50 protein-coding genes, 1 tRNA gene, 1 other RNA gene and 2 pseudogenes are annotated in these 57,671 nt (G+C 70.2%); 26 read left to right on the top strand and 28 right to left on the bottom strand.

From position 1 onward, the window contains the following. Window positions 1–353 precede the first annotated feature (353 nt). The 4 genes from ABT336_RS09035 to ABT336_RS09020 all read right to left on the bottom strand — a co-directional run bounded on the left by ABT336_RS09035 (window position 354) and on the right by ABT336_RS09020 (window position 3,330). Window positions 354–758 carry a hypothetical protein gene (locus ABT336_RS09035; protein WP_350895974.1) on the bottom strand — a complete coding sequence of 135 codons (405 nt, stop codon included), beginning with the start codon at window positions 756–758 and terminating at the stop codon, window positions 354–356. Beyond that, complete coding sequence (locus tag ABT336_RS09030; protein WP_350895973.1) at window positions 755–1,015, bottom strand: hypothetical protein; 261 nt, start codon at window positions 1,013–1,015, stop codon at window positions 755–757. The genes ABT336_RS09035 and ABT336_RS09030 overlap by 4 nt, the downstream gene beginning before the upstream one ends. Window positions 1,016–1,026: 11 nt before the next feature. Further along, on the bottom strand, window positions 1,027–1,758 hold the full coding sequence (locus tag ABT336_RS09025; protein WP_350895972.1) for a hypothetical protein: 732 nt from the start codon (window positions 1,756–1,758) through the stop codon (window positions 1,027–1,029). Between the two features lie 255 nt (window positions 1,759–2,013). Beyond that, the gene (locus ABT336_RS09020; RefSeq protein ID WP_350895971.1) at window positions 2,014–3,330 is read right to left on the bottom strand and encodes an AAA family ATPase; all 1,317 of its coding nucleotides are present in this window, start codon (window positions 3,328–3,330) and stop codon (window positions 2,014–2,016) included. A gap of 118 nt (window positions 3,331–3,448) precedes the next feature. On the opposite strand from ABT336_RS09020, the gene ABT336_RS09015 reads away from it, so the two are divergent. Next, window positions 3,449–4,144, top strand: a complete 696-nt coding sequence (locus ABT336_RS09015) for a hypothetical protein (RefSeq protein ID WP_350895970.1) — start codon at window positions 3,449–3,451, stop codon at window positions 4,142–4,144. A gap of 99 nt (window positions 4,145–4,243) precedes the next feature. On the opposite strand, the gene ABT336_RS09010 is transcribed toward ABT336_RS09015, so the two are convergent. Next, entirely contained in the window at window positions 4,244–4,672 is a 429-nt protein-coding gene (locus ABT336_RS09010; protein WP_350895978.1) for a hypothetical protein, read from the bottom strand. A 217-nt stretch (window positions 4,673–4,889) separates the two neighbouring features. Next, a pseudogene (locus ABT336_RS09005) lies at window positions 4,890–4,946 on the bottom strand (hypothetical protein); the annotation flags it as partial. A 420-nt stretch (window positions 4,947–5,366) separates the two neighbouring features. Between ABT336_RS09005 and ABT336_RS09000 the strand changes: the two are divergent. The 8 genes from ABT336_RS09000 (at window position 5,367) to ABT336_RS08965 (ending at window position 14,131) form a co-directional block, all read left to right on the top strand. Then, window positions 5,367–6,116, top strand: a complete 750-nt coding sequence (locus ABT336_RS09000) for a Crp/Fnr family transcriptional regulator (protein WP_350895969.1) — start codon at window positions 5,367–5,369, stop codon at window positions 6,114–6,116. A 99-nt stretch (window positions 6,117–6,215) separates the two neighbouring features. After that, window positions 6,216–6,827 (top strand): Pycsar system effector family protein, encoded by a 612-nt coding sequence (locus ABT336_RS08995; protein ID WP_350895968.1) that lies wholly within the window; start codon window positions 6,216–6,218, stop codon window positions 6,825–6,827. A 76-nt stretch (window positions 6,828–6,903) separates the two neighbouring features. Then, the gene (locus ABT336_RS08990; RefSeq protein ID WP_350895967.1) at window positions 6,904–7,545 is read left to right on the top strand and encodes a Crp/Fnr family transcriptional regulator; all 642 of its coding nucleotides are present in this window, start codon (window positions 6,904–6,906) and stop codon (window positions 7,543–7,545) included. 83 nt (window positions 7,546–7,628) lie between these two features. Next, on the top strand, window positions 7,629–8,426 hold the full coding sequence (locus ABT336_RS08985; protein ID WP_350895966.1) for a hypothetical protein: 798 nt from the start codon (window positions 7,629–7,631) through the stop codon (window positions 8,424–8,426). Between the two features lie 319 nt (window positions 8,427–8,745). Beyond that, window positions 8,746–10,686: an nSTAND3 domain-containing NTPase gene (locus tag ABT336_RS08980; protein ID WP_350895965.1), complete on the top strand. Its 1,941-nt coding sequence runs from the start codon at window positions 8,746–8,748 to the stop codon at window positions 10,684–10,686. After that, window positions 10,683–11,513 (top strand): hypothetical protein, encoded by an 831-nt coding sequence (locus ABT336_RS08975; RefSeq protein WP_350895964.1) that lies wholly within the window; start codon window positions 10,683–10,685, stop codon window positions 11,511–11,513. Before ABT336_RS08980 ends, ABT336_RS08975 begins: the two co-directional genes overlap by 4 nt. An 11-nt stretch (window positions 11,514–11,524) precedes the next feature. Then, complete coding sequence (locus tag ABT336_RS08970; RefSeq protein ID WP_350895963.1) at window positions 11,525–12,760, top strand: OmpA family protein; 1,236 nt, start codon at window positions 11,525–11,527, stop codon at window positions 12,758–12,760. Between the two features lie 3 nt (window positions 12,761–12,763). Next, window positions 12,764–14,131, top strand: a complete 1,368-nt coding sequence (locus ABT336_RS08965) for a hypothetical protein (RefSeq protein WP_350895962.1) — start codon at window positions 12,764–12,766, stop codon at window positions 14,129–14,131. Window positions 14,132–14,206: 75 nt separating this feature from the next. Here the strand turns inward: ABT336_RS08965 and ABT336_RS08960 are convergent, their stop codons facing one another. Beyond that, complete coding sequence (locus ABT336_RS08960; RefSeq protein ID WP_350895961.1) at window positions 14,207–15,430, bottom strand: beta-1,3-glucanase family protein; 1,224 nt, start codon at window positions 15,428–15,430, stop codon at window positions 14,207–14,209. A 982-nt stretch (window positions 15,431–16,412) separates the two neighbouring features. Here ABT336_RS08960 and ABT336_RS08955 point away from each other — a divergent pair. The 9 genes from ABT336_RS08955 (at window position 16,413) to ABT336_RS08915 (ending at window position 29,601) form a co-directional block, all read left to right on the top strand. Further along, on the top strand, window positions 16,413–16,823 hold the full coding sequence (locus ABT336_RS08955; protein WP_350895960.1) for a GNAT family N-acetyltransferase: 411 nt from the start codon (window positions 16,413–16,415) through the stop codon (window positions 16,821–16,823). A 145-nt stretch (window positions 16,824–16,968) separates the two neighbouring features. Next, on the top strand, window positions 16,969–18,567 hold the full coding sequence (locus tag ABT336_RS08950) for a restriction endonuclease (RefSeq protein WP_350895958.1): 1,599 nt from the start codon (window positions 16,969–16,971) through the stop codon (window positions 18,565–18,567). A gap of 2 nt (window positions 18,568–18,569) precedes the next feature. After that, a complete protein-coding gene (gene darT, locus ABT336_RS08945) occupies window positions 18,570–19,250 on the top strand; it encodes a type II toxin-antitoxin system toxin DNA ADP-ribosyl transferase DarT (RefSeq protein WP_350895957.1) in 681 nt (226 codons plus the stop codon). Beyond that, window positions 19,250–20,326: a type II toxin-antitoxin system antitoxin DNA ADP-ribosyl glycohydrolase DarG gene (darG, locus tag ABT336_RS08940; protein ID WP_350895956.1), complete on the top strand. Its 1,077-nt coding sequence runs from the start codon at window positions 19,250–19,252 to the stop codon at window positions 20,324–20,326. Before darT ends, darG begins: the two co-directional genes overlap by 1 nt. Window positions 20,327–20,566: 240 nt before the next feature. Continuing rightward, a complete protein-coding gene (locus ABT336_RS08935; RefSeq protein ID WP_350895955.1) occupies window positions 20,567–23,656 on the top strand; it encodes a DUF3427 domain-containing protein in 3,090 nt (1,029 codons plus the stop codon). Window positions 23,657–23,798: 142 nt separating this feature from the next. Further along, on the top strand, window positions 23,799–25,808 hold the full coding sequence (locus ABT336_RS08930; RefSeq protein ID WP_350895954.1) for a hypothetical protein: 2,010 nt from the start codon (window positions 23,799–23,801) through the stop codon (window positions 25,806–25,808). A gap of 598 nt (window positions 25,809–26,406) precedes the next feature. After that, window positions 26,407–27,741 carry a quaternary amine ABC transporter ATP-binding protein gene (locus ABT336_RS08925; RefSeq protein ID WP_350895953.1) on the top strand — a complete coding sequence of 445 codons (1,335 nt, stop codon included), beginning with the start codon at window positions 26,407–26,409 and terminating at the stop codon, window positions 27,739–27,741. Further along, window positions 27,738–28,631 (top strand): ABC transporter permease, encoded by an 894-nt coding sequence (locus tag ABT336_RS08920; RefSeq protein WP_350895952.1) that lies wholly within the window; start codon window positions 27,738–27,740, stop codon window positions 28,629–28,631. Before ABT336_RS08925 ends, ABT336_RS08920 begins: the two co-directional genes overlap by 4 nt. Window positions 28,632–28,719: 88 nt before the next feature. Next, the gene (locus ABT336_RS08915; RefSeq protein WP_350895977.1) at window positions 28,720–29,601 is read left to right on the top strand and encodes a glycine betaine ABC transporter substrate-binding protein; all 882 of its coding nucleotides are present in this window, start codon (window positions 28,720–28,722) and stop codon (window positions 29,599–29,601) included. 85 nt (window positions 29,602–29,686) lie between these two features. Here the strand turns inward: ABT336_RS08915 and yidD are convergent, their stop codons facing one another. Continuing rightward, the gene (gene yidD / locus ABT336_RS08910) at window positions 29,687–30,040 is read right to left on the bottom strand and encodes a membrane protein insertion efficiency factor YidD (protein ID WP_350895951.1); all 354 of its coding nucleotides are present in this window, start codon (window positions 30,038–30,040) and stop codon (window positions 29,687–29,689) included. A 113-nt stretch (window positions 30,041–30,153) separates the two neighbouring features. Next, window positions 30,154–31,383 (bottom strand): multidrug effflux MFS transporter, encoded by a 1,230-nt coding sequence (locus tag ABT336_RS08905; protein WP_350895950.1) that lies wholly within the window; start codon window positions 31,381–31,383, stop codon window positions 30,154–30,156. Window positions 31,384–31,462: 79 nt separating this feature from the next. Between ABT336_RS08905 and ABT336_RS08900 the strand changes: the two genes are divergently transcribed. Further along, window positions 31,463–31,927 carry a MarR family winged helix-turn-helix transcriptional regulator gene (locus ABT336_RS08900; RefSeq protein WP_502891141.1) on the top strand — a complete coding sequence of 155 codons (465 nt, stop codon included), beginning with the start codon at window positions 31,463–31,465 and terminating at the stop codon, window positions 31,925–31,927. Window positions 31,928–31,937: 10 nt separating this feature from the next. Here the strand turns inward: ABT336_RS08900 and ABT336_RS08895 are convergent, their stop codons facing one another. Then, complete coding sequence (locus ABT336_RS08895; protein WP_350895948.1) at window positions 31,938–33,074, bottom strand: hypothetical protein; 1,137 nt, start codon at window positions 33,072–33,074, stop codon at window positions 31,938–31,940. Between the two features lie 279 nt (window positions 33,075–33,353). Between ABT336_RS08895 and ABT336_RS08890 the strand changes: the two genes are divergently transcribed. Then, window positions 33,354–34,973, top strand: a complete 1,620-nt coding sequence (locus ABT336_RS08890; protein WP_350895947.1) for a gluconokinase — start codon at window positions 33,354–33,356, stop codon at window positions 34,971–34,973. Here the strand turns inward: ABT336_RS08890 and ABT336_RS08885 are convergent. The 6 genes and pseudogenes from ABT336_RS08885 to ABT336_RS08860 all read right to left on the bottom strand — a co-directional run bounded on the left by ABT336_RS08885 (window position 34,906) and on the right by ABT336_RS08860 (window position 41,512). Then, the gene (locus tag ABT336_RS08885; protein WP_350895946.1) at window positions 34,906–36,426 is read right to left on the bottom strand and encodes a hypothetical protein; all 1,521 of its coding nucleotides are present in this window, start codon (window positions 36,424–36,426) and stop codon (window positions 34,906–34,908) included. The two genes, ABT336_RS08890 and ABT336_RS08885, sit on opposite strands and share 68 nt — an antisense overlap. Continuing rightward, window positions 36,423–37,526, bottom strand: coding sequence for a hypothetical protein (locus ABT336_RS08880; protein WP_350895945.1), 1,104 nt, complete (start codon window positions 37,524–37,526; stop codon window positions 36,423–36,425). The genes ABT336_RS08885 and ABT336_RS08880 overlap by 4 nt, the downstream gene beginning before the upstream one ends. A gap of 58 nt (window positions 37,527–37,584) precedes the next feature. Next, window positions 37,585–38,235, bottom strand: a pseudogene (locus ABT336_RS08875) (MFS transporter); the annotation flags it as partial. Further along, the gene (locus tag ABT336_RS08870; RefSeq protein ID WP_350895944.1) at window positions 38,232–38,384 is read right to left on the bottom strand and encodes a hypothetical protein; all 153 of its coding nucleotides are present in this window, start codon (window positions 38,382–38,384) and stop codon (window positions 38,232–38,234) included. The pseudogene ABT336_RS08875 and the gene ABT336_RS08870, both read right to left, overlap by 4 nt. A gap of 390 nt (window positions 38,385–38,774) precedes the next feature. Continuing rightward, complete coding sequence (locus ABT336_RS08865) at window positions 38,775–40,118, bottom strand: class I SAM-dependent methyltransferase (RefSeq protein ID WP_350895943.1); 1,344 nt, start codon at window positions 40,116–40,118, stop codon at window positions 38,775–38,777. Further along, complete coding sequence (locus tag ABT336_RS08860; RefSeq protein ID WP_350895942.1) at window positions 40,115–41,512, bottom strand: FAD-binding oxidoreductase; 1,398 nt, start codon at window positions 41,510–41,512, stop codon at window positions 40,115–40,117. The genes ABT336_RS08865 and ABT336_RS08860 overlap by 4 nt, the downstream gene beginning before the upstream one ends. 93 nt (window positions 41,513–41,605) lie before the next feature. Between ABT336_RS08860 and ABT336_RS08855 the strand changes: the two genes are divergently transcribed. The 3 genes from ABT336_RS08855 to ABT336_RS08845 all read left to right on the top strand — a co-directional run bounded on the left by ABT336_RS08855 (window position 41,606) and on the right by ABT336_RS08845 (window position 42,958). Beyond that, complete coding sequence (locus ABT336_RS08855) at window positions 41,606–41,881, top strand: hypothetical protein (RefSeq protein ID WP_350895941.1); 276 nt, start codon at window positions 41,606–41,608, stop codon at window positions 41,879–41,881. Between the two features lie 4 nt (window positions 41,882–41,885). Beyond that, the gene (locus tag ABT336_RS08850; RefSeq protein ID WP_350895940.1) at window positions 41,886–42,170 is read left to right on the top strand and encodes a DUF427 domain-containing protein; all 285 of its coding nucleotides are present in this window, start codon (window positions 41,886–41,888) and stop codon (window positions 42,168–42,170) included. A gap of 65 nt (window positions 42,171–42,235) precedes the next feature. Then, a complete protein-coding gene (locus ABT336_RS08845; RefSeq protein ID WP_350895939.1) occupies window positions 42,236–42,958 on the top strand; it encodes an RICIN domain-containing protein in 723 nt (240 codons plus the stop codon). 56 nt (window positions 42,959–43,014) lie between these two features. Here ABT336_RS08845 and ABT336_RS08840 read toward each other — a convergent pair whose 3' ends face one another. The 3 genes from ABT336_RS08840 to ABT336_RS08830 all read right to left on the bottom strand — a co-directional run bounded on the left by ABT336_RS08840 (window position 43,015) and on the right by ABT336_RS08830 (window position 45,594). Further along, window positions 43,015–43,536: a hypothetical protein gene (locus ABT336_RS08840; protein ID WP_350895938.1), complete on the bottom strand. Its 522-nt coding sequence runs from the start codon at window positions 43,534–43,536 to the stop codon at window positions 43,015–43,017. Window positions 43,537–43,702: 166 nt separating this feature from the next. After that, window positions 43,703–44,671 (bottom strand): aldo/keto reductase, encoded by a 969-nt coding sequence (locus ABT336_RS08835; protein WP_350895937.1) that lies wholly within the window; start codon window positions 44,669–44,671, stop codon window positions 43,703–43,705. Window positions 44,672–44,772: 101 nt separating this feature from the next. Continuing rightward, the gene (locus ABT336_RS08830) at window positions 44,773–45,594 is read right to left on the bottom strand and encodes a TrmH family RNA methyltransferase (RefSeq protein WP_350895936.1); all 822 of its coding nucleotides are present in this window, start codon (window positions 45,592–45,594) and stop codon (window positions 44,773–44,775) included. Window positions 45,595–45,800: 206 nt separating this feature from the next. Here ABT336_RS08830 and ABT336_RS08825 point away from each other — a divergent pair, with 206 nt between their 5' ends. Together ABT336_RS08825 and ABT336_RS08820 are read left to right on the top strand one after the other, a co-directional pair. Beyond that, window positions 45,801–47,015, top strand: coding sequence for a hypothetical protein (locus tag ABT336_RS08825; RefSeq protein WP_350895935.1), 1,215 nt, complete (start codon window positions 45,801–45,803; stop codon window positions 47,013–47,015). Beyond that, complete coding sequence (locus ABT336_RS08820; protein ID WP_350895934.1) at window positions 47,012–47,587, top strand: hemerythrin domain-containing protein; 576 nt, start codon at window positions 47,012–47,014, stop codon at window positions 47,585–47,587. The genes ABT336_RS08825 and ABT336_RS08820 overlap by 4 nt, the downstream gene beginning before the upstream one ends. Window positions 47,588–47,751: 164 nt before the next feature. On the opposite strand, the gene ABT336_RS08815 is transcribed toward ABT336_RS08820, so the two are convergent. Next, a tRNA-Ala gene (locus ABT336_RS08815) sits at window positions 47,752–47,824 on the bottom strand. Between the two features lie 92 nt (window positions 47,825–47,916). Continuing rightward, window positions 47,917–48,507 (bottom strand): YqgE/AlgH family protein, encoded by a 591-nt coding sequence (locus tag ABT336_RS08810; protein ID WP_434742996.1) that lies wholly within the window; start codon window positions 48,505–48,507, stop codon window positions 47,917–47,919. A 354-nt stretch (window positions 48,508–48,861) separates the two neighbouring features. On the opposite strand from ABT336_RS08810, the gene mdlC reads away from it, so the two are divergent. Further along, complete coding sequence (mdlC, locus tag ABT336_RS08805; RefSeq protein WP_350895976.1) at window positions 48,862–50,457, top strand: benzoylformate decarboxylase; 1,596 nt, start codon at window positions 48,862–48,864, stop codon at window positions 50,455–50,457. 241 nt (window positions 50,458–50,698) lie between these two features. Here mdlC and ssrA read toward each other — a convergent pair. The 7 genes from ssrA to pruA all read right to left on the bottom strand — a co-directional run bounded on the left by ssrA (window position 50,699) and on the right by pruA (window position 57,236). After that, window positions 50,699–51,073, bottom strand: a transfer-messenger RNA (tmRNA) gene (gene ssrA / locus ABT336_RS08800). A 124-nt stretch (window positions 51,074–51,197) separates the two neighbouring features. Beyond that, window positions 51,198–51,677, bottom strand: a complete 480-nt coding sequence (smpB, locus tag ABT336_RS08795) for an SsrA-binding protein SmpB (RefSeq protein ID WP_350895932.1) — start codon at window positions 51,675–51,677, stop codon at window positions 51,198–51,200. Window positions 51,678–51,825: 148 nt separating this feature from the next. Then, on the bottom strand, window positions 51,826–52,701 hold the full coding sequence (ftsX, locus tag ABT336_RS08790) for a permease-like cell division protein FtsX (RefSeq protein ID WP_350895931.1): 876 nt from the start codon (window positions 52,699–52,701) through the stop codon (window positions 51,826–51,828). Window positions 52,702–52,771: 70 nt separating this feature from the next. Beyond that, on the bottom strand, window positions 52,772–53,452 hold the full coding sequence (gene ftsE, locus ABT336_RS08785) for a cell division ATP-binding protein FtsE (RefSeq protein ID WP_350895930.1): 681 nt from the start codon (window positions 53,450–53,452) through the stop codon (window positions 52,772–52,774). A 118-nt stretch (window positions 53,453–53,570) separates the two neighbouring features. After that, window positions 53,571–54,692, bottom strand: coding sequence for a peptide chain release factor 2 (gene prfB / locus ABT336_RS08780; RefSeq protein WP_350895929.1), 1,122 nt, complete (start codon window positions 54,690–54,692; stop codon window positions 53,571–53,573). A 159-nt stretch (window positions 54,693–54,851) separates the two neighbouring features. Next, on the bottom strand, window positions 54,852–55,370 hold the full coding sequence (locus ABT336_RS08775) for a PadR family transcriptional regulator (RefSeq protein WP_350895928.1): 519 nt from the start codon (window positions 55,368–55,370) through the stop codon (window positions 54,852–54,854). A 237-nt stretch (window positions 55,371–55,607) separates the two neighbouring features. Then, entirely contained in the window at window positions 55,608–57,236 is a 1,629-nt protein-coding gene (gene pruA / locus ABT336_RS08770) for an L-glutamate gamma-semialdehyde dehydrogenase (protein ID WP_350895927.1), read from the bottom strand. Window positions 57,237–57,671 lie beyond the last annotated feature (435 nt).

Raw genomic sequence — 57,671 nt, 5'->3', positions numbered from 1 at the left:
CCCGCAGGCGGCCTCGGTTCAAGACAATTTTCAACTCTGCGTGACATTCCGCAGGGTTGGACCGGCGGACACCGCCAGCGACGACCCGCTCCGGCTGACCGCCGAGGGGCCGAGCCCGGCAGTGGAGCTGATCCCGCATCACCTGCACCACCGGGCCCGGCCGACCGACCGCGAGGTTGCCGCCCCGACGGCCGGGAGCGCGCCCCACAGTGACGACGGGTCTGCCGGTGCCGGACCAGCCGTACGGGTGAGGCACACCCACCCTACGAGACAACGGCGGCTCGCGTTGTCCCGTTCGGGGAGGTCAGGGCGCTCGGAGCACAGGCCGGGGACTACTCGTGGCGGTACTCGGGTCAGCGGGCGTCGGTGACCACGTGCGCGCAGGCGGCGCAGGCCGGGGCCCCCTGCTCGGCGTACCACCGGCAGGACCGGCGGATCGCGCACCTGGGCAGGTCCACGTCGGCCGGTCCGCCCGTCTCCCGGTAGGAGTCGGCAAGGCGTTCACCGAGCCCGCAGTTGGTGCCGGTCCAGAACCCGCAGGACGAGGTGACGCAGGGGCCGGCGAGCCGGAAGCGGGACTCCACCGGCCCCGGTTCGCGTGTCTGCGTACCGAGGGCGACCTCCGCCGGCACCTGCGGGGTGACGTAGGCGACCCGCCCCGCCGGAGTGATCATGCCGAGGAAGACGGTGGCGTTCGCCGCCGGCGTACTCGGGCACATCCGCTCCGGCGGGGCCGGCCGGTGGACGGGTCCGGTCACCGTTGGATCCAGAACCCGATGTCGTTGATCTTCTGACCCAGCTCCGCTCCGAGCGGCCCGTCGATCACCCAGAGTCCGTACCACTCCGGGCGGAGCTTGGGGTTGGTGTGCCCGACGGTGAGCGGGGCGCTCAACTTGGCACCGGCCACGGTGAGCGCGTTGAGGCCGGCCTTCTGGATCTCGTTGGAGATGTGGGTCTGCTGCTCGGGGGTGAGGTCGACCCCGTCGACCACGAACCGGAACTCGCTGCGGGCCATCTGGCTCTCCTCTACTGGTAGGACTCGGCACCCAGGCCGATCCGGAGGGTCGACCGGGTGAAGGCCGCCCACCCGGACCGGGCGGTGACGTCGGCGGGACCACCGGTGCGGGTGAGGACACGGCCGGCCTCGCCTCGCCAGTCGGCCGACCGTCCGGCAGTGCCCCACAGGTCACGGCAGACCTCGGCGACGAAGGCGGTCTGCTCGGTCGCCCCGGTGAACCCGGGGGACCCGTCGACGACCCGCAGGCCGCCCCCGACGGACCGGCGGACCGTCGGGAAGTGGTGGTGGAGGCTCGCTTCGGTGGCCCGGTGGACGGCGTCGGAGCGGGCCGCCGTGAAGACCTCGACGGGCGTCTCGCCCCGTCGGACCTCGACGGCGAGGAGGGTGAACGCGTCTCCGCCGAGGGTCGCCGTGCCCCGGACGGCGACCGGGGCACTCCACGACGGCGGCGAGTTCGCCGACCAGAAGGCCAACCAGGCGGTGAGCCTCTCGTGCAGGTCGGTGCGGAGACGGAGCCCGGCCGGGTCGCCGTCGGCGGCGATCAGACGGGCGGTGGCGATCCGGTCCCGGACCGCCGGGGCGGGACCGGATCGGATCGTTTCGGTTCCGGTCGGGACGGTGGCGGGGGCGGCGTGCCCCGCCGGTGCGAGGACTGTCGTGCCGACGGCGGCGAGCGCCGAGGTGGCCGCCGCACCGGCGAGGAGTCTGCGGCGGGGGAAGGGTGGGGACTGGTCGGTCATGGTCCGCCTTTCGGTGACGGCCTTTGCGGCGGACTCTATCGACCGATATAGATCATCAGGGTGTTCGCACTATCGGGACCGCGACAGCAATGTCGGGAATTGGTGGCGGCGCAATCGGCGTCGACGTGCATTGCCGCCGCCGCACAGATCAGTCACACGGGACGAAGTGAGTCAGATGCGCGGACCGCAGGCGCGGGACGGTCAGGCGCGGGAGGAGCGAGATCGTCAGGCCCGGGACGGTCAGGCGCGGAACCGTCAGGCGCGGGGGCGGTGCAACAGGTGCAGGAGCTGCTGGTGGGCCTCCCAGCCGTCCGGGAACCGTACCGGCACGTCGAGGTGGACCGGCTCGGTCGACGGGTGGGCGTCGAGCAGTTCCCCGATCCCGGCCCGCGCGACCACCACGCAGGCGTGCCGATGCCGGGAGGTCAGCACGCAGAGCCGCCCCGACTCCAGGTGGAAGGCGGTAGCGTCCCGCCGACCCGACAGGGGGTGCAGGACGATGGTCACGTCGTACTCCCGGCCCTGGAGCCGGTTCGCGGTGTCCACGGTGATACCCGCTCCGGCGATGCCGAGATGGGCGCGGATCGCCGCGACCTGGTCCCGGTGTGCCGCCCCGACGGCGATCCGGTCAGCGGAGACCGGAGCACCCTGCGGTGCGTGCTCGCTGATCGCCACCGCGCCCCGACGCAGCACCCGCAGCGCCAGCTCCGCGCAGGCCGAGGCCGCCTCCGCATCGGTACGCAGGGTGTGCCGGGCCGGCAGCTCGTAGAGCGCCCAGCCCGAGGCAGCGGCCACCTCCACCGCCGCGTCGACGGGGTCTCCCACCCCGGGCTCGGTGAGCGTCAGCACCCGGTCGGCCGGGCCGGTGCCGGCACGGAACCCGGTGAACGGGTAGAACGCCGCCGCGACCACGGGTGCCGCCGAGGCGGGAAGCCGCCACGACACCGGCAGCCGGTGCACCGGCAGGTCCGGGTTGTGCCGCAGCAGCACCGCCACCGCCGACTGCATCGGATCCCAGGTCAACCCGGTCCACCGGCTCGTCTCCACAGTCGAGAAGGGATCGAGCTGGCCGGGGTCCCCGACGAACAACGCCCGCTCGAAGCGCCGGGCCACCCGCAGGAGTGCGTCGGAGCGCATCTGGTACGCCTCGTCGACGATCGCCCACTGCCAGGAGCCCTCGGTGACCAGTGCCCACTTGGCGGCCGTACCGATGATGACGGCCGGGTTGTCGAGGTCGGTCACCTTCGAGGCGATCCGGACGTGGTCGTGGGCGGTGACCCGCTCCGGTGGCCGGTAGTCGTTCGCCGAGAGCCGCCCGACGGGCAGCTCCGGTGCCTTGCCGGCGAGCCTGTCGATGAGGTCGTCGACCTGCTCGTTGGTCTGGGCGATGACGATGAGGGGCTCACCTGCGGCGGCCAGTTCGACGGCGGCCCGGACCACCAGCGTCGACTTCCCGGCTCCGGGCGGCGAGTCGACCACGACGCCCCGGTGGCGGCCGGAGCGGAGGTCGGCCAGGACCGCCCCCACGACCTGCTCCGCCTCGACAGCGGGCGGCACCCGAATTTTCCGCATCGCCCCACCTCCCCACCGGCAGGTCGCACCTTACCGTTTCGTGGTGGGTGGACTCGGTTAGCATTGCCGGGTTCTCGGGTGGCTGCGGAGACGAGGCGACATGGGGTGGCTCCAGCGAGTGCTGGGTAGGGACCAGGTCCAGCACGATCCGGGCCGTCAGGAGGCCCTCCTGACCGAGGTGCGCCAGCGGTTCGGCTTTCACGTCCAGGCTCCGGTCGCCGACCAGGCCGACGCGATCAGGCGTCTCCTCGACGGCGACGACGGCCTCGTCGTGGCCGCCCGGATCGTCCACGAGTCCGCCGACCAGGCCCACGAACTCGTCCTCGGCCAAGCCGCCGACCTGCACCGGCGGACCGGGTACCGGCTCCTGGTCGACAGGCGCAACTACCGTCCGCTGTGGCGGGAGGCGGCGGCCGAGCTGCGGTGGCCGTTGTTCGCCCTGCCGGGCGGCCTGCACCCGTACCTCCAGGTGGCGGCGGCGACCACGGCCCTCGGTGAGCACGCGTCCCGGCTCGACCGGGTGATCGACCCGCTGCCCCTGCTGGCCCGCCTGTTCGAGCTGTTCGACCTCACCACGACCGGCTGGGAGTACGCCCGGGTCCGGGTCGACCCGGACGGGGCGACCCTGGCCGTGCGGCTGGTCACGACCGCCCGGAAGGTCATCGACACGATCGACGACCCGCCGCCGCTGCCCCCGTCGGTCCGGGAGCTGATGCGCCGCAACCACACCGTCCACGTCCACGATCCGGCGAACGGTCGGGTGGTCGGCGGCCTCAACCCGGGTGCGGAACTGCGGACGATCCTGCTCACCTGAACCTGCCGGCCTCCGGCGGTCCGGACCGGCCCGGCACGCGTCCGCAGTGACGGAGGCCGCCGGGCCGCAGCCCGGCGGCCTCCGTCACCGTTCATTCCGTCAGCGTCCCGGCGAACTCGACTGCCACTGCATCGGCCCGGTGGCGTGGGCGGGCCTCGCGCTGGAGCCGACCGGCCCGGGTCCGCCCTGCGCCGACGACATTCCCGCGTACTGCGACACGTCACCGGTCGCGGCGGCTGCCGCGGCATCCTGATCCGCCCGCTTCGCGCAGTACTGCGTGACGTACTGGTTGAGTTGGCCGTACCGCTCGTCGTACTGCGCCTGGGCCTCCGGGCGGCTGTGGACGATGGCCCGATGCAGGGAACCGGCCTTCTTCTTGGGTGGATTGAGGCTGGCCTGGTGACTCCTCATTCCCTGGACGACCTGGACCGTCATCTCCTTCTCGGCTACCCGCTTCTGGACGCGTTTCGGCATCTCCTCGAACGCGGCCAGATTCTCGGGAGTCAGGAACCTCTTGAGGTCCGTCACCGATTTCGGTTCTGGTGACTTCGGCTTTCCGCCCACCGGGTGCTCCTCGTCTCGACGACTGTTCGTCGCAACTACGGCACCGCCCGCCCCCGGTTCGACCACCGAGCCTCCGTCCCGGATTCTGGACGGGCACGACGCGCACCAGCGCCGTACACAGGGGGTCGGCCTCCGCCCACGGGGCGAGCTGGACCAGGCCGTCCGGGGTGAGCCGGAAGTCGAGCTTGCGGCCGAAGGAGAAGTACATCCGCCCGGAGATGAACCGGGGGACCCGCACGGTGACGCTCCCACCCCGGGGCGGGCCGGGGATCTTCACGTCGGGGGCAGGCTCCCGGCTGGCCAGCGGGTGAACGTCCCGGCGGCGTTGACGTAGCCGAGGCCCCCGCCGGGGCGGATGTCGGTGCCCAGGATGTACAGATGGACCAGGCCGACCCCACCGAAAGCTCGATCAACTCCAATCCCCGGCGCACCCTGATGCCTACCGGCGGTTGATACCCCGCAATCGGTCATTGACGCGGACCGGTCGAAGAGCCTTCAGACAGCCGTTCGGTGGATCTCCTCCGCGGAGCGGAAAGGATAGAAAAGAACCTTCACAAGGGATGAAGTGGCCACGGCATGGCGTACCCAGTCCTACTCACGGGACTGCTGACCACGAATGCGTGCCGACTACTCGTGCAGCCCCCAGGAGGTACGCTTCATGACGCTTCACCATGACGGTGACCGATCAACCAGCGCTGCCGTCACCATGCAAGACACTCCGACGAACAGCACATTCGCGGCAAGTCTCAGCCCCTCCGCGCTCGACGCACTCCGGCGGGCGGGTAACAAGCGGATCTATCAGGCCACCACGACCCTCTTTCATCAGGGCGACCCCTCCCGACACGCGGTGCTGATCGAGAAGGGATGGGTAAAGGTCGAGTCAACGTCCCGCCGGGGCTGGCTCGCACTCCTGGCCATCCGAGGACCCGGCGACATCCTCGGCGAGCTGTCGGCAGTGGATGGTCACCCCCGGATGGCGACGGTGACCGGGCTGACCCTGGTCGAGGCGGTTGTCCTCAGCACCGAACGTCTACACGAGTGCCTGGCCGACCGACCAGAGATCGCCCTGGCTCTGGTCAGACACGTGGCAGCAGCACTCCGGGAGGCCGACGGCCGACGGGTCGAGTACGGCGCCAGCAACGGCGACCAACGGCTCGCCGCACTGCTGGTGGAATTGATGGAGAAGAACGGCAGTCCTGTCGGGGAGGGCGTCGTCATCGACCTACCCCTCACCCAACACGACCTGGCCGCTGCAGTCGGCGTCTCACGTGAGGTGGTCGCCCGGACACTGCGGATCCTGCGGCAGCGCCGGATCGTGCTGACCGGGCGGCGCCGCATCACCGTGGTCCGTGCAGACCTGCTGCGCTCACTCGCCGGCTCTGTGTCGATGTCTACAGAGCAAGGGTGACGCGCGACATCGTCACCGACCACGACCTCCGCGACTCTCGATGGCACGGGCACCACCGGCGGCTGCCCAGCAACGCCCACCTCCCTATCGAGGAGCGCCATGCACGAGTCACCCCCACCTCAGCTCGCCACTCGCCGCCGGGTCGATACCGCCCGACGACACCCAGCGGCCGACGCCAGCAGGAGCAGGCAGCACCTGCATCTGCGTCGCGACCCGAGCGTCAGCGCCGACCCGGCGGCGATCCGCCTGGCCGAGCGACTGCTCTCCGAAGTACGCGACGAACTACGCCGCGCCGACGCCCGGGCAACGCAGTGGCTGACCATGTTCGGCGGTGGGCTGCTCGCCCTGCTGACCCTCCTGACCGGGACGGACTGGTCCCTAGAGCAGCTCGCGCTCGGCCGGCTCTGGCTCTGGTGGTCGGGGTGCGCGGCGGCCACCTTAGCGCTGACCGCCCTGGTCATGGTGCTGGTCCCGCGGACGGGGGGGCCACCTGACGCCCGGCAGGTCGCCTATTTCGGACACGTCGCTCGCCTCCGCGACCCCGACATCGTCGGTCGCCACGTGGCATCTGCCGCTCGGAACAGCCTGCCAGGCCTGATCGCCGAACTCTGCTGGCTCAGCCAGCTGGCTATGACGAAGTACCGCTGGATCCGGATCGGGACCGTGCTGACCGCGTTCTCCGTCGCATCCATCGCCGCAAGCCTGCTCTGACGCGAAAGGAGAACCCACCATGCCTGAAAATCCTCACCCCCGTCTCGCCAGGGGTCGATGGTCTCGTAGCAGCTTCGTGGCACGACTGGCGCCACCCGACCGCGATGCCCTGCTCCTGCTCGGCAGCCGCGAGGAGCACCCGGACAGCCGTTGCCTCCTCAAGCAGGGCGAGCACAGTCGGCACATTCTGCTTCTGACCAGCGGTCGGGTTCGGATCATGCTGCACGGACACCGCCGAGGGCCTTACCGGATCGCCCTACGTGCGCCGGGAGACCTGGTGGGGGAACTGGCCTTCCTCGACGACCGGCCACGGTCTGCCTCCGTGATCACGAACGGCCCCGTCGTGGTCCGGCGAATCCCCGACAGAGCCTTCGACTCCTATCTACGTCGGCATCCGGCCGCGCACCGGCTTCTCGCCCAGGTGCTCGCCGACCGGCTGCGCATCGCCGACCAACGCAGCGTGCAGGCGTCGTACGACGTCACCACTCGGGTGGCCGTCGTCCTCGGGGATCTCGCCGTCGAGGAGGGCGACGAACTGGTGGTGCATCTGACCCAACGAGAGCTGGCCCAACTCGTCGGTGCCGCGCAGGTCTCGGCCCACCGGGCGGTACGCGCCCTGGTCCGGCGGGGCCTGCTCCGCACCCGACACGGATCGATCGTCATCCGCGACGAAAGCGGCCTCGGTCGGGTCGCCGAACCGGATTCATGCATCACCTGATTTAGATCAACTAGCTCTCGTCGAAAATCCCGTCGCACAGTGAGATCCACACCCTCTCTTCGCAAAGCAGGTGACGAGACCCCATGGAACACCCACACCTCTGGACGGCCATCTCCTCCGACATCGTCGAGTCCAGCGCCGGCGGATACCCGCGCCACTCGGAGCTGCGAAACGCCGCCGAGAATGCAATCACCGAGTCCCAACAGACCTGCCCGGTGCCGAACCCCTGGATCAGAGAGAGCCGCGGTGACGGCGAGGTCATTCTCGCCCCCGCCGACGTGCCGGCAGCCTGGCTGCTCGACGATTTCCTACACCGACTTCGAATCGCGATCCTGCGCTACAACCGCAACAAGCACGAGGACCACACCCTGAGGCTGCGTGTCGGAATCGACTTCGGCGACGTCGTCACCGAGCCGGGACATGTCGTGCAGGGCGGTGATCCGATCGTCGCCGCCACCCGGCTGCAGGAGAGCGGGGCCGCCCGGGAAGCCACGGTGGCGCTCCCGGACGCCCCGATCGTCACCATGATCTCTGACGGGATGTACCAACGGGTCGTACCGCACGCGGCTGCCGGTCTGGAACCTCGGATGTTTCGAAGGGTCCGCGCCGTCGTGCCGGGCAAGGCGTACGACCGGTTCGCCTGGCTGCACGTGCCCGGCCACCAGCCCCCTCACGTCACCGGCACGGAGCCGGACCCCGACGACGGCGATCCGTCGGACACCCAGCGGCCCGCGCCGGGAAACCAGGGCGGTGGCACTCCCTCGGCGCGGGGCGCAGCGTCTCGGGGCATCACGGCCAGGGACATCGGCCTTCTCTCCGTCGGTGACCGGAACAAGTTCCAGTTCGGCAACACCACCTTCAACCGAGTCCGCGATGAGTGACGAGAGTCGGCCCGACGAGCAGGTCCCCCAGTCACCGATCGAACCCGCCGCGCCGGCAACGGCACCGGCCGATTCACATCCAGCCGATCCCGTCGGTGACCTCCAATCCGACTTGGAACGACACCGCCCTGAACACGAGGAGACCGCCGAGGGCACCGATCGGGCGGACCAGAGTTGGCATCAGGAGCAGACCACCGAGTCCCACCGCGGCACAGTCGCCTCTCTGCCTGGCATCGAACTCTCCGACGTAGGCGTGGCGGTCGTCGGTGACCGATCTCAGATCAACTTCCTGCAGCGGCCGGACGGTCGGCAGATAACCGTGTTGCGATCCCAGAGCACCCGGCTGCAACTGGAGGAGGTGGCCAGCACCCAGGTGGAGATGACGGGATTCGACCAGGCCGCCGAGCAGCTTCGCGACCAGCGGGTGATCCTGTTACAGGGAATACCCGGCACTGGCCGACGCACCACGGCCGAGATGCTGCTGCGCAGCGTAGCCGACCCCGAGAACGGGGTCGCCGGCATCGAGGTCAGCCAGTCCGAAGTGAGCCTGGCGGACCTCGCGGGCGAGAAGAATCTGCTCGCCGGTGAGCGCGCCACCATCCTGGAGCTGGCCGGTCCGACGGTTGTCAGCCCCGGCACCCTGCGCACCTTCGAGAAGCAGGCCCGAGACGCCGAGGGATTCCTGGTGATCCTGGACGAGCGCACCGTCACCCCCGAACCGGCGCTGCTGCCGTACACCGTCAGGCACCTGGCCCCACGGGCGGAGAACGTGCTGCGCCGTCACCTCCTGCGCATCCTGATCCGTCGACGCCTGTGTGTCGGCGCCTGCCCGACCTGCTCCGGCACGTGCCGCTCGGGGTTCGTCGAGCGGTGTCTCGCACAGGAGGCGGTATCCGACGAACTGGCCCGGCATCCGCGCCCTGCCGAGGTCGTCGAACTGGCCGGTGCCCTGGCCGCGTGGACCGGCGGTGAGGACGACCTGCACACTGCCCTCGTCGGGCTGCGGAGAGACGCTCGGCGACGGGAACTCGCCGGCCGGCTGCTCAGACAGGACACCGTCGACCTGTCCACCGAGGATCCACAGACCACACCCCGCCGTCAGGCTCTCCAGATCGCGTACGCCGCCTTCCACGGCTATCCGCTGGCGGACGTCTTCGCCGCGGCACACGACCTGCACACCGTGATGCACAGGGTGCAGGGTCGCACCGATCAGCTCAGCCGGGTGATCTTCGACGGTGGCGTTGACCAGATGCTACGGCTGTCTGCCGACGAGGCACCGCTGGCGGCCCCCGAGGTCGACGAGATACCTCGCCGTGCCCGCTTGGCCGACCCTCAGCTCTGGAAGGCGCTGCTCGATGCGGCCTGGCACGACTTCGACGCCACCCGGGTTCCGCTGCTGCTCTGGCTGGAGAATCTCGTCCTGCACGGCCGGGAGGGCGTACGTCAACGGGCCGCCTACCTGATGGGCTGGCTGGCGACATACGACTTCGACGTCGTCTGCAACACGATGGTGAGTCGGTGGGCGGCCTCCCAGCAAGGATCCATTCGTCAGGCCGCCGTCTGGGCGCTGAACATCGCAGCCCTCGACCCTCGCCTGCTCGGCCGCGTCCGGGGCCGGACACGGGACTGGGCTGCCAGCCGCAGCCCGCACCTGCACGACGCGGCGGCCCGCGCCTACGGCACCAGCCTCGGCGCGCTCGCACCCGAGGAAGCCCTGGGCCAACTGCGGAAGCTGGCCAGTCGGGACGACCTGAACGGCAGCGCCTCCGTGGCCCGCTCCCTGGTCGTCCTCTACGACGCCGCACCGGAGGCCACCTGGCGGACGTTGGTCGAGTGGCAACACGACGACCTGCGCCGGCTGCGGGTGCACGGGGCTAGGGGACTGACCCTGCTCGCGCGCCGGGCCGCACCGGAGCCCGACCAGGTTTGGCCGCTGCTGCTGCACGCGGGCGGCGACTTCCAGCCGAAGTTCGACGACTTGGTCGAGGTCTGGCGAACCGCGCTCACCGAACCGACCACCGCCTTCCGTGCCTGGCAGACCTTGTCGGTCTGGACCCGTCTCGGTGACGAGCACGACGAAATCGCCGAGCAGATGGTCGCCCTGCTGTCCCGCCTGTCGACCGGCTCGGTGGCCAGCCGAGGGACTTTCTACCTCAACACGTGGCGGCGGCAGTCGGCCACCGCCCGCCGCGTCCTCGAAGCCCGTTCGGGATCGTCCACGTTCGGCGACGATCCGACCCCTCCTGGAGGTAATCGGTGAGTACTTCGCCTGTCCACCCGGCACCGCGCCGCAGCCTGTGGCACCGGATCGTCGACTGGTTCCGGGGAGCACCGACGACGGCACCACCACCTCCACCGCCCCCACCGGTCCCGCTGGTGGAGGTCGTCTACCAGCCCGCTGGGGACGGCACGGTGAGCACCGCCCTGTGCAAGGGCGACGTCTTCGAATTCCAGGTTCACACCCACCTGGTCTGGTCGACTCGGGAGATGACGTACGACGACCTGACCACTCAGGCGGCGGAGTACAGCAGTAGCGCGCAGGACACCGTCCGGGAGCGAATCTGGAAGGTGGCTCGGGGCTTCTCCCCGTACCACGCCGCGCAGGCCGAGGAGGAGATGCAGAAGGCGCTGGAGAGCGACTGGTGCTACTCGGGCGTGCGGGGCAAGGTCCGCTGTGCGGCCCGGGTAAGGGTGCTGCCCGACCCACGGGTCCGGGAACACCTGCTCCCGTACGCCCGTCAGGAGTTGGACGTGGAGGCCAACGCCACCCTCGGTGGGCTGCGGGCCGCCCGGTTCGAGGCAATGATCCTGCGGTGGCGGAAGCTGATCGAGACACTCGGCCACGAGGCCGTCGTCCGGTACGCGGCCCAACTCACCGACCGCCCGTTCGCGGACGTCGTCACCCGGTACGGCGAGGACCGGCGGGCAGCCGTCCAGGAGTTGGTCGACGTCCTGGGTCAGGCGAGCCGGGACCACGAGCATGTCGGCCTGTACGAGTTCGCCGACGCGTACGACCAAGCCGTACAAGCGTTCCGCAAGCAGATGGGCCTCGACGAGGGCAGCCACCTTCCGAAGGTCGACTCATGAGGACCCGGCCGGTGGCCGTGACGGCCGTGGTCGTGACGGCGGTCGCCGGACTCGTCGGCGGGTGCGGCGAACGGAAGCTCGACTGCTCCCCGCCGGAGGCGGGGCACGACCAGAGCGTCGGCAGGACCGTCGTCCTGGTCGACGTCACCGCGTCGATCCGGTCGGCCGGAGCCGCACCCGACTACCCGACCGCACTCATCGCCCAGATCAACGGGGCCGTAACGCGCGGCGACGTGGTCACCGTGGGCAGCTTCGACGGCTCGGCCGCCACTGTGCGTTGGACCGTGACGGACTATCCGACCGCCTCCACCCGCAATCGGGACAAACGTCGGAAGGCCGATGAAGACCGGGCACGCGCCTGTCTGGGGCAGGCCACCCGTCAGGCCGCCATGGCCCGCGCCGGGGTCGCCGGCACCGATCTACTCGGTGCCCTCGCCGTCGCGGGCCGACACACCAACGCCACCGTCGGCCGCCGGACGGTGGTGATCGCCACTGACGGGTTGAGCACCGTGGGCTGCGCCGACTTCGGGGTTCGCCCGGTGGGTAGCGACAAGATGATCGAGGCGGCAGTCGCCGAGTGCCCCGACCGCCCGGACTGGCCGGTCGACCTCGCCGGTACGCACCTGATGCTGCTCGGTCTGGGACACCCCGCCGAGGGGCAGCCCGTTCCCGAGACCGGCCACCTGGCCTGGCTTCGCCAGTACTGGGAGAAGGTGTGCCTCACCGCGCAGGCTGCTGCCTGCGACATCTCCACCTCGCCTGTCCCGGTCATCTCGGACGGCGCGAAGGACGGTGGCAGCGGCGCAGCCGCGCCACACCCGGATCCGCAGGTCACCTTCGTGCCAGGGGCCGGGCCTCCCGTTCACCGGCCCGACTTCGTCACGTACCCCGTGCCGTCGGCTGCTCTCTTCGCCACCGGATCGCACGCGATCACCCCGAGGGGACGGGAACGACTGCGACAGGTCGCCGAAGATGTCACCAGCCGATACGGGATCGCCGCCGTCCAGGTGGTGGGCCACACCGACTCACGCAACAGTCCTGCCCACAACCAACGGCTCTCCGAACGACGGGCCGAGTCGGCCGCCCGGCTCCTGGGCGATCTGGGGCTGCCGGTGACGGAGATCCGGGGTGCCGGCGAGAAGGAGCTGCTGTGCCCCCGTGAGCAACGGGCCGACGGCACCTGGGACCAGGACTGCCTTCAACTGAATCGTCGCGTCGAGATCATCGTCACCAGAGAGAGTGGATGAGTCATGGACAACGGCGTGCTCGACACGGCGGGCACCGACGGCCGCCGCTACTTGCCCACCCCCTGCCCCCGGGAGCATTCACTCACCGTGGCTCGTCCGGCCTCGGACGAGTTGGCCACCGGCTCGCAGCCGTACCCCGTCGACCGTCTCTCTCACACCGAGTCCGCCCAGCTGATCCGGGCGCGCGAGGCCGCTGAGTCGGCACTCACCGCCACGCACACCCAGATCGACAGAGCCGTCGAGAGGGTCGTCCACGCCTGGCACCGAGCCAAAGTGTCGCTGCACCGGTTGGAGATGCTGGCCGCCGATCGGCGGCTTCACGACGCGGTCCAGGACGATCGCCGCAACGCCCGTGAGCACTCGGGGTCCGGGCCGGAGGACCCCCGCAACCGTCCCGTGTGGCAGCATCCCACCGTGGTCTGGTCGGCCATCCTGGTCAGCGCGGTCTACGACACGGCGTTCTTCGCGGAGTCCTTCCGCGACGTCCTCGACGTCGCGGACTCCAGCTCCTTCGAGTACTGGGCCGCTCTGCTTCCCGGCGTGGGCATCGTGATGGCGTTGGTCCTGGCCGGCAGCCTGCTCGGCACCCCGCTGCACCGGCACCGGCACCGGGCCGAGCGACGCCCGGTGCGGCGACGCCTCACCTGGGCCGTCCTGTTGCGCCGTGTCCTGTTCGACTGGCGGCCACAGGACGAGGAGCGTCACCCCGACGACCCGTACTGGCCGAGCTGGGTACTACCTGTCACCTTCACCACCGTGGTGGTCGGGGTTCTCGGGGTCTGGGCGTACCTGAGGGGTGATAGCGACGACGCCGAACAGCGACTCCTCCAGTTGCCGATGGTGGCCCTACTGGTTCTCCTGACCCTCGCCGCCATCGGGTTCAAGGCCAACGCCCACAACCCGTACGCCGACCAGTCCGCCCGGCTGCGCCGCCGCCGCCGCCGCTTGGAGCGACGGTACGGACGACTGGTCTCTGCCGCGCGGAGACGGACTGCCCGTCATGGAACGGCCTGGCAGAAGCTGCACAGCGTCACGGAGCTGGCAGCGACGCTGGTCCGGCGGCCAGTGGCACAGGCGTGGACCGAGATCGCCGAGGAGCGTGGCCGCCACGGTCTGTTCGGGACTCTCTCCCCGCCCTTTCACCTCGCCGGTGACGCGTCTCCGGTCGACGGCGCGGTCTTCGCCGGACTGACCGGACCTGAGCTACGACTGACGGCGCTCCGGATGGCCGTCGAGGATCTGAATCGCTACCGGCCCGAACTGCTGAGGCAGGAACTCGACGCGATCCTGCCCGAGCTCAACAGCCAGTTGAGTGCCGACGGGGTGCAGCCCACGACCTCCACCTCACCTGGTGGTTCTTCCGCTGCCTGACATCCGGGTCACGACGACGACCGGCTCCGACGGGGACAGACCTGTCGGAGCCGGTCACGACCGGACGTTTCGCGGTCAGCTCTGGAACGGGGTCAGGATGACGGCGGCGGAGCGGGGATCGCCGCTGTGCACGAGGGACTCGAATCCGCCCACGTCGTCGTAGGGGAACCCGTACGCCCGGCCGTCGACCATGTTGGCGTGGATGAGACGGGAGTAGTGGTTCGGGGCGCTGTTGCGGTAGAAGTTGGCGGCGGTCAGGTTCGGCTCGACGTCGTACCGGCCGAGGGTTCCGCGCACCAGCGCCGTACACAGGGTGCGTTTGATCTCGGGTTCGATGAAGGGCGCGACGTTCGGGGCGTTGAAGACCCCGTCACACCCCCAGACGTTGCTGGTGGTGGGCTTGGCGACGGTGGCGACCCGGGCACCGGTCGAGTCGGTGAAGACCATGTTCGTGCCCACCGTCCGACCGAAGAACCGACGGTTCGGCTCGGCGCTGCGCGGAACGACGGTGAGGGTACGACCGGTGTACGCCTGCCACGCCGAGGTGATGTACGCGTCGAGGTACCGGGGGTCCATCAGCCCCGCCTCGGCGGCCTTGCCGGGGGCGAGGACCCGCAGCACCGTACCGTCGGAGCGGGTGACCACCGACCGGGCGAACGCCGGCTGTGCCCGGAGACCGTTGATCACGTTGGCCCGGCCGTTGGCGACCAGCTCACCGGTCTTCCTGGTGCCCTGGGCGTCGGTGACCGCTACCGCGTGCGGGACGGCGAAGTGGTCGACCTGGGTGCTGTTCAGCCAGATCCCGGCGTCGTTGTAGGTGAACTCCGACCAGTCGAAGAGGATGTCCCGGTTCGGGTCGGCCCCCGCCCACGGGGCGGGCTGGACCAGGCCGTCCGGGGTGAGCCGGAAGTCGAGCTTGCGGCCGAACGAGAAGTACATCCGCCCGGAGATGAACCGGGGGACCCGTACGGTGACGCTTCCGCCCCGGGACGGGCCGGGAATCGCCACGTCGGGGGCGGGTGTCGGGGGCAGGCCCCCGGCTGGCCAGCGGGTGAACGTCCCGGCGGCGTTGACGTAGCCGAGCCCCCCGCCGGGGCGGATGTCGGTGCCCAGGATGTACAGGTGGACGGCCTCGCTGCGACCCGAGTTGTTGGTGACGGTGACGGGTAGCAGGGCGGGACCGACGGCTGCGGCCGGGCTCGGGGGCACGGCGAGCGTGACGGGGAGAGCCAGCACCAGCGTCGCCAGTCCACGCAGGACGCCACCGAACCTCCCGCCGAACAACTGCTTGTTACGCATGGTGACTCCTTCGGTTGGGGACCATGCTCCACGCGACCTCGCCTCGACCCCCGAAAAGGCCAGCACGGCAGGACGGACACCGAGCCGTATCGGCTGGTGGCAACCCCGTCGATGACGAGAGAGCGCTCTCACAGCTTCACGTTCATCGATGCAACCTGTCAACAGTTGGACACAATCAACAGTTAATAATCTTTCCTGTCTACCGACCCCATCACGATGGGTGACTAGAGCCGGGCGACCACCTGCCCACCACCAACCGCAGCCACCGCCGCGCCACCTCCTCCACCGCCATACCCACCCTCCGGATGAAAGGAGGGGCCCCTTCCTATCGCTTCCGGTAGAGGAAGGGGCCCCTGCAAACAGGTGAACAGCGTGCAGGGGCGCGACGCCGGGTGGCTCGGCATCACCCAGGCCCAGCTCAGCAGGATCGAGAACGGCCCGCCCGTCGTCCACCTGGACCGGCTCGTCCACTGGGCGCAACTACTCCGGATCCCACCCCGGCACCTGTGGTTCAGCCTGCCCGACCAGCCCCTGCACGGCGGGCCGCCGGACGTACCCGACAAGGAAGCCGGACCGACGCCCCCGCCGGGACCGGCCGATGCCGCCGCCACGGCATCCGACCCAGGAGGTGGCACCACGGACCGCCGACAGTTCCACGCCCTGGCCGCGCTCGCGGGAATCGCCGCGACCGGCTCCCTCGACCTCCTCGCGCCACCCACCGACGCGCCCCGGTCCATCGGCCTTGAGCAGGTACGCTACGCCAGCTCGCTTGTCGACGAACTCCGTCGGGCCGACGCGGCGGTCGGCGCGAACCAGCTCTGCGACGTCGCCATCCGAGTCCAAGCCCATCTGTCCACGTGGGCCGCGAAGGCCAGGTACAGCCGAGAGGTCGGGGAAGCCCTCCAGACCGCCCTCGCCGACCTGGCCATCGAAACCGCCTGGCTCACCATCGACGCCGACCGACGCCCGGAGCGACGGCCACATGCAGCGGGACGGGTGGGACCTGGTCACCGCTACCGTCGACGGGGAGTTGGTCGGGTACATCTACGGCTTCCCGCTGCCGGCCGGGACAGGCTGGTGGACCGGAATCCACGAGCCTGTCCCGGTCGGGTTCACCGACGAGGACGGGAAGCGGACCTTCGCCATCAGCGAGCTGATGGTCGCCCCGGACCGGCGACGCCGAGGCATCGCCAAGACCCTGCACGACGAGCTGCTCCGTGGTCGTCGCGAGGAACGGGCCACCCTCCTTGCCGACCCGGACAACGCGCCGGCCCAGGCCGCGTACCGAAGCTGGGGCTGGCGCACTGTCACCAGCCTCCGCCCAGGCTGGGACCACGCCCCGACCTTCGACGTTCTGATGATTCCTCTGTCTGCCGAACAGCGGTGTCCGTGATCGGACATCCAAAGCCGACTACACCACCGCAATAGCGGAAATTCGAACCGAGGTTCGCGCGCCACGCGATCTTGTCGGGTTCCGCTTCGAGCTGCTGCGTGGCTATGGTTTCGGCTCCGCATTCCTCCTGACACTTAGGACTACCGTGGGCATCCTCAAGGAGATGCAGCGGGCGCACGCACGCCAGGTACGCGCCCAGAAGCAGGCTCAAGCTGCCGCATACCGGCAGCATCAGCAGCTACGCCGTGAGGCCGATCGCGCGATGAAGGCCGCACAGCGGGCAAACGCCCTCGACCAGCGAGAGCGAAAAAGGCTGTACATCGAGGCGCGGATCGCCGATGTCGCCGCCGACAACTCAGGTCTCCAGTCGCATCTAGAAGAACTGGACAGCCTTCTTACCGCGACCCTTGATGTCGACGACTACATCGACCTTCAGCGACTTCGAAAGGCGGTTGAGCACCCGCAGTTCAAACCCGGAGATCTCGCCAATCCCCTACCTATGCCTGACTGGCGGCGGTTTGAACCATCGACCCCTTCCGCCCTCGGGAGAATGTTCGGTGGTCAGGCCAGGTACCAACAGCAGCTCGCCGCAGCAAAACAGGCGTTTGGGCAGGCGCAGCAGGAGCATGCCGCAGCCGAGGCCAACCGCCAGCAGCGACTATCGGCCGCACGTCGGCGCTATGAACAGCGCTGCGCCAAGGCAGACGCCGAGGCCGCTGCCCACAACGCAGAGGTCGACCGTTTCGCCGCCGCTGTCGCCGCCGCAGAACCGGCCGAGGTAGTCGAGTACTTCGGCATGGTGTTGGGCAACTCCGTGTACCCGGACGATTTTCCGCAGCACTATCGCCTGGCATACGTGCCGGAGTCCCGGCAACTGGTGGTGGAGTACCACTTGCCAACCCTGGATGTGATTCCCGCTGTTCGGGAGTACCGCTACGTCAAAGCGCGTGACGAGGTCACCACTGCTGCCCGCCCGGCCAAGGAGATCAAGGAACGGTACGCGAAGTTGGTCGCCCAGGTCACGCTGCGGACCGTTCACGAGCTGTTTGAGGCAGATCGTTCGGGACTGGTAGAGACGGTTGTATTCAACGGCGTTGTCGACACCACTGATCCTCGGACGGGCTCCTCCGTCCAGCCCTGCCTGGTGACACTTCGGACGACCCGTGAGGTCTTCACGGCCTTGAACCTGGTTCTGGTAGAGCCGCTCGCCTGTCTGCAACATCTCAACGCCTCGGTGTCGAAGCGCCCCGCCGAACTCGCACCGGTTCGTCCCGTCCTGGAGTTCGACATGGTCGACAAGCGGTTCGTCGACGAGGTCGACGTGTTGGCCGACCTTGATCAACGCCCCAACCTGCTCAAGCTCACGCCGAACGAATTCGAGAGCCTGATCCAGAATCTCTTCGCCAAGATGGGCTTGGACACGAAGCAAACCCGAGCATCCCGGGACGGCGGCGTCGACTGCGTCGCCTTCGACCCACGTCCCATCTTCGGCGGCAAGGTCGTCATCCAGGCCAAGCGTTACCGCAACACCGTCGACGTGTCAGCGGTCCGGGACCTGTTCGGCACGCTGCAGAACGAGGGCGCTTCCAAGGGCATCCTCGTGACCACGAGCGGCTACGGCCCCGCCTCGTACGAGTTCGCCTCCGGCAAACCACTGGAACTCATCGACGGTTCCAACCTGCTCTACCTGCTGGCCGAACATGCCGACGTGAAAGCCCGGATCGACCCCGGCGACCTGGACTGACCGTGTCAGCCCGTCACCCTGAGCTGGCGCAGATCATGCACTTCACACACGTCGACAACCTGCCCAGCATCCTCAGTCTCGGCCGGCTCGTTGCTGACAACACCGTTGGTGCCCGGCTGGCGACCGATGTCGGGGCCGTCGATATCAAGGCGAGCCGCCGCAGTCGCGCGGTCACCTGCTCACCTGGTGGAATGGTGGCCGACTACGTCCCGTTCTACTTCGCGCCGCTGTCTCCAATGATGTTCCGCATCGCGTGCGAGCATCGGGACAGACGGGCAGGTTGTTATCCAGACGGCGACGATCCACTGGTCTACCTGGTGAGTTCGATCGACAGAGTGTGTGCTGCCGGTCTGCCCTGGGTCGCGAGCGACGGCAACTGCGCAGCGAGGCTCACGACGTTCTCCGGGAACCTGGCGGAACTTGCCGATCTTGTCGACTGGTCACTGATGAAGGAAAAGTACTGGCGTAACGTGCCAGCGGACACGGATCGAACCCGGCGACGGATGGCCGAGTTTCTCGTGCACCGGGAGTTCCCTGTACACCTCGTCACCGGCTACGTCGTGCGAACCGCCGCGCGGGAGGCGCAGCTTCGGCAGGTCCTCGGTGCTGCTGGCATCATCGACGCGTACGTTGTTGTCAGGCCCACCTGGTACTACGGCTACACCCGGGAGGAGGTGCGTTGATGATCGTCATCAGCCATGGCAACCTGCTGACTGCTGACGCGGAAGCCCTGGTCAACACGGTCAACACCGTAGGCGTGATGGGCAAGGGCATCGCTCTCCAGTTCAAGCGCGCCCATCCCGCCAACTACACGGCCTACCGAGCGGCCTGCGCCGCAAATCAAGTCAAACTAGGCGAAATGTTTGTTTTCGACTCAGCCCGCCTCGGACCCCATCGCTATGTGATCAACTTCCCCACCAAGGGGCACTGGCGAGCGAAGTCACGGTCCGCAGACATCCAAGCTGGGCTGGCTGACCTGGTCCGAGTGGTACGCGAGCGGCACATCACATCGGTCGCCGTACCAGCACTAGGCTGCGGCAACGGCGGGCTCGACTGGGACCAGGTCCGAACGATGATCGAGCGCGCATTCGCTGAGTTGCCTGACGTCCGAGTGCTGCTGTTCCCGCCCGAGGGCGCGCCTGATCCCGCCGAGATGCCGGTCGCCACCGAAAAGCCGGCGCTGACACCTGGGCGCGCAACGCTGCTCCGAGCCATCGAGCGCTACCTGGAACGTGCCCGTGCGTTGGAGCCCCGTGACGGCGTAACCGTTTTGGAGATCCAGAAGATCGCCTACTTCCTCCAGGTGCTCGGTCAGCCACTCCGATTGACCTTCCATCGGGGACGCTACGGCCCGTACGCCGAGAACCTCAACCATGTCCTGGACCTGCTTGAGGGCCACTACCTCATCGGATTGGGCGATCGGTCTGCTCACGTCGAGGAGCTGCGACCAATCCAACTGCTCGAGGGTGCGGTGGAAGATGTCGGTTCCTGGTTCAGCCAGAACCCCGTCCCTGACGAGATTCAAGAACGGGTCTCCGCGATCGTCGACGGGTTCGAGGCACCGTACAGCCTTGAGCTGCTGGCAACGGTGCACTACGCCGCCGTAACAAACCCCCCGTCGGTAGATGTCGACGATTTGATCCAGCGGGTACAGGCTTGGAGCGATCGAAAGGCGCAACTCTTCACTCCAGCTCACGTCCGGCTTGCCCACGAGCGACTTCAGGCGACTGGCCTTCTGGCTGTTCCCACGAACGTCTGACGCTGCCGGCGCTGCCTGCCCGATGAATCATCCGGTCAAGTCGAACGGCGAGCCGGGTGGCCTCGTACGCCTCGACAGCTTCTGGCTCGGCCATCCAAGGATCGCGAAATTCGATCCAATCGGTGTGGGTGTCCTGGGTCTAGCCCGCGAACCGGGGAGCAATCGCACCGCTTCCGGCAATCCGCGTTTCGGCCGTTCGGCGGGCAGCAGGGTGGTCGTTCCGCTGGGTAGCCTCGGTCGGTGACGGATCTTGGGCAGGGCATTCATGAGCATCTGATCACCGGTCAGCTCGCCGAGCAGCTTCGGCGCGTCGATCCCGCTCTGATGCAGCTCGACCGGCTCGATCCGGCCGACGCGCCCGAAATCCTCGCCCGGCACCTCGCCGACCTGGCCCGTCGCGCCCTGAGAGCCGTACCCGGTGGGGACGACAGGGTGGCCCGGCAGGTGGAGGTGGCCAACCGGATCGCCGAGCGGATCGCCGACCTCGAACCGGCGGCCGTCGACGCAGACGACCAGGTCACCGACGCCCGGAACCTGTTGTACGCCATCGCCGCCCCACCGACCCCGCCGGCGAAGCCGCACTTCCCGGACCGCCCGAGCACTCCACTCTCGACAGGTGCGCTCCTGGTCAACGGTCGACACCAGCCCCGGATCGGGCACGAGATCAACCACGAGCTGGCCTCGGCCGAGAGTGTCGATCTGCTCTGCGCGTTCATCAAGTGGGCCGGCGTACGCACCGTCGAGCCGGCCCTCCGCGAACTGCGGGAAAGAGGTGGCCGGCTCAGGGTCATCACCACCACCTACCTGGGGGCGACCGACCAGCGGGCCCTGGACCGGCTCGCCGAACTCGGGGCCGAGATCAAGGTGTCGTACGAGACCAGGACCACCCGGCTGCACGCCAAGGCCTGGCTGTTCCGGCGGAGCAACGGCCTGACCACCGCCTACGTCGGGTCGAGCAACCTGTCCCGGGCGGCGTTGCTCGACGGGTTGGAGTGGAACGTCCGGATCTCGAACGTCGAGCAGCCGCACGTGGTGGACACCTTCGCCGCCACCTTCGAGGACTACTGGCACGATCCGGCCTTCGAAGGCTACGACGCCACCGTCGACGGGGAGCGGCTCCGGGTCGCACTGCGGGGGGAACGGGCCGACGAGGCGCCGACCGAGATCGCCAACCTGGATGTGCGGCCGTACCCGTACCAGGCGGAGATCCTGGCCGACCTGGACGCGGAGCGACAGGTCCACGGACGCCACCGGAACCTGGTGGTGATGGCGACCGGGACCGGCAAGACGATCGTGGCGGCCCTGGACTACCGGCGGCTGCATCGGGCCGGGACCGTCGACTCGGTGCTCTTCGTGGCGCACCAGGAGCAGATCCTGCGACAGAGCCGGTCGACGTTCCGGCAGGTGATGGCCGACGGGAGCTTCGGGGAGCTGCTGGTCGGCGGGGAACGACCACGGGAGGCACGGCACCTGTTCGCCTCGATCCAGTCGCTGCACCGGCGGGAGATCGACCCCGGGGCGTACGACATGGTGATCGTCGACGAGTTCCACCACGCGGAGGCCCCGACGTATGCCCGGTTGTTGGAGCGGCTGACGCCGCGCGTACTCCTGGGGTTGACGGCGACGCCGGACCGGACGGACGGTGGGGACGTCCGGCGGTGGTTCGACGGTCGGACGGCGGTGGAGCTGCACCTGTGGGACGCGTTGGAACGGCAGCTCCTGGCCCCGTTCCAGTACTTCGGGTTGCACGACGACACCGACCTGTCCCACCTGCGGTGGAGGCGCGGGCAGGGGTACGACCGGACGGAGCTGGAGAACCTCTACACCGCCGACCACGCGCGTGCCCGGATCATCCTGGAGGCGGTACGGAACACCGTCGACCCGGGGCGGATGCGGGCGCTCGGGTTCTGCGTGAGCATCGGGCACGCCGAGTTCATGGCGGACTGGTTCACCCGGCACGGCGTACCGTCGGCGGCGGTGACCTCCGGTGTGGACCGGTTGGAGCGGCCCGGGCTTTTGCGGGACTTCAGGGCCGGGAGGTTCCGGGTCCTTTTCACCGTCGACCTGTTCAACGAGGGTGTCGACCTGCCGATGGTGGACACGATCCTGATGTTGCGGCCCACCGAGAGCGCCACGATCTTCCTTCAGCAGCTCGGCCGGGGGCTGCGCCTCGACGACGACAAGCCCTGCCTGACGGTGCTCGACTTCATCGGCGGTCAGCACGCGAACTTCCGGTTCGACCTGCGGTGGCGGGCGCTGACCGGGGTGAGTCGTCGGGCCCTCCGGGACGCGGTCGACCAGGACTTCCCGTCGCTGCCGAGCGGGTGTCACATCCAGCTCGACCGGGTGGCGAAGGATGTGGTGCTCGCCAATCTGAAGTCGGCGCTGCCCACCTCCCGAGCCGGGCTGGTCGCGGAGTTGCGGCAGCTCGGGGACGTCACCCTCGGGGAGTTCCTCACCGAGACCGGCCTGGAGGTGGAGGACGTGTACCGGTCGGCGGCGCTGGGCGGGTGGACGGGGCTGCGTCGGGCCGCCGGTCTGGCGGTGCCGCCCGCCGGGCCGGACGACCGGGAGTTGGGGAGGGCCATCGGGCGGATGCTGCACCTCGACGACGTCGACCGACTCGACCTGCTGGCCCGGGTCGCCGCCGGGGAGCAGCCGAACGAGGTCGCCGCCGGGAGCCCGCCGGGTGCCGGGCGGCTCTGGGACCTCCTGCACTTCGACCTGTGGGGACCGAACGCGCCGTTGACCTCGCGGGACGAACGGGTGGCCCGGCTCCGGGCGGAACCGGCTCGGTGCGTGGAGCTGCGCCAGGTCGCCGAGGTCCTCCGGGACCGGATCCACCGGGTCACCACGCCGCTGGGGCCGCTGCGGGTGCACGCCCGGTACAGCCGGAACGAGGCGTGTGCGGCGTTCGGGATGTCGAACCCGGGGTCCCTGCGGGAGGGGGTCAAGTGGCTTCCCGACGCCCGGGCCGACCTGTTCTTCGTCACCCTGGTCAAGGCGGAACACCACTACTCCCCCACCACGATGTACGCCGATCGGGCGATCACCGAGACGCTGTTCCAGTGGGAGTCGCAGAGCACCACCTCGACCGGGTCGGTGACCGGGCAGCGGTACGTCCACCACGCCGACCGGGGGTCGACCGTGCACCTGTTCGTCAGGGATTCCCGGGTGGCGGACCGGGACCTGGGTGCGCCGCCCTACCTGTACGCGGGGCCGATGACGTACCGCTCGCACACCGGGGACCGGCCGATGCGGATCGTCTGGGAGCTGGCCCACCCGCTCCCCGCCGACCTGTACGCCGCCGCCCGTACCGTCGCGGCGTAGCTGCGGAGCAGAACCCACCGGCACGGAGCGCCTACCGGGAACGGGGCCCGACTGAACGCCGTCAGACCCTGCGCGGAAAGTGGCATCGAACCGGAGCCCGGCAGATCCGTCATGACAGCAGCCCACCACAGAAGGAGCAGTCATGGACCGAAACGACGGCCCCGGGAACCCGACCGCTCCACTCGCGGAAGGTGCCACGGCCACGGGGACCTCCCACTCCCTATTCATCGACAGTAGCGACTTCGACGAGTTCGTGGCGCAGTACGGCACCGAGGAGCCCCGGTGGTTCGGCCAGGCGCGGATGCAGTACCCCCAGAACCAACTCGCGGAAGCCCTGGAGAAGCGCAGCGAAAGAACCCGCAAGCCACCTTCGAAGACTGAGGCCGACCCCATCACCCTCCCCGACGGGACCAGCCGCAACGTCCCCACCGGACGTTTCCTCGCCAGGATGCGGCGCATGGGTCTCAAAACCGAGCCGAACGAACGCCTCAAGAAGGCGATAAAACTCTTCGGCCCAGAACCAGCCCTCAACGAAGAGAAAAGATGGACACTCCCCAAACGAGGCGAGTTCCACTCCTACACGGACGATGAATACGCGGAGGCCCTGGAGAAACGAGCACTAACGACCACAAAGCCACCCCCGCGGGGTGCAATCGATCCCATTACCCTCGGCAACGGGGAAACCTTTGGAGTTCCTACCGGAGGACACCTCACTACCTTGCGGAGCAAGGGCGTGACCACCGAACCATCCGATCGCCTCAAGAAGGCGATAGGACTCTTCGGCCCACAACCAACCCGCAACCAACAGGGAAAATGGACACTCCCCAAACAGATCGAGAAACGCTCCTACACCCAGGACGAATACGCCCTGGCCCTGGAGAACCGTGCCCGCACAACCAGATCTACACCTAGGCAGCGTGAAACCGACCCAATCACCGTCGACAACGGCGCAACCCTCGAAATCCCAACCGGGAAGTACCTGAGCAACCTGCGCAGCTCGGGCATGGCCATAGAACCCACCGACCGCCTCAAGAAGGCGATAGGACTCTTCGGCCCACAACCGACCCGCAACGAACAGGGGAAGTGGACACTTACGAGGCTCCGCTCGTCCCTTCCGCAGGACATCACCCCTCACGTCTGCGAACTCGCTGCGCACCCCGTCATGTCGACGAACCCCGGCCCAACCGGAGTAGCAGCAGCGATGAGCGGAGAGAACGACGCCAGGAACTCGCACATCAATTCACGTGAGTTTGAAGCTTTCCTGGCGGAGCACGGCACCACCACCGAACCCGACTGGTTTGCCGGGGCTCCACTGGGCTCGGCGCAGCAGGGGCAAGGCCACCTTCCCGCCGAGAGGGTCAACTCCGCAGACATCGACGGCATCTGGTCCGACGAGTTCCTGGAACCGTACGGCGCCGCAGTGCCCAACCCGCTCACCGGGGAGAACCGACGTCGCCGGATCACTGGCACGAACGATCAGTACGCAGAAGCCCTGGAGCAACGCAAGAGCACCAAACCACCCGGTAAAACCGAAACCGACACCATCACTCTCGCCGACGGAGCCACAGTCGACATCACCACCGGAGCCTACCTCACCTCCCTGAGATCCAAAGGCATCGCCACCGAACCAAGCGCCCGCCTCAAAAGGGCGATGGCCCGATACGACCTACGGCCAGAAGCCGACGAACAGGGACGATGGAGACTCCCTAAACTACAGCGGCCTTCCGACAGTGACGATCGGTACGCGGCAGCCCTGGAACAACGCAAGAGCACCAAACCACCCGGTAAAACCGAAACCGACACCATCACTCTCGCCGACGGAACCACAGTCGACATCACCACCGGGGCCTACCTCACCTCCCTGAGATCCAAAGGCATCGTCACCGAACCAAGCGCCCGCCTCAGGAGAGCAATAGGCCGCTTCGGTCCGGAACCGACGCGCGACGAACAAGGGCGATGGAGACTCCCCCCGCTCCGGGCCAGGGAAAGCACCATCCCGGACGTCAGCACGATCGCTGCCATGACCAGTGACCATCCCTCTGGTCTCACCGCCGCCGGCAGCTCAGCGAACCCCCATGCGCCCACCACCGGCGGCTGGACGTCGTCGGTCACGGCGCCATCGGCCAAGCGTCAGCGCCACGGGCGACCCTGACCCATCCGGCACCGACGGACCTGGGTCAGCGCCACGGGTGACCCCGGTCCGGTCCGGCACGGACGGCGCCCAGCCCGAGACCGTGGTTCGGTACCACCCCTGCGCCCATCTCGTCACTCGCCATGTCCCGGCAATTTTCGGCCGCATCTGCGCAGCCGGGTTTCTGCGGTCGAAACGCGGTACCCGAGGACATGGGGAGCGGAAGTGACAGTGGAAATATGACGGATGCATGACGATTCCCTATAGAGATCGTCACCTTCCATCCGCAGCGGCGGCGACGGTCCGGCAATGCCCGCCGGACCAACTCGAAACCGACACGATCCACGCGGCACGGCAGGAAAGTCGCTGGTCACAGAGGGTGCCTGACAACCCCGCAGCCACGGATCGTACGTCCCGAATCGATACCGATGCGCCATCGATTCTGTGTCGAGCGACACGTTTGACCCTGGACCGACTGGATTTACCGCGATAGCGTCGGTACCTTCACCAACCGGTCCAGATGAATCACTGAATAAACCGATGCCGATATCGCATGGACGAGACGTGAAGATGGGTGCCCTGGCGTGACTGGCCACCGGCTCCCGTCGGAGAGAGGACCGTGTCTGCGCTCGCAGTGAAGTCGCTCTACAAGGTGTTCGGTAGCCGGGCCGACGAGGCGGTCGACCGCCTGGCCGACGGGCAGCCCCGCGCCGAGGCCCTGACCGGGCTCTCGGCCACCGCCGCCGTGATCGACGCGACCTTCGAGGTTCGCCCCGGCGAGATCTTCGTGGTGATGGGCCTGTCCGGTTCCGGGAAGTCGACACTGATCCGGATGCTCAACGGCCTGGTCCGCCCCACCCGGGGCAGCGTCGAGATCGACGGGGTCGAGCTGACCACCCTCAAGCCGGCGGCCCTGCGCAAGCTGCGCCGGGAGAAGATCAGCATGGTCTTCCAGCACTTCGCGCTCATGCCGCACCGCACGGTCGCGGAGAACGCCGGGTACGCCCTGGAGGTCGCCCGGCTGCCGAAGGCCCGGCGGCGGGAGCGGGCCATGGAGGCCCTGCGGATGGTGGGCCTCGAAGAGTGGGCGGACAGCCTCCCCCACCACCTCTCCGGTGGGATGCGGCAGCGGGTGGGGTTGGCGCGGGCGCTCGCTGCCGACACCGACGTCCTGCTGATGGACGAGGCGTTCTCGGCGCTGGACCCGCTGATCCGTCGGGAGATCCAGGACCAGCTCCTGGAGCTGCAGGCCGAGCTGGGCAAGACGATCATCTTCATCACCCACGACCTCAACGAGGCGATGCGCCTCGGTGACCGGATCGCTGTGATGCGCGACGGCCGGATCGTCCAGATCGGCACCGCCGAGGAGATCCTCACCGACCCGGCCAACGGGTACGTCGCCCAGTTCGTCGCCGACGTCGACCGGACCCGGATCCTCACCGCCTCCTCGGTGATGGAGAAGGCACAGAGCGTCCTGGACGTCAGCGCCGGCCCTCGGGTCGCCACCAAGGCCCTGCGGGAGAACCAGACCTCGGTGGTCTACGTGACCGGGCCGGGCAAGAAGTTCCTCGGCACCGTCACCGAGGACGAGGTCTCCCTGGCACTGCGCGAGGGCCGCCAGACCCTCGACGGGTACGTCTCGACCGAGCAGGTCCGCAGCGTCAGCGCGGACACCGCACTGGCCGACCTCTTCGGCGACTCGGCGGCGAGCCAGCACCCGGTGGCAGTCCTCGACGACCGTGGTCGGCTGGCCGGTGTGATCCCCCGGATCACCCTCCTCACCGCCCTGGCCGCCGCCGCGCCCGAGCCGACGGCCCCGATCGACGACACGCCCTCCGTCGCGGCGACCGTCGACGAGGCGACCGTCGACGCGACCACGACCGACGGATCCGCTACCGACCCGGCGCAGGACGACGTGCAGCTCGTGGGGACCACCAAGGGAGAGCAGCAGTGAGTGTGAACCAGTCACCGCTGGACGGTTGGCTGCCCCGGATCCCGTTGGGCACCTGGACCGAGTCCGCCGTCGACTGGGCGACCAGCACCCTCGGGCCGGTCTTCGAAGGGGTGGCCACCCTGGTCGACACCCTGGTCCAGCCCCTCAACGACCTGCTCACCGGCGTACCGGCGGTGGTGATCGTCGCGGTCTTCGCCGGGCTCGGGTGGTGGCTGCGGGGATGGAAGTTCGCCCTCGGCACCGCTGTCGGTCTGGGCCTGGTGGCGGGGATGCCGTACTGGTCGGAGACCATGAGCACGCTCGCCCAGGTCCTCGTGGCCAGCACCCTGGCGTTGCTCCTGGCGATCCCGTTGGGGGTCCTGGTCGCCGAGAACCGGCGGGCCGCCGCGGTAGCCCGACCGGTGCTGGACCTGATGCAGACCATGCCGGCGTTCGTCTACCTCATCCCGGCGATCTTCTTCTTCGGCATCGGGACGGTGCCGGGGGTCCTGGCCACCCTGGTGTTCAGCATGCCGCCGGGGGTCCGGTTGACGGCGCTGGGGCTGCGTCAGGTCGACAAGGAGATCGTCCAGGCGGCCGAGTCGTTCGGCGCGCCGCCGTGGATGGTGCTCCTGCGGACCAAGCTGCCGTTGGCGTTGCCCACCATCATGACCGGGGTCAACCAGGTCATCATGCTGGCGCTGTCGATGGTGGTGATCGCCGGGATGGTCGGCGCCGGTGGCCTCGGCGACGTGATCATGTTCGCGCTCTCCCAGGTCCAGGTCGGCAGCGGTTTCGAGGGCGGGATCGCCGTCGTGACCCTCGCTGTGGTGCTCGACCGGATCACCGACTCCGTGGGTGACAGGTTCCCCTCCGCGCGGGCGCAACGCCTCGCGCGGGAGGCCCACTGACCGTCGCCCTCCCGCCGGCGTCCCTTCTTCCGCGTACGCGGCTGCGCCGGCACACCGATACAGAGGAAGGACAACTGTGTTCAGAAACATGAAGCGAGTCCTCGCCGTGGCGATGGCCGCCACCCTGGCGCTGGGTGCCGCCGCCTGCGGCAGCGACTCGGAGGCCGGTGGCTCCGGCGACGACGCCAAGAAGAAGATCACCATCGGGTACATGGCCTGGGACGAGGCGATCGCCGTGTCGTACCTGTGGCAGAACATCCTGACCGAGAAGGGCTACGAGGTCGAGCTGAAGAACCTGGAGGCCGGTCTGGTCTACGGGGGTCTCGCCAACGGTGACATCGACCTGTTCCTGGACAGCTGGCAGCCGCTGACCCACGCCTCCTACATGGAGCGGTACGGCGACAAGCTGGAGAAGCTCGGCAGCTGGTACGACGGCGCGAGCCTCAGCATCGCGGTGCCCTCCTACGTGCAGGACGTCAACTCGCTGGAGGACCTGGCCGACAAGGCGGGCACCTTCAACGGGGAGATCGTCGGGATCGAGCCGGGCGCCGGGCTGACCAAGGCCACCCAGGAGGAGGTCATCCCGCAGTACGGCCTCGACGGCAAGATGCGGCTGAAGACGTCCTCCACCCCCGCCATGCTGGCGGCGCTCGACGGGGCGATCAAGGCGGAGCGGCCGATCGTGGTGACCCTGTGGCACCCGCACTGGGCGTACGCGAAGTACGACCTGAAGGACCTCACCGACCCGAAGGGCACCCTGGGTCAGGCCGAGCAGATCCACAACCTGGGCCGGCTCGGCTTCGGCGACGACTTCCCCGAGGTCACCGCGATGCTGAACAAGTTCAAGCTGGACAGCGACCAGCTCGCCACCCTGGAAGACCTGATGTTCAACACCCACAAGGGTGACGAGGAGAAGGCCGTCGAGGAGTGGCTGAAGGCCAACCCGGACTACCTGCAGACGCTCTCCTAGAGCAGCTGCGCGGCGAAGAGGGGCCCCACCGGAATCGGTGGGGCCCCTCGGCGTCGTTCCGGCGACGCCGCCGCCAGGCGGGCGGTCAGCGGAGCGGGTCGCGGGTGCCGACGGGCACGTCGGGCGTGCAACGCCGCAACCGGTCGGCGGCCATCCGACCGCCCACTGCCAGACCGTACCGTTGCACTGCTGTGAGGCCGTACCCGCTGCACGTGGGGGTGTAGCGGCACCGGCCGGGCCAGCGGTGCGAGAGCCGGCGTCGGTAGGCGAGGATGGCCGCCCGACCCGCCCGGTCGGCCAGCGGTGCCGGGCTGATCCGGGCGGCGGCGGCACCGAGTGTCAGCAGGAACGCGAAGGGCCCGCAGTCGCACCCCTCGCAGCTCCAGGTGCTACAGCCGTCCCGTTTCCTGCTGCGTCGGGTGCCTGCGCGGTTGATCACGATGCCATGATGCGCCGACCCCGCAAGTCGGTCACCCGGCGACCCCGCGCGTCGGGCAGCCCCGCACGTCGGTCAGCCCCGCGCGTCGGGCAGCCGGGGAGCCCGCGCGTCGGTCAGCCGGCGGCCGGACGGCGGGAACGGGCCAGGGTGAGGACGACGGTGAGGGAGAGCCCGGCGGCGACGCACATGACCACAGCCATCGGTAGGGCGGTGCCCTCCCCGCCGAGCCCGACCAGGGGTGCGGCGACCGCCCCGATCACCGACTGGATCGCGCCGAGCAGGGCGGCGGCGGTCCCGGCGTGGGCGGCGTGCCGGTCCAGGGCCAGGGCGGTCCCGTTGGGCATCACCATCCCCAGCGAGCTGACGAAGAAGAAGAGCGCCACCAGGACCAGGGCGACGAGGCCGGTGAGAACCCCGGTGAGGGTGGTCAGGGCGGCGACGCTGCTGACCACGAGGGTGCCGACGAGCAGGGTACGCGGGCTGAACCGGTCGAGGAGTCGGACGTTGGCCTGTCCCATCGCGACCAGTCCGAGGGCGTTGACGCCGAAGATGACCGCGAAGACGGTCATCGACAGGCCGAATACGTCCTGCACGACGAAGGACGACCCGGAGATGTAGGCGAAGAGGCTGGCGAAGGCGAGTCCCTGGGTGAGGGCGTACCCGATGTAGACCCGGTCGGTGAGCAGGGATCCGACGGTGCGGCCGAGGGCGGTCAGGCCGCCGGTGTTGCGCCGGGTGGCGGGGAGGGTCTCCGGCAGCCACCGGGCGACGGCGAGGGTGAGCAGCGCGCCGATCACGGCGAGGGTGACGAAGATGGCACGCCAGGAGCCGACCTTCAGCACCAGGCTGCCGATGGCGGGGGCGGCCACCGGGGCGACCCCGAAGACCAGGATGAGCCGGGAGAAGTACTTGGCGGCGTCCCGCCCGCTGTAGAGGTCGCGGACGACGGCTCGGGCGACGACGACACCGATCCCACCGGCGAAGCCCTGCCCGAACCGGAGGGCGGCGAGCGCGCCGGCGGAGGGGGCGAAGGCGCAGACCAGGGAGAGCAGGGCGTACCCGGCGAGGCCGACGAGGGCGGGGGTGCGTCGGCCCCACCGGTCGCTGAGGGGGCCGGTGACGAGTTGACCGGCGGCCATCCCGACCATGCAGGTGGTCAGGGAGATCTGGATCTGTGCGGCCCCGGCTTCGAGGTCGCGGGTCATCTCCGGGAAGGCCGGGAGGTACATGTCCAGGGAGAGGGGGCCGACGGCGGTCATCAGGCCGAGCAGGACGACGAGGGCGGCGCCGGACCGACCGGTGGGTGGGGTGACCCGTGGGGCGGCTGGCGCGATGGTGGACATGCTGGTCCCTCCGGGTACGGTGCTGGTCCCGGACACGATAGCTCTGTGGTCAGAGTTGTTGCGATGTGAGATGAGTGACGTGACGACTGACGACGAGACCGTGGAACAGCTCGGCAGCGCCCTCGGCGACCTGCAACGGGTGCTGCGTCGGGCCGCCACCCAACGCTCCGGCAACATCGCGCTGCCCGACGCCCAGGTGGAGGTGCTCCGCCTGGTCCAGCGGCGGCCCGGAATCGGGGTGAAGGAGGTGGCCGAGGGGTTGGGGATCGCCCCGAACACCGTCAGCACCCTGATCGGGGAGTTGACCGCCGCCGGACTCCTGCGCCGGGACCGGGATCCGGCCGACCGTCGGCTCGCCCGGCTGACCCTCACCGAACAGGCCGTCGGGCGGATGGCGGCGTACCGACGGCACCGCAGTGACCTGCTCGCCGCCGGGCTGGCGGGGTTGCCCGAGCCGGATCGGCGGGAACTCCTCGCCGCCGCGCCGGCCCTGCGCCGCCTGGCCGACCTGGTGCTGGCGCACCGACCCGGCCCACCGGCCTGACCCGTCGACCTCAGAGTCGGACGGTGCGGCGGACCCCCTGGTGGTGGGCGCAGGCGTCGGGCCGACCACCGTCGAGGGTGACAGCGCCGTCTCGGCACTGCACCAGGTAGCCCTTCCCCTCCCAGAAGTCCTGACCGCAGGTGAACCACGAGCACAGCAGCTCGTCGGGTTCCTCGATCCGTTCCCCCTGGCCGCAGTAGTCGTACCCGAAGGGGTTGCGGGGTGCGCCGCAGAAGCGGTCCCGCGGCGACGGGCTCGACCCGGTGATCCGGCGGGGCTTGGGCGAGCGGGGTCGGGCGGACGCCGCCGCCGGCCCCGCCGGGGCGACGGCGGCCACCTCGGCCTCCGGGGTGGCCGCGACAGCGACCTGGTCACCGCCGGTCCCCGGTGGGTCGGAGCCGATCAGGACGGCGGGGACCAGCATCGCACCGGCGGCGGCCACCGCGACGGTACGTCGCCCACCCGGAACCCGGGCGGTGAACCGGGCCTGGGCGGGGGTGGCGATCTCCGGCCGGAACGGCCGAACCTGGGCGTGCTCGGCGATCAGATCGTCGAGCTGGGCGAGGACCGTCGGACGCTGCTCGATCGCCTCGGCGAAGGCCAGGGTGAGGGTGAACCGGAACTCGGTGGCGGTGGCCGACGGCAGGAGCAGCCCGGAGGCGCGTCGCCGGTCGAGCACCTGGAGGAGGGTGACCGAGGCGACCGGGTCGTGAGCCAGTCCGGTCATCCGCCCGTACGCCCAGTCGCGCCGCCCCCGGCCGCCGAGCAGGACCAGTCGGCGGCTGGTGATCACGGCAAGCCCGGTGTCGAGCACCCGGGTCCCCTCCCGGCGGCGCGGACGCAGGGCGGCCCCGGCGACCGGAACCGTCAACTCGGGGGCGGGGAGGACGACGGCGTGCCGCATCTCGACCAGCCGCGCGGCGGGCCCGGCCCAGTGCACGATCTCGTCACTCTCCACAGCCAGGGGGAGACCGGCCCGGCCGGGGACCCCGGCACCGAACCCGGCCGCCGCGACCCGCATCCGTCGCAGCTCCTCGTCGCGCCGCCGCCACTCCTGCTCGGCTGCCCGGTACGCCCGACGCAGCCGCTCGTTCTGCCGGTACGCCCACTGGTAACGCCAGGTACCCGTCGAATCAGACATCGCCACGCCGACTCCTTAGCCGCGCAACCCGGGGTGTCAGCCTGATCAACGAGGCGACTCGCCCGGAGCTACCGGGCATGGACCCTTCAATTGGACACATAGTCGACAAAGCTGACTCTTCGGGGGATGGTCCGCGAGACCGGAGTGTCCGCCAGACCGGGGGCCGCGACACCGGCAACCCGCCCGACCTGCCCACATGGTGCAGGCGGCGACGAATCGGTAACGTCACCCCACGACCGGCGCTGACCGACGCACCGGCACCGACGTCGAGAGTGGGAGTACGTGGTGGACCCCGGAAACGCCCGGCAGCTGGGGACCGGGGACCACCGGCCGGTGGTGGTCGGCGTCGACATCGGCACCACCAGCACCAAGGCCGTCGCCTACGACACCCGGGGGCGCCCCCTCGGCACGCACTCGGTGGGATACCCGCTCGACGCCCCGTTCCCCGGCCGGGCCGAACAGGACCCCGACCTGATCCACGCCGCAGTGCTGGAGACCGTCCGGACCGTGGTGTCCGGGTTGGACCGCCCCGTCGCCGGCCTGTCGTTCAGCTCGGCGCTGCACAGCCTGATCGGGCTCGACGCCGACGGCGAACCGCTCACCCCGGTGGTCACCTGGGCCGACTCCCGGGCCGGACGGCAGGCCGAACGGCTGCGGGCCGCGGTGACCGGGCTGGCCCTGCACCAACGGACCGGCACCCCGCTCCACCCGATGGCACCACTGCCGAAACTCGTCTGGTACGCCGAACAGAACCCGGACCTGCACGCCCGGGTCGCCCACTGGGTGGGCATCAAGGACCTGATCCTGCTCCGCCTCTGCGGCGACCTGGTCACCGACCACTCGTTGGCCTCCGCCACCGGTCTGCTCGACATCCACCGCCTGGCCTGGGACTCCCAGGCCCTGGACATCGCCGGGATCACCGGCGGACACCTGCCCCGGCTGGTTCCCACCACCACAGTGCTGCCCGGTCTCACCCCGGAGGCGGCCCGGGCCACCGGCCTGCCCGTCGACACCCCGGTGGTGGTCGGAGCCGGGGACGGCCCCCTGGCCAACCTGGGCCTCGGGGCGGTCCGGCCCGGCGTCCTCGCCTGTTCCATCGGCACCAGCGGGGCGCTCCGGGTGATGGTCGAACGGCCCGCCGTCGACCCGCTCGGCGGGGTGTTCTGTTACGCCCTGACCGAGGACCGGTGGGTCGTCGGGGGTGCCGTCAACAACGGCGGGATCGTCCTCGGGTGGGCCGGGGACGCCCTCGCCCCCGAGCTGACCGGCACCGCCAACGGGGACCCCGACGGCCACCCCACCACCAACGGCCGCCCCACCGAGGAGGAACTGCTCGCGCTGGCCGCCCGCGCCCCGGTCGGATCCGGCGGACTGGTCATGCTGCCGTACCTGCTCAGCGAGCGGGCCCCGCACTGGAGTTCGCTGCCGCGCGGGGCGTACGTCGGACTGACCCACGGCCACCGGCGGGAACATCTGGTCCGGGCCGCCCTGGAAGGGGTGTGCCAGCAGCTCGCCCTGGTGCTGCGCTCGGTCCAGGCCGCCGGGAACGAGATCCGCGAGGTTCGGGCCAGCGGCGGGTTCGCCCGCAGTCCCCTGTGGCGGCAGATGCTCGCCGACGTGCTCGGGATGCCGATCCGGTTCCCCGCCGGACACGAGGGCTCCGGCTTCGGCGCGGCCCTGCTCGGCATGCAGGCCCTGAACCTGATCGAGTCGATCGACGTGGCCGCCGACCTGGTCGAGATCGCCGAGACGGTCCACCCGGTCCCGGCCGCCGCAGCCACCTACGCGTCCCTGCTCCCCCTGCACGAGGAGCTGTACGACGCGCTGCTGCCCACCTTCACCGCGTTGCGCCGACTCGCCCCGGACCTTCCACCGGAACCCCAGCCGTCGGAGCCGCCGATGTGACAGGCGGACCGCCGTGGGTCCACGGGGTCTCCTCCGGTGCGGGGAACGCCGCAGCGGGCAGGAAGGTGTCGGTCAGGGTGGTGTAGCAGAGCCGTTCCCCCACCTCGGGCACCGTCCCCGGCGCGGCCGTCCGGCCCCGCCCCATCCCACCGGAGAGTTCCAGCACCACCTCGGTCCCGGAGTCGGTCCGGGTCAGGTAGACCGCCCGGGCCTTCTGCCCCGGGCGGGTCGGGGAGTAGAGGACGGCCCCCACCGGCACCGCCACGGACTCCTCGGTGACCACCTGGATCCGGGGGCGCAGCACCGGCCGCTTGCCGGTGTCGTCGATCCGGTGCGGGTCGGCGAGGGTCACCTCCCCGACGAACGCCTCCCCGGTCAGCCGGTACTCGGCCATCACCAGCGGGTCGTCGTAGGCGCGCTGGACGGCGTACGACGTCAGGGCCCGTTCCAGGCGGTGCAGGCGGGCGGCGGCGGCCACCGCACCGTCCCGGCTGGGCTGCGGCCCACCCCCGGCGTCGACGTGCTCGCAGTAGCCGGTGAAGGAGTCCCGGTCCCCGGTGAACCGGGCTGCCACCCGCGCCCCGGCGGGCAGGGTGCGCAGCAGCGACAGCCCCCGCCACACCAGGTCCCAGGTCGGCGCGAGCTGACCGCGGAGCAGCCCGGTGAGGTGCGCGTACGCCGCCGCCCGGGCCCGGGGGTCGTCCACGGCGGCGTCGTACGCGGCCATGGCCGGGGCTAGGACCCTGTTGTCGAACTCCGGGTCGGTGGTCGGTCCCGCCGGGGGGCACCGGTCCGGGTCCTCGGCGAGGGCCGCCGCAGTGGGTCCGTCCTGACCGGGCGGCGGGTCGATCCAGCCGAGCAGGGCGGGCAGGTGCAGATCCTCCATCACCGACTGTCCGGTGGCCCAGTGCAGACTCAGCGCCTCGGTCAACGCCACCGTGGTGGCGGAACCGGGATGCTCGGCGCGCTCCGCGAAGAACGTCAGCCACTGCCCGAGCAGCGGCACCGACGGGGGCACCGGATGGTCGCCGTCGACCCGCCGGAACCGGATCGCCCGGCCCAGCAGCCGCAGGAACGTCACCCCCGCCGGGTTGGGGACCACCACCTGCGGGGCGTCGACGTACCGGTGCCGGACGTCGCGACCCCGGTCCACCGGGACGGCCTCGGTCGCGCCCCGGTACTCGTCGAGGTAGGGCAGCACGATCTCGGCCAGCTCGGACACGAACCGGAGGCGCTGGTCGCGGTTACGGGGCTGGGCGACTGTCAACAGCCGCGCCTCGTCGGGTGCGGCGCCGACCAGGGCGGCGAGCGGGGCGTTCGCCTCACCGGCCATCGTCAACGGCACCACCACCAGGGGACGCTCGGCCAGGTGCAGGTGCCGTACGGTCGCCACCGGCTGGGCCCGCCCGGCGGCGAGGGCCTGCGCTCGGGCGAGCGCCCGCAGCGTACTCATGCGGGGCCGGCGGCGAGGGCGTCGGCGCGCAACCGGGCGGCGGACCGCAGCAGCGCGGCGGCCTCGGCCTGCTCCGGTCCCCCGGTCTGCTCCCCGGCGGCCAGGGCGAGGACCTCCCCGACGGTGGCCACCCCGCCGAGCGCCTCCCGGACCGGGCGGCCGAGCGCACCGGTCTGCCCCCGGGTCTCGTCCCGACAGAAGTACGCCAGCTCGCAACTGGCCAGGCACTCGGGGGCGTACCGGGCGTCGACCCGGCGCAGGGCGGCGGTGACCACCGTCGGGTCGGCCTCCGGGTCTGCGGTGAAGTCGACAGGCACCCCGGCCAGCACCGTGTCGATCCGGTCCATCCGGTCCAACTGCCGACGCAGCACCAGCAGCTGCTTGCGGACGTCGACCAGGCTGGCGACCGGTTGGTTGCCGAAGTCACGCGGGCAGACCAGGACCACGTCGGTGCTGACCAGTTCGGCGTCGTGCCCGGCGGCGGTCAGCAGGTCCCGCAGGGCCAGCACGTAGACGGCGGACTGGATGGCGGCGGCGGCCACCTTCCCCGGGTCGGCCTGCCCGTCGACCACCGGGAACGACTTGATCTCGACGACGTGCCAGCGTCCGGCGAGGCGCGCGGCGACCAGGTCGGGTTCCAGGTGGACCCGCTGCCCGGCCACCACCAGCCCGAGCAGCGGATGGTCGAACAGCGCGGCGGTGTCCGTCTGGGGACGGGCCGCCGCGAGGAGACTGTCGGCGGAGCGTTCGTGCCTGTCGGTCCGGCGGTCCGCGTCGTCGCCCAGGTCGGTCCAGGTGGCCCGGTCCGGGACGGGCACCCCCAGCCGCTCGGCGACCAGCCGCAGCAGCACCGTCCCGCCGTCGGCCTTGAGCTGCGCCTCGAAGGCGTTGCCCCGGGTGATGGCGAACCGGCTCTGCCCGAACCGGGCGGGGAAACCGACCCGCTGGGCCAGTACGGTCTTGTCCACCCCGGCGCCGTCCAGGACGGCCCGGCGGGTGCAACCGGGGTTGCCGGTCAGCGCGGCGATCGTACGGGCGTTGTGCCGCCGGGGTGGAACCCCACCCCGGATCTCGGCAAGTCGCTGCTCGGTGCTCCGCATGATCCGCCACGATAGCCGTCGCTGCCCCACCCGGCCCGGAACGGTGCGGCGACGACAGTCAGATTCCGGCGGACACCGGCGGCTTCGGCGCGGGGTGGGACGGTTCCCGGTGGCGGACCAGGGCGGCGACGACGACTGCGGCGACCACGGTCACCCCGGCCATCGTCCAGAGGACCGCCCGGAGGCCACCGGTGAACCCGGGGTCGGTGAGCCGACCGCCGGTGGTGCCGGCCAGGACCGAGCCGACCACCGCGATGCCTATCGTCTCGGAGACCATCCGGGCGGTGGTGACCAGGCCGGAACCGGTGGCCGCCCGGGTCGGTCCGACGCTGCCGACCCCCAGCCGGTCGAGCAACCCCATCGACAGGCCGATCCCCACCCCCATGGTGAGCAGCGGCAGGGCCAGTCCGAGGGTGGTGCTGTCCGGCCCGATCACGGTGGCCCCGGCCGCCCCGACGCAGACCGCCAACACGGCGGCGACGATCACCGCCCGGTCGGGGAACCACCGCAGGACCACCGCCCCTGCCAACGGCAGGACCAGGGCCGGGGCGGTGATCAGGAAGGTCGTCGCCCCCGCCGCGCCCGGTGCCATCCCGACCACCCCGGTCAGGTACGACGGGAGGTAGACCACCATCGGCACCACGACGACCGCGACGGCGGCTGCCGCGGTCAGGATGCCCACGAACCTGGGCTGGGCCAGCAGGGTCAGGCGGTCGCCACCCACTGCACCGAGGCGAGGTCGGCGGAGAGGTCGGGGCCGATCTCCGGCAGGGCGACCGAGACACCGGTCACCGACATCGGCAGGAGGACGGCGGACACCAGGACGACGACCAGCACCACTGCCGGTTGGATGCGCAACACGACTCCTCGTGACCTATGTGGATCGAACCCACCCTACGGTCGTGAGGTCGCCCGGGGAAGGCGGCTACCGCTCCGGGGAGCGGTTCCAGGGGGAACGCGGCAGCCGGTCGCCGGCCCGGGGTCGGCGGGTCCGGCGACGAGACCGTCGGCCCGGGGTACAGGGCGGACGGGGCACCGAGTGCACCGGTGCCGGCTCGGGCGGACACGGCCGGCCGATCAGCCAGCACAGGAACCGGGTCATCGCCCGCATGTACCCGCCCCGGGCGGTGCTTACTCGTCGCGGGGGGCGTGAAGTTCGGCGGCGAGTCGACCGAGGAACTCACGGAACCGGTCCTCGCCGTGTGGGGTGTCGATCTCGTCGGTCAGCGGACCGTCACCCCACCCGGGTCAGGGGGTCCAGTCGGGGCGCAGCGGGTGGCGACTCCGTCCGTCCGGACCGGTCCGGGTGGCCAGGACCTGGTGCAACTGGATGCCGTTGCGCTCGAAGGCCAGGCGGGAACCGGCCATGTAGAGACCCCACACCCTGGCGGTGCCCGCCCCCACCTCGCCGACGCAGTCCCCCCAGTTCGCCACCAGGTTCCGACCCCAGGCGGCCAGGGTCAGCGCGTAGTGGCGGCGCAGGTTCTCCTCGTGCTGCACCTCAAACCCGACGTCGTGGATCTCGCCGATCAGCCGCCCCGGACCGGCCAGTTCCCCGTCCGGGAAGACGTACCTGTCGATGAAGGCACCCGACCGGTGCGGTGCCCGGTTGTCGGCCCGGGTGATGCAGTGGTTGAGCAGCCGCCCCTCGGGACGGAGCCGGTCGCGCAGCGCCACGAAGTAGCCGGGGTAGTTACGCACCCCGACGTGCTCGGTCAACCCGATCGAGGAGACCGCGTCGAACCGTTCCCGGGGGGCGTCCCGGTAGTCCAGGTGGCGTACCTCGGCGAGTCCGGCCAGCCCCTCCCGTTCGATGGCCGCCCGAGCCCACTGCGCCTGGGCCGCCGACAGGGTCACCCCCAACGCCCGGACGCCGTACTCGCGGGCGGCGTGCCTGACCATCCCGCCCCACCCGCAGCCGACGTCGAGCAGCCGCATCCCCGACCGCAGCCCGAGCTTCTGCGCGACCAGGTCGTACTTGGCCGCCTGGGCCTGCTCCAGGGTGTCCTGCCCGGAGCGGAACACCGCGCAGGTGTACGTCATCGACGGGCCGAGCACCCGTTCGTAGAAGGCGTTGGAGACGTCGTAGTGGTGGGAGATGGCGGTGCTGTCCCGGGACCGGGAGTGACGCAGTCCGCCCATCAGCCGCCGCCACCGGGGTAGCGCCTCCTGCGGAGGCGGCGTCGGGGGCAGCAGCCGTTCCCACCCGAGTCGACGGACCAGCTCCACCATCTCGGTCACCGCCGGGGTGCGTACCCGGAGTTCGTCCTTGAGCAGCCGCAACGCCTCGTACGGATCCCCCGGGTGGACCCCGTCCAGAACGAGGTCACCGCTGACGTACGCCCGGGCCAGGCCCAGGTCCCCGGGGGCGGTGATCAGGTACGACAGTCCCCGTTCGGACCGGACCGTCAGGGTGATGCCGCTGTCTGCGGGGCCGACCCCGGTGCCGTCGTACCCGGTGATGCGGATCGGCGGCACCCCCTCGGTGAGTGCCCGGACGACGTCGGCGACGGTCGTCCGAGAACGACGGGTGACTGGTGACGGTTCGGGCGGGATGCTCGCCGTACCCGGTTCTCGATCGGTCAGGCTCATCGTCGTGCCACCGCCTTCTCGTACAGTCCAGTGAGCCGATGCTGCGGGTCGTACCGGTTGCGGACGGCGCGCCAGGCCGCGCCGCCGTAGAGCCTGTCGAAGGACTCCCGGTCGTAGTAGGCGTCGGAGTAGAGCGACTTGTGGCCCCCCGCCTGCGCCACCGCCTGCTCGACCGCCCTGTTGACGGCACCGTCGGCGGCCCCCGGTGCGATCGGCACGCTCCCCCAGAAGCCGACGTTGACGTAGCTGCGTCCCGGCCGCAGCGGGTACAGCGGCCAGGCGCGGGCGGAGCCCGGCCCCGACGGTTCCCGCAGCCGCAGCGGGCAGAGCCACACCGGGCTCATCCCGACGGTGCGGGCGAACCAGCGGAGGAACTCGGCGGTGTTCTCCAGCGGGACCTCCACGTCCTGGACCACCCGTTCCCGCTGCTGCCGGCCGCGTATCCGGTCCAGCCTGGCGAACACCCGGTGCCGGTGTTCCAGCCTGACCAACCGGTGGTAGACGTCGCTGCGCCGCCACCGGGTCGGCCAGAGGCGGCGCAGCACCGGATGCTGCACCCCGAACGCCGCCGAGCACCAGAACCAGTCGGTGTCCCACCGCCACAGGTAGTCGTGGGTGCGCAGGGTGTCGTGGGTCCGCTCGCGCAGCGACCGGTAGTAGATCGCCTGGCCGGTGTAGTCGCTCACCGACCGGGCCCGGTCGGTGAAGGTCCCCAGGACGAGGTACGCCTCCCCCGGGCTGAACATCACCCCGTCCATCGCGTCGACCTCCACCCCCTCCCACGACCGGGTACCGGTGATCTCGCCGATCGCCTCGACCAGCTCGGTCAACCCGGTGAACCGGACGTTGCGCAGGGCCACGAACCGGCGGACCGGCTGGAGGTCGATGCGCAGCCGGGTGGCGTACCCGAGGCTGCCCAGGGAGTTGGGGAAGGCGGCGAAGAGGTCGGCGTGGTCCCCCTCGGGGCGGGCGGTGACGATCTCACCCGCCCCGGTCAGGACGTCCATCTCGCGTACGGACTCGTGCGGCAGGCCGTGTCGGAAGGAGGTGGACTCGATCCCCAGCCCGGTCACCGCCCCGCCGAGGGTGATGGTGCGCAGTTGCGGCACCACCAACGGCATCAACCCGTGCGACAGGGTGGCCTCGACGAGGTTCTCGTACGTGCACATGCCCTGGACGTCGGCGGTACGGGCCACCGGGTCGACGGCGAGGACGCCGCCCAGCCCGGTGACGTCGAGCCCCGGCGTCCGGGGCGTGGCGCGGGGGCGGAACAGGTTGGATGTCCGCTTGGCCAACCTGACGGTCTGTCCGGGGGGAACCGAGTCGTAGGAGCGTCGGAGCCGGTCCACGCCGTAGTCGTGGTCCATCGACCAGTCGGCACGCACCGCACACATGCGATCACTGTAAGCTCCCACCGACCGGGTCAGTGAGGATTTCCCGCCCCGTCGGGCGCGTCGCGGCCGCCCCCCGGCGGGTAGCGTGACCTGGTGTCCTCGTCTGCGCGTCACGTCCCGGGAACCGGGGCGGGCGGCCCCCCGACGCTGGTCGTGGACCCCACCGACCGGTGGCTCGCCGCGATGATTGACGCCTGCGCGGCCACCGGAGAGGGGTACGACCGGGCCGCCGGGCGCTCCGGGATCTGGGCGGCCGACGGGACCATCGTCGTCGAGGCCGGGCCGGAGCCCGGTGCGGTGGTCCGGGCGAACCTGCTCGACGCGACGGTGGCCGTCGATGGCGACGGACGGCCGGGACGCCTAGGCTGACGGCATGCCGAGAGCCGTCTGGAACGACCTGGTGATCGCGGAGAGCGACGACACGGTGGTGGTCGAGGGCAACCACTACTTCCCCCGCGCGACGCTCCGGGAGGACGTCCTGCGGGACTCCGACACCCACACGTACTGCCCGTGGAAGGGCACCGCCTCCTACCTCTCCCTGGAGCACGCCGGGGTGAGCAGCACCGACGCGGTCTGGTTCTATCCCGAGCCGTTGCCGGACGCGGCGATGGTCCGGGACCGGGTGGCGTTCTGGAAGGACGTCACGGTCGTCGACTGATCATCGCCGATGACCAGGCCGGGGGTGGCCGACCGACGGATCGGGGCCTCGGTGAGGATGCCCCCATGCCCCTGCACGACGAACGACCCGACGCCGCCGGCACCGTCTACGGCACCCAACGGGCGCGCCGCCCCGGTCTGCCCCGTGATCCGCTGCTGCGGTTCGCCCTGGCGACCGGGCTGGTCGGTGTCCTGGTGGGAGCGTTCTTCGCCACCGGTGCGTTCGGTGGGGACGCCCAGGCGCCGGTCTCGGCCCAGGCCGCCACGTCGCCCACCGCCCCGACCCCGTCCGAGTCGCACACCCCCGACCCGACCCCCACCACTGTCGAGCCGACCCCCTCCCCCACGCCCAGCCCGCCACCGGCTCCGACTGGCGTGTCCGGCCCGACGGTCTTCCGGAGCGTCGCCGCCGGACGGTGTGTCGGCACCGACGGCGGCCACGAGAAGGCCCGCGCCGAACTGACCGACTGCACCGGCGCACCGGAGCAGCAGTGGGTCGCCGGCCCGGTCGGCCCGGACGTGGTCACCCTGACCAACGCCGCGTACGGCCAGTGCCTCGACGTCGAGGGGGCCAGCGGCGACGACGGGGCGAAGGTCCAGCAGTTCGGCTGCCACGGCCAGGGCAACCAGCAGTGGCGGGTCCATCCGGCCGGGGAGGCGGCGGTGCTGCTGGTCAGCGTCGCCTCCGGCAAGTGCGCCCAACCCGAGGGTGGCGGCAGCGATCCCGGCACCGACCTCGTCCAACTGCCCTGCACCGGGGGCGTGGAACAGCAGTGGGCGACCGGCTGAGTGGACAGTCGACGCGGTGCCGGCAGGAGGTGCCGGACCCGGGGTCGGTCGACCAGTCAGCCGGGGTGGGCGGGGCCGTCCGTCGGCACCGGCCTGGTGACCGGTCGCCGCACCGGTGCCGCCCGCAGCGCCCGCAGCTGTTCGAGGTGGGCCGGCAGGTGCACCCGCTGGTGCAGGTCGAGGGTCCGCTCCCAGGGCAGGACCTCGTCCACGACCAGGGCGAAACCCTCCCGCAGGTGGGTCTCGACCGGGGTCTGTTCGGCCAGGCCGAGCCGTTCCACCAGGTCGCAGAGGTTCGCGCTGGTGGTCCGGAACAACTCGGTCAGCCCGGACAGCCCGCCGTACTCGGAGACCATCGCGTCCAACTGGGGTCGGTGGATGGTCTCCAGGTCGTAGTAGGCGAAGGTGGAGCCGGCCAGCACCGCCTCGGTCGCCTCGATCATCAACTCGTCGTTGGCGGCCAGGTGCGCGACGATCTGCTCGGCGGTGAGGTCACCGTCGGCCGGCAACCCGAACCCGCCGGCGTCGATCTCGTCGAGCACCTCCGCGTACACCTGCCGCAGGTGGCCGCTCTCCATGCCTCCCAGTCAACCCCGACCGGCACCCGTCGCCCGGCCGCTCGGCCACCTCTTTCACCCGTTCGGGAGACCGCCGGGACCGGCCCGGTCGCCTGGTCGTCGACCCCGGTCACCGCCCCGGACCAGGCCGGTCACCGCCCCGGACCAGGCCGGTCGTCGATCCCGGTCACCGTCCGAACCGGGCCCGGAGCAGCTTCGGTACGGCGGCCAGCCAGGTGACCGGCCGGAACGCCCTGGCTGCGGTGGACAGGGCGGCGTACTCGGTGTCGGTGAGGTCGATGTCGGCGGCGGCGACGTTGCGCTCCACCTGCTCCACGCTCGACGCACCGGGGATGGCCACCACGTTCGGGTGCCGCAGCAGGTAGGCCAGGGCGATCTGACTCGGGGTGGCGTCGTGGGCGTCGGCCACCTCACGCAGGGCGGCGATCAGCGGTGCACCCCGCTCCAGGTTCTCCGGCAGGAAGTACGGGTTGGCCCGGCGGACCGCCCCGGAGGGCGGGTTGTTCGCGTCGTACCGGCCGGAGAGGAAGCCCTGCGCCAGCGGGCTGTACGCCAGCACGATCCGCCCGGCCTGCTGCGCGTACGGGAGCAGGTCCTCCTCGGGGCCTCGGTCGATCATGCTGTACCGCACCTGGTTGCTGAGCACCCGTCGGCCGAGTGCCGCCTCGGCGAACCGCCAGCGGCGCAGGCTGTAGTTGCTCACCCCCACCTCGCCGACCAGCCCGAGGTCCTGGAGGGTCCGCATTCCGTTCATCGTGGTGGTGTCGGCGATCACCGGGTTCGCCTGGTGCACCTGGTACAGGTCGATGTGCCGGACCCCGAGCCGGGTGGCAGAGGCGACCGCCCGCTGCTGCACCACCGGGGCGACCGGAAACACCGGGAGGATCTTGGTGGCCACCACCACCCTGTCCCGCTCGTCGCCGAGGGCGGCACCGAGGATCCGCTCGCTGCGGCCGAAGCCGTACAGCTCGGCGGTGTCGAAGAGGGTGACCCCCAGGTCGAGTGCGCGCCGGACGATGTCGGCGGCGCGGCGTTCGTAGTCGGAGCCGTACCCCCACTCGCGGGAGCCGAACTGCCAGGTGCCGAGGCCGATCCGGGAGACGGGCCGGGGAGTGTCGAGCTGCACGTACCGCATGCCTGGGAAGCTACCCCGCCCGACGCGTTCCAACCCGAAGGCGAGAACCTTCCGTCGGGCTGTCACCTTCTGCCGCCGGTGTGACGGGGGTCCCCGCCCGGTCACCGCCGCGAGCGTTGCCGCGCCGCCTCGTAGAGGGCGACGGTGGCGGCGGTGGCGGCGTTCAGGGAGCTGGCCGCGCCGGTGATCGGGATGCGGACCGTCCGGTCGCAGGACTCCCGCCAGGCGGCACTGATCCCGTGGGTCTCGTTGCCGACGACGAGGACGGTGGGGCCGGTCAGGTCGTGCGCGTCGATGTCGACGTCACCGTTCTCGTCGGTGCCGACCACCGTGACCGGGACCCCCGACCCGCGGGCCACGTCGACCAGGTCCAGCACCTCCCGATGGCTGGGCACCCGGACCACTGGTACGGCGAAGAGCGAACCGGTGCTGGCCCGGACCGCCTTCGGGTCGTACGGGTCGGCGGCGTGCCCGGTGACGATCACCCCGGCCGCGCCGAAGGCGTCCGCCGAGCGGACCATGGTGCCGATGTTGCCCGGGGTGGTCGGCCTGTCGAAGACCAGCACCAGTTCGTCGTCGCGCAGCGGGATCCGGTCCAGCCGGTCGGCGGGCAGTTCGACCACGGCGAGCAGCTCCGGCGAATCCTCGTCCTTGCCGCCGAGTTCCCGCAGCAGCTCACCGGCCATCGCCACCCGGGTGGCGTCGACCCGGTCGAGGAGGTCCCGAGCCCACCGGGACCCGGTCACCCCGTCGGGGTGCACGAGGGTCCGGATCCGCCACCCGTGCTCGACGGCGAGCGAGATCGGGCGTACCCCCTGGACGAGGAACTCACCGGCCCGCTGCCGCTTGGTGCGATTGGTCAGCAACGCCTGCCACTGCTGGAACGTGGCGTTGCGGGTGGTGATCCTCAGCGTTCTGGTCACGGTGCCGGGGAGCCTCTCGTCGAGGGGAGCCGTCAGACCGTCGTCGCGGACGGCTCCGCGGTCGGGGACGACCCTACCGAGATCACCCTCCGGACGGGCGACGAGCCCGACCGGACCGGCCGGGAAAAGTACTCCCCGACTTTCCGGTTTAGGGCGACTGCGGAGGGTACTGGCCGAGTCACCGGTAACTCAAAAAGGGGTATCTGATGACATTCAATCCACTCGTCGAGAAAGGCATTCCTCTCGACCGACAGCTGCGAAACTGGCGCGAACTGGACGTGGAGCCGCTCGACCCGGACGCGGTGGACCCGTACACCAGGTGTCGGGTGATCGTCATGAACGGGATCGAGATCGAGTCGATCATGTTCAGCCACCACATGGCCCGGACCTGCCCCGACCCGGAGGTGAAGCGGCAGCTCGCGTACACCCGCTACATCGAGGCCCAGCAGCAGAAGGTGGTCAACTGGCTCCTGCCGCCCATCGCCAGCACCCTCGAAACCACCATCGCGTACGAGCAGGTGGCTGTCGACCTGACCGCCTGGATCGCCCGGATGGAGCCGGACCCGTACCTGAAGCAGGCGTACGAGTTCGGGGTGCTCGAAGACTTCGACCACCTGTACCGCTATGCCAACCTCTTCGAGATGATCGAACGGCGCAAGGCGCGGAAGGTGGTCGACGACCTCACCGAGGTGATGCCCGGGCGGCCGACCACTGTGCACCACAGGCATCCGTACGACAACGTCCGGGACCCGTACGACCGCAACACCGTCGACCCCCTGTCCAAGCTGCACGCGCTCACCGTCATGTCGGCCGAGCAGCAGACGATGAACTTCTACATGAACGTCGGTCCCCAGTACATGGAGCCGATCGCCCGCCAGCTCTACGTCGAGATCGGCATGATCGAGCAGGAGCACGTCACCCACTACGAGTCACTCGTCGACCCCGGGGAGACCTGGTGGGAGCGGCTGGTCAACCACGAGTACAACGAGGTCTACCTCTACCACTCGTTCATGACCCAGGAGCCGGACCCGAAGGTGAAGGCGATCTGGGAGCTGCACCTCAACATGGAGCTGGCCCAGCTGCAGGCCGCCTGTGACCTGATGCGCCGCTTCGACGGGCGCGAGCCCGAGGAGGTCCTGGCCCCGCAGCTTCCCGTGCCTGTGACGTTCGAGCCCAACAAGGAGTACCTCCGGCACCTCCTCGGCACCCAGATCGACCTGACCACCCTGGGGGCCGGATACGTCCGGGAGGCCCACGAGCGGTTCGAGAGGTTGCAGGAGCAGATCCACGGTGACGAGAAGCCGGCTAGCGAGCGGGTGATCGACATGCACCGGGAGCGCTTCGGCGGCGAGTACCGGATCGAGACCGAGGGGCCGCATCCGGTGGAGTCGCTGCGTCGGCCCGAGGACGGCGACCGGTGACGGCGCAGCCGGGCGTCGACCCGACAGACGGGGCCGACGTGATCGACCTGCTGCTCGCCCAGCACGCCCGGATCGAGGAGCTGTTCCGGATGGTCGCGGCGAGCGAGGGCGAGTCGAGGCAGCATGCCTGGGACGAGCTGACCCGGCTTCTCGCGGTGCACGAGACCGCGGAGGAGGAGATCGTCCACCCACTCGCCCGTGGCAGCATCGACGGCGGAGCCGACGTGGTCGACGCCCGGCTCGACGAGGAGCGAGAGGCCAAGGAGCTGCTCAAGGGCCTGGTCGACGACGGCCCGCAGACGCCCGACTTCGACGCCCGGTTCGCGGCGCTGCGGACGGCGGTGCTGGAGCACGCGACCCGGGAGGAGCGCTACGAGTTCGTGCAGCTGCGGGCCGCGCATCCGCCCGAGCGCCTGGCGAACCTGGCCCGGGCGGTCCGGATGGCCGAGGCGGTGGCCCCGACCAGACCACACCCCGGCGTGGAGTCCGCGACAGCGAACCTGATGCTCGGTCCCCCCGTCGCGATCGTCGACCGGGTACGCGACGCGATCCGGACCGCGATGCGGGACTGATCGCGAAAGGCGCAGCGCAGCGCTGTCGACGATCGCAGACTGCGCAGCGGCAGCGCGGGACCGACCGCAGACTGCGTGATGCGGGGCTGGTCGCAGACGGCCACGGAAAAGGGTTCAGGACCCGATCGATCTGCTCGATCGGGTCCTGAACCCTTTTGCTCGGGTGGAGCCGAGGGGACTCGAACCCCTGACCCCCACACTGCCAGTGTGGTGCGCTACCAGCTGCGCCACGGCCCCCCACTGCTGTCCCGGTCGCCCGGGCACTGGCGAAACTATACACATCTCGGCCGTCACGGTCACATCGCGGGGGTGCCCGCGGGGCCGGTCCGTCAGTTCAGCGCCACGTCCGGCGGGAAGTGGGCGACGGCGGCCAACATGCCGCCCTGACGGCGCAGGACCATCGGCCAGAGGTCGTCCGGGCGATCGACGAAGGCGTCCCCCGGCAGGGCGTCCAGGACGAACCAGGACCCCTCCTCGATCTCCTGCTCCAACTGGCCCGCGCCCCAGCCGGAGTAACCGGCGAAGACCCGGATGCCGGCGACCTCCTCCCGCAGCCGTTCCGGCCCGACCGACAGGTCGACGGTCCCGACCGCCCCCGAGACCTGGTGGAAGCCGCGCAGCCGGCGTACCGGGCTGTGCAGGCGGGCCAGGCAGATCGCCGAGTCGGGTTGGACCGGGCCGCCCTCGAAGAGGACCGCCGGGTGCCGGGCCAGGTCGTTCCAGTCGCCGAGCACCTCGGCGACCGGCACCTCGGTCGCCCGGTTCAGCACCACGCCGAGCGCCCCGCCCGGCTCGTGGGCCACCAGGAGCACCACCGTACGGTCGAAGTTCGGATCCTTCAGCGCGGGAGTCGCGACCAGCAACCGTCCGGTCATGGACTCCGTCACATGACCGCCAATCGCCGGACCCTCCCTGTGCATGTCAACCATCCGACAACCGAGTCGCCAGCGGATCCTGGCACCCGCAACCGCGCCCGGACGTCGGGGAGCACCGACGCACCCCGCTCACGTGCGGCGCGTCGTACCGTCGCGCCCTGCGCGCTGTCACCGCCATGCCTGGCACCATAGCCTGCACCCCCGTTGCTGGTTAAGGCCTCTGACCGAGGGTGATCGACTTTGCCGGTGGCGTCGTCCCCCGGCGGCGACCCTCCGACCCCCGTCGAGCTGCCCCTTCCTCTGCCCCGCCCCGGGCACCGCTGGCCAAAATTGCCTTCTCATCACGATTGTCCGGTTACATTCGCTGTGAGCGGCTCGCACACGGGAGGCGGGGTGACGATGGCCACGGTCCGCGACACCACGTACGACCTGCTGCGCAGTCTGGGCCTGACCACTGTCTTCGGCAACCCGGGATCCACCGAGGAGCCCTTCCTCCAGGACTTCCCCGCCGACTTCCACTATGTCCTCGCGCTCCAGGAGGCCTCGGCGGTGGCGATGGCCGACGGGTACGCCCAGGCCACCCGCCGCCCCGCCCACGTCAACCTGCACACCGCCCCGGGGACCGGCAACGGGATGGGAAACCTCGTCACCGCCTGGCACAACCGCACCCCGTTGATCGTCACCGCCGGGCAGCAGAGCCGGGAGATGCTCCTGCTGGAACCCCGACTGGCCAGCCCCCGCGCCACCGAACTGGCCCAGCCGTACGTCAAGTGGAGCCACGAACCGGTCCGGGCCCAGGACATCCCGGCCGCCCTGATGCGGGCGTACGCCACCGCCGTCCAACCACCGACCGGGCCGGTCTTCCTCTCGCTGCCGATGGACGACTGGCAACAGCCGTCCGACCCGCCCCCGCAGCTGCGCACCGTCGCCACCCGGTACGCCCCGGACCCCCGCCGGTTACGCGAGTTCGCCGAGATCGTGGCGGCCAGCCGGACCCCCGCCCTGGTGTTGGGTGCCGCCGTGGACCGGTCCCGAGCCTGGCCGGCGGCGGTGGACCTGGCCGAGAAGCTGCACGCCCCGGTCTGGTCCGCCCCCGCCCCCGAACGGGCCAGCTTCCCCGAGGACCACCCCTACTTCCGGGGGGTGCTGCCGTACGCCATCGCCCCGCTCGCCGAGGCGCTGCACGGCCACGACACAGTCCTGGTGGTGGGTGCCCCGGTGTTCCGGTACTACCCCCACCTGCCCGGCGCCCACCTGCCCGACGGCGCCCGCCTCCTGCACGTCACCGACGACCCGGAGGAGGCCGCTCGGGCCCCCGTCGGGGAGAGCCTGCTCGGTGACCCCGGCCTGACCCTCGACGCCCTGGTGGACCTGCTGCCGGTGACCGACCGGCCGGAACCGGCCACCCGCCCCGCCCCCGACCCGCCCCGGGCCGGTCTGCCGCTCACCGCCGACGCCCTCTTCGCCACACTGGCCCGGCACTGGCCGGCCGACGGGGTCCTCGTGCAGGAGTCACCGTCCAACCTGGCGGCCCTGCGCCGTCGGCTGTGGATCCGGCGTCCGGCGTCCTACTTCACGATGGCCAGCGGGGGCCTCGGCTTCGGGCTGCCGGCGGCGGTGGGTATCGCCCTGGCCGAACGGGACACCGGCCGACGGCGACCGGTGGTGGCGGTGATCGGCGACGGCTCCTTCCACTACTCGGTGCAGGCCCTCTGGACCGCCGCCCGGCTCCGGCTGCCGCTGATCGTCGTGGTCCCGGTCAACCAGCAGTACGCCATCCTCAAGGCGTTCGCCGCCCTCAAGGACACCTCGGGGGTCCCCGGGCTGGACCTCCCCGGGGTGGACCTCACCGCGCTGGCCCGAGGCTACGGCTGCGCGGCGGTGGTGGCCGACACCCCGGAGGCCATCGGCGACACCCTGGCCACCGCCCTCCTCGCCGACCGCCCCACAGTCATCCCCGTCCCCATAGACCCCGAAATCCCCACCCTCCTCTAACCCACCCCACCCCCACCCCCACCCACCCCACCCCTCCCCCCTCTCCCCCCTCCCCCGGTCCTCCCCCACCCCGTTGATCAAGGGATTTGGGTCAAGCCTGGGCCGGATTCTGACGCAAATCCCTTGATCAACGCGGAAACCCGGAAACCCGGGGAGGGGTGGGGGTGGGGGTGGGGTGGGGGTGGGGAGGGGTGGGGACAGGGAAGCGCCCCGGTCTGGGAGGACCGGGGCGCTTCGCTGGTGGTGGAGGTGCCGGGAATCGAACCCGGGTCCTTCGCCGGTTTGACAGGGCTTCTCCGAGCGCAGCTCGCTGTGCCTCTACTCGGCCCCTCCGATCACGCGAGCGAGTCGGTGTGACGGGCCCAGTCGCTGATTGATCTCGCCGCACGGACCCCGCGACCGGGTCCGGTTGGCCAGCCTTCTAGCTGATGCCGGCTAACTGGGTCGAAGGCGCTCCCAGGCCGACAGACTCACTACTCGCCTCAGGCGGCGAGAGCGAAGTCAGCGCGATTTTGCTTGGCGCTTATAGTTTCCGACGAACGATTCTCGAGACGACGTCGGCTTCCTCGGCTCGCTTCCCCTGCCGCAACGTACGAAGTCGAAACCAGTCACCCCCTCGACGGCTGCCCTTCGTGGCAGCACCCCCATGTTAACGCCTCGCGCAACGGGATTCATCCCGAGGCCGGTCCACCGACGACCCGCAAACTGACGAAACCCCAATAACGGACGAAACGCCTGAACTACTCGTGCATTCCCTTGCTGCGCCGACCGGCGACCCGGGCGATCTCCCGGTCCGCGTCCCGCTTGGCGAGGTCCTGCCGCTTGTCGTACGTCTTCTTGCCCTTGGCCAGGCCGATCTCGACCTTGGCCCAGCCGTCGGAGAAGTACACCTGCAACGGGACCATGGTCAACCCGCTCTCCCGGGTCTTGCCGATCAGCCGGTCGATCTCCAACCGCTTGAGCAGCAGCTTGCGGGTACGCCGGGGCTCGTGGTTGGTCCAGGTGCCCTGGGTGTACTCCGGGATGTGCATCCCGTGCAGGTACAGTTCGCCGCTGCGTTCCTGGGCGAAGGCGTCCACCAGCGAGGCCCGCCCGGCGCGCAGCGACTTGACCTCGGTGCCGGTCAACGCCATCCCCGCCTCGTACGTGTCGAGGATCGAGTAGTCGTGCCGGGCCTTCTTGTTGGAGGCGACGACCTTGCGCCCCTTCTCCCGTGGCATTCGGTTGCCACCCCCTTCCCGCCTCGCCGCGAGGCACAAGGCCGCACGGCGGAGATCATGCTACCGGAACGTCGAAGGCCCTCCCGCACCGTTTTGTTCCCGGCACGGGAGGGCCTCGCAGAGACCGTGGGGGATGCCCCGCAGGTAACTAGACCCGCAGGTAGAACCGGAGCGTGACCCAGGCCGTGACCGCGCTGACCAGGGCACCGATGCCCGCCATCAGCGGGAAGGTCAGGAAGATCTCGCCCCAGCTCACCGGCGAGAAGAGCCCCTGGAGGCTGGAGAGCGCCCCGTCGAAGAGGAACGTCTTCAACCCGACCAGCGCACCGAGGCCGAGCACCGCGCCGATCAGACCGGCGACGACCGCCTCCAGGACGAACGGCGCCTGGATGAACCAGTTCGAGGCACCGACCAGCTTCATGACCGCGACCTCACGCCGTTTGCTGTACGCCGCCACCTGGATGGTGTTGGCGACCAGCATGAGGGCGGCGATCGCCATCGCGATGGCGGCCACCAGGGCGACGTTCTGCCCGGCGGTGAAGAGGTTGAAGATCTTGTCCAGCACCCGGCTCTGGTCGACGATCTGGTCGACGCCCTCGACTGAGGAGTACTGGTCGTTGATCTGCCGGTACTGCTCAGGGTCGACCAGCCGCAGCCGGAACGACTCCGGAAGCTGGTCCGGCTTCACGGCGTTGACCAGGTCAGGGGCGTCCTGGTACATCTCCTTGAACCGCTCGTACGCCTCGTTCTTGTCGACGTAGATGGTCTCCCGAACGAGCGCGTCGGACCTCAGCTGGCCCTCCAGGGCCGTCCGCTGCTCCTCGGTCGCCTCCGGCTTGAGGAAGATCGAGACCTCGACGTTCTCGAAGTAGAGGTCCTTCATGTCGGCGACCTTGTTGTAGACCAGGCCGCTGACGCCGAGCATGGTCAGGGACACGGCCATCGTGATGATCATCGCAATGGTCATCGTCACGTTGCGCCACAGTCCGACCAGTACCTCGGACAGGACGTATTTCACGCGCATCGGGGGTTCCTCCGGGTCTCCGGCATGAGGTGTTCGTCGTCAGGGTGTTCGGCGGGGGTACCGGGCCGGCTCACCCGTAGACGCCGCGGGCCTGGTCGCGCACGATCCGGCCACTCTCGATCTCGATCACTCGCCGACGCATCTGGTTCACGATGTTGGAGTCGTGCGTGACCATCACGACGGTCGTGCCGGTGCGGTTGATCCGGTCCAGCAGACGCATGATCTCGATGGACGTGTCCGGGTCGAGGTTACCGGTCGGCTCGTCGGCCAGGAGGATCAGCGGACGGTTCACGAACGCCCGCGCGACCGCGACACGCTGCTGCTCACCACCGGAGAGCTCGTGCGGGTAGCGGTGCTCCTTACCGCCGAGACCCACCAGCTCCAGCACCTCCGGTACGACCCGACGCGCGACCGCCTTGGTCTTGCCGATGACCTCCAGGGCGAAGGCCACGTTCTCGTACGCGGTGCGGTTGGGCAGCAGCCGGAAGTCCTGGAAGACACAGCCGATGGACCGCCGGAAGTGGGGACGCTTCCAGGATCGCAGCGACGTGACGTCCTTGTTGTTCACCACGACCCGCCCCTTGTTCGGGGTGACCTCGTGCAACAGCATCTTGATGATGGTGGACTTGCCGGAGCCGGAGGGCCCGATGAAGAAGACGAACTCGCCCTTCTCGATCGAGACGGACACGTTGTCGAGCGAAGGCCGGGACGCCTTCGGGTACGTCTTCGTCACTTGCTCAAGCTGAATCACGGGTGGTGAGTCTACGCCGTGTAATCGCAACGCCAAGTCCCACGCCCGGGTGATACGTGGCGCGTCATCCAAATGCCCGGTCAGGGGGAGATCGACCGAGCGCAGCGCCCGCGAACGGTCACGCGCTGTTGTCGGCGAGCTGCTGCTGCTTGCGCCAGCGGATGCCGGCCTCGATGAAGGCGTCCAGGTCACCGTCGAAGACCGAACTCGGGTTCCCCGTCTCCTGCTCGGTGCGCAGGTCCTTCACCATCTGGTACGGGTGCAGGACGTACGAACGCATCTGGTCGCCCCAGGAGCCGGCGGCGTCGGTCTTCAGACCCTCCAGCTTGGCCTGTTCCTCCTGGCGCTTACGCTCCAACAGGCGGGCCTGGAGGACCCGCAGGGCGCTGGCCTTGTTCTGCAGCTGGGACTTCTCGTTCTGGCAGGTGACGACGATCCCGGTGGGGATGTGGGTGAGCCGGACCGCCGAGTCGGTGGTGTTCACCGACTGGCCACCCGGACCCGAGGAGCGGTACACGTCGACCCGCATCTCGTTCTCGGGGATGTCGACCTGGTCGGTCTGCTCCACCACCGGCAGCACCTCGACCCCGGCGAAGCTGGTCTGCCGCCGCCCCTGGTTGTCGAAGGGGCTGATCCGGACCAGCCGGTGGGTTCCCGACTCGACACTGAGGGTCCCGTAGGCGTACGGCACCTTGACGGTGAAGGTGGCCGACTTCAGGCCCGCCTCCTCCGCGTACGAGGTCTCGTAGACCTCGGTCGGGTAGCCGTGCCGCTCGGCCCACCGCAGGTACATCCGCAGCAGCATCTCGGCGAAGTCGGCGGCGTCGACCCCGCCCGCCCCGGCCCGGATCGCCACCAGCGCCTCCCGCGAGTCGTACTCGCCGGAGAGCAGGGTGCGGACCTCCATCTCCTCGATGGCCTTGGTCAACCCACCGATCTCGGTCTCGACCTCGGTGAGCGCACCGGTGTCGCCCTCGTCCTCGGCGAGTTCCAGCAGCACGTGGGCGTCGTCGAGCCGCGAACGCAGACTGCCCAGCTTGCTGATCTCCCCGTTGACGTACGACAACTGGGAGGTCACCTTCTGGGCGCGGGCCTGGTCGTCCCACAGGTCGGGGGCGGAGGCCTCCTGCTCCAGGCGGGCCTTGTCCTTCCGCAGGCGGTCGAGGTCGAGCACCGCCTCGATGTTGCGCAGGGTCGCGTCGAGGTCCTTGAGCTGTTCGGCGTAATCGGCAGCGGTCACGACAAACAAGCGTACTGCTCGGAGGAGGAGTGAGCGTGCGAGCCCCGCACACCGAGCCGAATCAGCCCAGCTCGGAGGAGGAGTGAGCGTGCGAGCCCCGCACACCAAGCCGAATCAGCCCAGCTCTCGGGCCAGCCCGGCTCGCCGGGGTCGGGCGGGTCAGCTGCCGACCGGGGCGCTCTTGAGCCAGGAGAGGGCGGCCTTGTGGTAGGCCACCGCGAACTCCAGGGCGCTGGCGTCGTACGCCTCGCCCTCCTTCTTGGCGTTCTTGACCTGCTCACGGACCGCCGCCAGGGCCTCGGTGTGGTACTCGTTGGCCGTGGCGTAGAGGTTGCGGAGCTGGTTCGCCGAGTGCAGGTCCCCGAAGGCGATCCGCAGCGCCACCGGGTTACGGATCGTGTCCTTGCCCGGGTTCTCGGCCAGCCACCGGGAGAACGTCCGTTTCCCGGAGGCGGTGATCGCGTACGGCTGGCTCATCCGGGGGCCGGGCTTGCCCAGGCGAACGAAACCCCGCTCGGCCAGCACCGGCAACTCGCGGTAGACCTGACTACGTGTCATCGACCAGTATGGCGCCAGTCGGCGCTCAGCGGCGGCCATCAGTTGGCCGCCTGTCATGGGTCCCTCGTGCAGCAGCCCGAGCAGAGCTGCCGCCGTGGGGTTGACTCCGGATTCCGCCATGCCCATTACGCTGCCACTTTGCGGTCGCGGCGTCCAGGATTTCACCATTTCGGCACCCGTGTGGGACTTCCTATGTGCACTGTCGGCCGACGACAGTCCGACATGCCGGCACGACCCGTCATCTCCTGTCACCCTCGGTGACCAGATGCCGGGTGCGGCGGTTCCCGGCCGGGACTGCCGCCACAGTGCTCCCCGACGTCACCGGACCGGGTGACGTCGGGGGCACCGTGCACCGTTTCAGCCCATGTGCGGGTATTTGTGATCGGTGGGAGGCACGAAGGTCTCCTTGATGGTCCGGGGCGACATCCACCGGACCAGGTTGTGCCAGGAACCGGCCTTGTCGTTGGTGCCGCTGGCCCGGGCACCGCCGAACGGCTGCTGCCCCACCACCGCCCCGGTCGGCTTGTCGTTGACGTAGAAGTTGCCGGCGGCGTACCGCATCCGCTCGGCGACCGCGTCGACGACCCGGCGGTCGGTGGCGAAAATCGACCCGGTGAGTGCGTACGGGGCGATCGCCTCGGCCTGGGTGACGACGTCGTCGAAGCGGGCGTCGTCGAAGACGTGCACACCGAGGATCGGGCCGAAGTACTCGGTGGTGAAGGTCTCGTGTGCCGGGTCGGTGCACTCGAAGAGCGTGGGCCTGACGAACCACCCCACCGAGTCGTCGGCGGTCCCCCCGGCCCGGACGGTGCAGGAGTCGTCACCGTTGATCAGATCGAGGGCGGCGGTGTGCCGGGCGTACGCCTTGGCGTCGATCACCGCCCCGCCGAAGTTACGGAAGTCGGTCACGTCGCCGTAGGTCAGCGCCTCGGCGGTGGCCGCGAGCCGGTCACCCAACCCGCCCTCCCACAACGACCGGGGGACGTACGCCCGGGACGCCGCCGAGCACTTCTGGCCCTGGTACTCGTACGCGCCCCGGATCAGGGCGGTGTGCAGAGCCTCGGGGTCCGCGCTGGGGTGCGCGACGACGAAGTCCTTGCCGCCGGTCTCGCCGACCAGGCGGGGGTAGCCCCGGTACCCGGCGACGTTCTGCCCGACGGTGCGCCACAGGTGCTGGAAGACGGTGGTGGAGCCGGTGAAGTGGATGCCGGCCAGGTCCGAGTCGGCGAGCACCACGTCGGACACCTCCTCCCCCCGTCCGGTGACCAGGTTGATCACGCCGGGTGGGAGCCCGGCCGCCTCGAACAGCCGCATGGTGAAGTGGGCGGCGAACTGCTGGGTGGGCGAGGGCTTCCAGACCACCGCGTTGCCGACCAGGGCCGGGGCCGACGGCAGGTTGCCGGCGATGGCGGTGAAGTTGAACGGGGTGACCGCGTAGACGAAGCCCTCAAGGGGCCGGTGGTCGAAGCGGTTCCACACTCCCGGAGAGGACCGTGGCTGCTCGGCCAGCAGGTGCCGGGCGAAGTGCACGTTGAACCGGAGGAAGTCGATCAGCTCACAGGCCGCGTCGATCTCGGCCTGCACCACCGTCTTGGACTGGCCGAGCATGGTGGCCGCGTTGAGGGTGTCCCGCCACGGCCCGGCGAGCAGATCGGCGGCGCGCAGGAAGACCGCTGCCCGCTCCTCGAAGGGCAACGCCCGCCAGCCGGGGGCGGCGTCCTTGGCCGCCTGGACGGCGAGCCGGGCGTCGTCGTGGGTGGCGTGCGCGGTGACGCCCAGCACATGGGCGCGCTGGTGTGGCGCGACGACGTCGATCCGCTCCCCGCCGGCCATCCGGGACGTGCCAGCGATGGTCATCGGCAGGTCGATCCGGTCACCCGCCAGTTCGGTCAACCGCCGCCGGAGCCGGTCGGCGTCGGCACTGCCCGGCTCGTAGCTGCGTACCGGCTCGTTGTACGGGTCGGGTACGTCGAACACAGCGTCCATCACGGCTCCTGATGCTCTCGGCGGCGGGGGAAACCGGTCCCGCAGACGTTCGGCCGGGTGGCCGGACGCCGGAAGCCGTGCGCGGGGTACAGCCGGTCACGGCGGCGGAACCTGCCGCGATTCTGTCACGCGGGGTGCCCCGGCCGGCGGGTCGCGGGGGCGCACCGGACCGGCCCGCCCGGTCGGGCCGCGAGGCCGTCCGCGCCGGTGCGCGTACGCTGAACAACCGGTTGACCACCCGGCCCACGGGGTCGTACCCGGGGGCCGGAGAACCGTCGAAGGGGAGACGATGAGCAACGATCCCGGCAGCGCCACCACGGAGCAGGCGTCGGCCGCCCCGGTGGCCGCCGACGGGACCGGCCCGTCCACCGACAGCGGCCCGACCCCCGGGGCCGAGGCCGCGACCCCCGGCCCGACGGGCGGAGCCGAGGCCGT

The sequence above is a fragment of the Micromonospora sp. NPDC000207 genome (assembly GCF_040300925.1).
In the GTDB taxonomy this organism is placed as follows: Bacteria; Actinomycetota; Actinomycetes; order Mycobacteriales; family Micromonosporaceae; genus Micromonospora.
Note: the sequence above shows the minus strand (reverse complement) of the source record. Positions and strands in the feature narration are given on the sequence as shown.

Coding starts and splice junctions, on each gene's coding strand:
- ABT336_RS08835 (WP_350895937.1), bottom strand. CDS start 44,671: ATGCGGTACGTGCAGCTCGACACTCCCCGGCCCGTCTCCCGGATCGGC.
- ABT336_RS08825 (WP_350895935.1), top strand. CDS start 45,801: ATGACATTCAATCCACTCGTCGAGAAAGGCATTCCTCTCGACCGACAG.
- ABT336_RS08955 (WP_350895960.1), top strand. CDS start 16,413: ATGCAGCGGGACGGGTGGGACCTGGTCACCGCTACCGTCGACGGGGAG.
- smpB (WP_350895932.1), bottom strand. CDS start 51,677: ATGCCACGGGAGAAGGGGCGCAAGGTCGTCGCCTCCAACAAGAAGGCC.
- ABT336_RS09000 (WP_350895969.1), top strand. CDS start 5,367: ATGACGCTTCACCATGACGGTGACCGATCAACCAGCGCTGCCGTCACC.
- ABT336_RS08810 (WP_434742996.1), bottom strand. CDS start 48,507: ATGCACAGGGAGGGTCCGGCGATTGGCGGTCATGTGACGGAGTCCATG.
- pruA (WP_350895927.1), bottom strand. CDS start 57,236: ATGGACGCTGTGTTCGACGTACCCGACCCGTACAACGAGCCGGTACGC.
- ABT336_RS09020 (WP_350895971.1), bottom strand. CDS start 3,330: ATGCGGAAAATTCGGGTGCCGCCCGCTGTCGAGGCGGAGCAGGTCGTG.
- ftsX (WP_350895931.1), bottom strand. CDS start 52,701: ATGCGCGTGAAATACGTCCTGTCCGAGGTACTGGTCGGACTGTGGCGC.
- ABT336_RS08850 (WP_350895940.1), top strand. CDS start 41,886: ATGCCGAGAGCCGTCTGGAACGACCTGGTGATCGCGGAGAGCGACGAC.
- ABT336_RS08930 (WP_350895954.1), top strand. CDS start 23,799: ATGGACCGAAACGACGGCCCCGGGAACCCGACCGCTCCACTCGCGGAA.
- ABT336_RS08985 (WP_350895966.1), top strand. CDS start 7,629: ATGGAACACCCACACCTCTGGACGGCCATCTCCTCCGACATCGTCGAG.
- ABT336_RS08880 (WP_350895945.1), bottom strand. CDS start 37,526: ATGCGGAGCACCGAGCAGCGACTTGCCGAGATCCGGGGTGGGGTTCCA.
- ABT336_RS08885 (WP_350895946.1), bottom strand. CDS start 36,426: ATGAGTACGCTGCGGGCGCTCGCCCGAGCGCAGGCCCTCGCCGCCGGG.
- ABT336_RS08865 (WP_350895943.1), bottom strand. CDS start 40,118: ATGAGCCTGACCGATCGAGAACCGGGTACGGCGAGCATCCCGCCCGAA.
- ABT336_RS09025 (WP_350895972.1), bottom strand. CDS start 1,758: ATGACCGACCAGTCCCCACCCTTCCCCCGCCGCAGACTCCTCGCCGGT.
- ABT336_RS08905 (WP_350895950.1), bottom strand. CDS start 31,383: ATGTCCACCATCGCGCCAGCCGCCCCACGGGTCACCCCACCCACCGGT.
- ABT336_RS08915 (WP_350895977.1), top strand. CDS start 28,720: ATGAAGCGAGTCCTCGCCGTGGCGATGGCCGCCACCCTGGCGCTGGGT.
- ABT336_RS08965 (WP_350895962.1), top strand. CDS start 12,764: ATGGACAACGGCGTGCTCGACACGGCGGGCACCGACGGCCGCCGCTAC.
- mdlC (WP_350895976.1), top strand. CDS start 48,862: ATGGCCACGGTCCGCGACACCACGTACGACCTGCTGCGCAGTCTGGGC.
- ABT336_RS08960 (WP_350895961.1), bottom strand. CDS start 15,430: ATGCGTAACAAGCAGTTGTTCGGCGGGAGGTTCGGTGGCGTCCTGCGT.
- ABT336_RS08995 (WP_350895968.1), top strand. CDS start 6,216: ATGCACGAGTCACCCCCACCTCAGCTCGCCACTCGCCGCCGGGTCGAT.
- ABT336_RS08860 (WP_350895942.1), bottom strand. CDS start 41,512: ATGTGTGCGGTGCGTGCCGACTGGTCGATGGACCACGACTACGGCGTG.
- ABT336_RS08840 (WP_350895938.1), bottom strand. CDS start 43,536: ATGGAGAGCGGCCACCTGCGGCAGGTGTACGCGGAGGTGCTCGACGAG.
- ABT336_RS08775 (WP_350895928.1), bottom strand. CDS start 55,370: ATGGCGGAATCCGGAGTCAACCCCACGGCGGCAGCTCTGCTCGGGCTG.
- ABT336_RS08845 (WP_350895939.1), top strand. CDS start 42,236: ATGCCCCTGCACGACGAACGACCCGACGCCGCCGGCACCGTCTACGGC.
- darG (WP_350895956.1), top strand. CDS start 19,250: ATGATCGTCATCAGCCATGGCAACCTGCTGACTGCTGACGCGGAAGCC.
- ABT336_RS09030 (WP_350895973.1), bottom strand. CDS start 1,015: ATGGCCCGCAGCGAGTTCCGGTTCGTGGTCGACGGGGTCGACCTCACC.